Raw genomic sequence first — 54999 nt, forward strand, 5'->3', positions numbered from 1 at the left:
CACCTCACTTGCCATAACTGTCAGAGTATCGGAAATCTCTTGGAACATCTGCCGCTCGGTCTTGTCACCACGGAAGATTTGGTTGTAGAGAATCCCATCCTTGATAAAGAGCACCCGCTTGGCGCGGCTAGCCGCTGCCGTTGAGTGGGTTACCATGAGAATAGTTTGACCTCGTGCATTGATATCGTCAAAGACATCCAACAACGCTGCCGAAGACTTGGAATCCAAGGCTCCTGTCGGCTCGTCTGCCAGCAGAATCTCAGGATCTGTGATGATGGCTCGAGCCACTGCTACCCGCTGCTTCTGGCCACCGGAAATCTCATAAGGAAACTTCTCTTGCAGCTTGTTAATCTCCAGCTCATTGCAGGTTGTAACCAGCTTTTGCATCATCTCGGTAATGGGACGACGAGAGAGGACTAGCGGCAGAAGAATATTATCCTTGACCGACAGGGTGTCCAATAGGTTGAAGTCCTGAAAGACAAAGCCTAATTTCTCTCGGCGGAAGCTGGAAGCCTGACTATTTTTGATGGTTGCTGTATCAGTTCCATTGAGAAAGACGCGGCCCTCTGTTGGCTTGTCCAGCATGGCTAGGATGTTGAGCAGGGTGGATTTCCCGGAGCCTGACTCACCCATGATGGCGACATATTCGCCTTTTTCTACTGTAAAGTGAATGTCCTTCAGTGCCTCTACTTGACTGCCCTGAAAGCGGGTTTTATAAATCTTTTTCACGTGCTGTACGTCTAATAATGTCATCTTGCTTCCTTTCTGTCTAGCAGGCACCTATCAAAGCCCTGCTTTTAGCAGTATTTATGAACTGCCTCCTAATTGATAAGTCTATTTTATCTCAATACCAACCGCCCAGCCATAACCTAAGCTTACATTTTAAAGTGCAATCTTACACTTTTGTAAGATGAGATGGGCTTTATTTTACCCAAAAGGCAATCAAAGCAATTAGCCAAAGGTGGGCTGGATAGAAAATATAGAAGAAATATTTGCTCCACTTGCTGCTGGATCCTCGCTCACCATTGTAGAAGTGCAAGAGAGGAAGAACACTGATAAAGAGCCAGTCTGAATTATAGAGCAACATCGATAGCGTGTCCTGCAAGGTTGGATAAATTTGAATACTCATGGCAAAGAGAACTCCCGCCCAAACTACATAGGACAAGTTTCTGAAAAAGACTTGATTTCTAAAAAGGTAGGTCAAGATCATGAAAGGAAGCAGAGCCATGCCGCCTTCGCTAAAGAGAAGCCCCGCCAGCAAGACTAATACTCCTGCCGCTATCCGCAAACCATGCTTCCTATCCTTAGCAGCTCCGCCATTTTCAGAAAAACCAAAGAAAAGACTCAGCATGAGGACCCCGCAGGCCAAGGTCAGGAAGATATTGTGAGTGAGGTAGATGCCCTTTTCCTGAAAGAGGAGCGTCAGGATACAGTTTCCTGTCTGCATCAGGGCTGCCCAAAAGAAGAGCCGCATATTGTAAGCCAGACGGTTGCGAGTGTGGAGAAAACCTTCCACTGCCATGAAGGCAAATGCTGCTCCGACACAGCGGGTTAGGGCATGCAAAACGCCATCCCATCCGTCCGGCACCAGCCCCGGTATCTGGCTGATATGGTCAAAAACCATAAGAAATGCCATGAAGAGCTTCAACTGAAAAGCATTCAAACCTTTTGATTTCATTTTTCTGTCTCCTTCTTATTTCTTGTCTCTATGATAATAAAAAAGAAAGGTCAGTACCATAACCTAACCTTTCATTTGCTAGTTTTATTCTTACAATTTTGTCACTTTTAAAAATCATGCAAAGAATCTACCTAAAATAGCTCAAAACCTAATGGATTTCATGAAAACTCTCTTCAGCCTGCAACTGTTCTAAAAAGCCTTTGACCGCTTGTCGGTCTGCTTCCGTTCCAGAGCCCTCTATATTACGAATATGGCGGAGACCATATTGCTCCACTATCTTATCCGTTGCCCCGCAAAAGGTCCGCGGATAACGCTTCTGATTACCATTTATGACAAAGCCTTTGATTAGATGTCTGTACTTTCTGATGAAGCGCTTGGTCGTCCACGGAATCTGCCCTGCTCCGCTATTTCTACTGACTAAAATACAGGGTCCCTCCAGCTTTTTCCAGACTGACTGGCTAGGCAGTCCCAAACTATTAGCAAACTTTTTACCCAAACCAGTCAGACTATCATAAACCACTACTAGCATTTTTCTTCCTCCTATTCAAAGATCAATTTCTTCTCAGGAAAGGCGATGGAAACCGTCGTTCCCTGACCAACTTGAGAGTCTATAGCAATCTTGTGTCCTAGCTGATCAGCAATTTTCTTGGACAGATAAAGACCTAAGCCTGAGGACTGCTGGGTCAAACGACCGTTGTAACCTGAGAAACCGCGCTCAAAAACCCGCAGCAAATCAGCATTTTGAATCCCCAGACCCGTGTCCTTGATGTAGAGGCTGCCCTCATGAAAATAAATCTCTATGCTGCCTTCTTTGGTGTATTTAAGACTATTGGACAGGACCTGCTCCAAAATCACTAGAAACCACTTTTTATCAGTGACAATCGTGTGGTCTAGATCATGAAGATTGAGACTGAGTCCTTGCTGAATAAAGAAAAGGGCATATTTCTTAACTACTTCCCTGACCAAATCAGCCAGATTTTCCTGCTTCAGAACTAGATCATCATGGAAGCTTTCCAGACGGAGGTACTGAAGCACCAGATGAACGTAGGACTCGATCTTAAAGAGCTCCTGCTCTAGCTGAGACTTGGCTTCCTTATCCTTCAAATCTCCAATTAAGAGTGAGCTGGCAGCAATGGGTGTCTTGACTTGATGAACCCACAGAGTATAGTAGTCCAGCAAATCATTGTATTTCTCCTGCTCAACCAAGAGCTGATTCTTCTGTTCGTACTCCAGCTCCTCCACCCTTTCCTGCAAGAGCTTTTCTAGAGGAGTCTGAGCCTGAGCAGAGACCTGCAGCTTCTGGCTGCGATAAGCCTTATAGGACGTCCAAGCATCTGCTCCGATAAACAAGAAAGACAGAAAAGACAGCAAGAGCGCGACATATTCTAGCAGACTGCGGTAAGCATCAAAGACAAAGGCAAAGATCAGAATAAAGCCTAGCAGCAGAATCAACAGAGCTAGAAAAAATCGACGCGAATAAAGGTAAGACTTAAGAAAGAAAAATTTATCCTGTGTGTCCATTGATGAGACCGTATCCTATTCCTTTTTTGGTTTCGATGAAGTTTTTCAGTCCGTGCTCTTCAAGCTTCTTACGCAGGCGAGCGACATTGACCGATAGGGTATTGTCATCAATGAAAAAGTCACTGTTCCAGAGTTCCTTCATCAGGTCATCACGCGCCACGATACCATCAGAATGCTCGAAGAGAACCCGTAAAATCTGAAATTCGTTCTTTGTCAAGGTCACCACTTTCCCATCAAAGACCAGATCTGTTGACTTGAGATTGAGAATGACACCTTGGTGCTCCAAGAGACTTTGGTCATTTCCAAATTCATAGGAACGGCGCAGCAAGCCCTGAACTTTAGCCAGAAAGACATTGTTGTCAAAAGGCTTGGTCACATAGTCATCTGCCCCCATATTGATAGCCATGACAATGTCCATGGACTGATCACGGGAAGACAGAAACATGATAGGCACCGTTGAAATCTTGCGGATTTCCTGACACCAGTGATAGCCGTTAAACAAGGGCAGGCCGATATCCATCAGTACCAAATGCGGCTCCTCTCGGACAAAGACAGTCAGCACATCCATAAAGTCCTCGACTGCCACTACCTGAAAGCCCCATTGTTCCAGCATTTTCTTAATCATCTGACGAATGACTGGATCATCTTCTACTAGTAAAATCTTGTGCATCTTTCCCTCCCGATTGCTTGCTAGTAACATTATACCAAAAAATGCGACTGCTTGTTTATCATCCTCAGTCTAAGGTAGGATTTTTCTGGAAAAAAGAAATTCTATCAGAAAAATATGCTATACTAACTAGTAGAAATTGGAGATAAAACATGAGCAATATTTTTACTTACCTTGAAGAAGTCCAGCATGACAGCATTTATGATAAACCTTTCAATGAACTGGATTTGCTAATTCTAACAGAGATGACCTACTTGCCTTTTGACCAACTAGTGCATGAAGACATGTCCCCCTACTGCGACTGCCGGCTGCTGGATTTGGCCGATCAAGTACCGCGTGACCTCTCCATGATGGTCAGCAAAAACCGACTAAAACTGCTGGATTTGGCCGCAGCCTCTACCCGCTTTAAAAATCTAAAACTGATGGGCTATGTCAATGACGTTGACCAAGATATCCAGAAGCAATTCTCTGCCTTGATTTTCAAAGTCAAGCCTGATACCTATGTCCTGGTCTTTCGCGGCACAGACGACTCCATTGTCGGCTGGAAGGAAGACTTCCACATGACCTATATGGCTCAAATCCCTGCTCAGAAAATGGCCGCCCGCTATCTGCAAAACGCCTTAGAAAACCTGCCCGGTAACTTTATCCTAACTGGCCATTCCAAAGGGGGAAACCTAGCTTCTTATGCAGCCAGTCAGATGGAAGCATCGCTCCAAGACCGTATTGAAGCCATCTACAGCTATGACTCTCCCGGTCTCAATCACTCTGTCATCGAAAGCGATGGCTACCAGGCTGTGGTTGAAAGGATGAAACGCTACCTTCCTCAGAACTCTATCGTCGGCATGATGCTGGAAACACCCAAGGAAGCAAGGATTGTCAAAAGCAGTGCCATCGGCGGCTTTGCCCAGCACGATACCTTTTCGTGGAAAATCAAGGGAGACTCTTTCCTATTGCTGGATACACTAGATGCAGAGAGCCTGCAGATAGACAAAACGTTTAAAAATTGGGTAAGTACCGTTTCAGATGAAGAACTTAAAGACTTTTTCGACCTCTTTTTCGGACTGATTTTGGATGCTGGTATCCAGTCTGTCGACGAACTGTCCAATGTTGAAAACTTTAACAAAGTCCTCGATATCCTGAAAAATGCTCAATCCCTAACAGACCAAGAACGTGACATGCTGCTGCGCTTGTCCAAGCTCCTGCTGAATATGCGTGTTCAAAGCTGGAAGGACGACATTAGCATACCTAATCTTTCTGAAATTGGCAAAGATATCCGAGAAAACCTATCACGCTGGAGCAAGCAGTTGCCTTTTGGCCAGTCTGAGACTGACAAAGTGGAAGAGACTGCTACAGAAGTTCACGAGTAAAATCGTAAAAGTCCTCTTTATCTTATCCAACAGAAGACTTGTCCTATCCATACCAAAAAAGAAACAAGCTCTTATCTTGACAGCTTGTTTTTTCTTTGTTAGAATGTAACAAACCTATTTACAACTAAGTAGTAATAAAAATCAGAAAGGAAACCATCATGAAATCTATCAAAGGAATCGCCCTTATCGCCGTCAGCATAATCCTGACTATCTATGCTTGGGCTTCAGCTGGGATGACCAACTTTATCGTACCTGGTCTAGCCTTGACTACCCTCTCGCTGACCTTTTTACTTGCGACTCGGAACGCCCTATTGGAAAAATGGTTCCATGGCATCGAAAAGATGTACGCCTATCATAAGTTTACAGCTATCTTTTCCGTCGTTCTGCTTGCTCTCCACAATGTTGCCATGGGTGGCAGTCTCTGGGGCTCTCATCTGGCAGCCCAGCTTGGAAATGTCGGCATCTATCTCTTTGTCAGTATTGTTCTGGTGGCCTATCTTGGCAAGCACATCAAATATGAGGCTTGGCGCTGGATTCACCGCTTTGTGTATCTGGCCTATATCTTTGGTCTCTTTCACGCTTATATGCTGATGGGCGGTCGACTCCTGACACCGACCTTGCTAGGCTTCGTAGTCGGATTCTACGCTATCATCGGTTTAGCTTCTGGCTTTTATATCATCTTCCTCTATCAAAGTTTGGCCTTTCGACATCTGGGGAAAATTCTGCAGGTCAAACGACTGAACCACGATACCGTGGAGTTGAAAATCCAACTCAGTCAAAAGCTAGACTATCAGTACGGTCAGTTTGCCTTCGTCAAGATTTTCCAAGAAGGATTTGAACAAGCGCCACATCCTTTCTCTATCTCTGGCGGCCATGACAATATCGTCTACTTTACTATCAAGAACTCTGGCGATCACACTAAGAAACTTTATGACAAGATCCAAGAGGGAACCAAGGTCACCATTGACCGAGCTTATGGTCACATGATTCTGGACCAAGGGCAGGAAAAACAAATCTGGATTGCTGGTGGGATTGGCATTACGCCCTTCATCTCCTATATCCGAGAAAATCCTAATCTGAATCGTCCAGTCAGCTTCTACTATGCTTACACTGGAGCTGAAAATGCAGTCTACCTAGACCTACTCAAAGACTACGCAGCCAAGAATCCGCAGTTTGATCTTCATTTGGTCGATAGCAAGGTCTCCGGCTATTTAGACTTCAAGAATTATCCTCTGGATAACCAAACCACCGTCTTCATGTGCGGCCCTGTCAAGATGATGGAGAAGCTAGCCAACGAATTTAAAAAGACCAATCCTAAAGCAGATCTGGTCTATGAAGGCTTTAAATTTAAATAAAGAAACCAAAAAGAGGAGTTCAATCCTCTTTTTTAGTCTATTTGGATTCAACAGATTTTGAAAAAGATCAATGTTATATCCCTCAATATCCAAAAACAGACTTTTCAAACTACAAAAATATACGGAAAAGATTAATTCCAATCAGAATGAGAAAGAAAATAGAAAATCCGATAAACAAATATTTAAAATACTTTTCATTGCTGATGCAGAGCTCAACATATGCCTCTTCTGGATTCTTAGGATTATAATAGACAGTCATACCTGAGCCGACGGGAAATATTTTTTTCAAGTCTAGACTCCTATCCGATCCGTAAACATAATCACTTGAAAAGACATCTTTTTGGATTTTTCCTGAAGAGGCAGGGATAAACTGTTTATACTTAAGACTTTTTCGATATTGTTTTCCACAGAGAGTATATTCTACAAGAGGCAAGGCTACCTGAGGTGGCTTACTACGGCGACTATAGATAGTACTGTTATATCCTACTACTTTGCCTGATATTAAAGATGTAGATTTACTTCTAATAGAAATTTCTTTTCGATAGTGAAGATAGAGTGGAAAAACAATAATTAGCCAGAGAAGCCCAAGCACCACAATCGTAATCATAGGATTCATTACTATCTCCTTCGTTACTTTAATATTCAATACATATTGTATCAAAATTTTCATCGATACCAAAGTCTCTATAGGATATCTTTTTGCCTTTATAAAAATTATCGTTTTTCGATATATTTTTCTTGAAATACAATAAAAAATAGATTATAATAAGAATAAAAGGAAAAGAAAATCTACTGCCGGCTGATTTTCGATAGAGGTAAGCATCATGAAAAAGATTGAATTAAAAAATAATTCTTTACTCAAAGATATCGTTACTCTACTGAATCTTATCATAGTGGGTTATGCTGCTATTCTAGTGTTTCTTACTATCCTAAGTGTGATTTCTTACACCGGTCTTTCCGACAGGTTGGGAATAAAGCTCAATGTTCAATTTCTGCCCTCAGTTGATTTTTCAAATTTGTGGAGTATTCTAACCTTTGTTATAAATCTTCTCACAGCTTCTTTGACTATTTATCTCATCTATCTTGCTCGTAATTTCATCAAAAATTTGATTGGTGGAAAGATTTTTGATTCATCAAACACGCAACTAGCTGATAGGGCATGGAAAGTCTTTCTGGCTCTGACCTTTCTTTCCGTTAAGGTTGCTGCATCAGGCAATCCCATCGCCCTCCCCTTCTCTTTTAACGCCAGTATGAGCTTTTCACCTCTCTTGGGTGCTCTGATTATTTGGCTGATGATGAAAATTCTGGAAAAGGGGATTGATATAGCTGAAGAAAATGAATTTACCATCTAGGAGGCTGCTATCATGATTATCGTTAATCTTGATGTCCAGCTGGCCAAGAAAAAGATGAAACTAGGTGAACTGGCCGATATCATCGGTATTACCAACGCCAACCTTTCCATCCTCAAAACGGGCAAGGCTAAGGCTATCCGCTTTAGCACCCTCAATGCTATCTGTCAGGCCCTTGATTGCCAGCCCGGAGACATCCTAGAATTTACAGATGATGAAGAATAAAAAAACTCCCGTCCTAGCCGATTCCATTCAGCTAAGGAGGGAGTTTTGCTTTTCTATTCAATCATTTGTGTTTCAGCTAGTTTCTTATACCAGTGAGCGGATTTCTTAGGATAGCGTTCCTGCGTTTCGAAGTCTACGTAGAATAAGCCGTAGCGTTTTTCATAACCGTTAGACCAAGAAAAGACATCCATCAGAGACCAGATAAAGTAGCCCTTGACATTAGCCCCGTCCGCAATCGCATCGGATAAAACTTCCAGATGCTGCTTGACGTAGTCAATCCGAGCATCGTCGTAAACCGTATTGTCCACAAATTCATCTTTATAACCCAGACCATTTTCTGTGATATAAATCTTCTTGTAGTTTGGATAATCTTTCTTAATCCGCATGATCTGGTCATAGAGACCTTGCGGATAGATAATCCAATCCCAATCAGTTTTTGGTATATAGGTTGGAGATTCTCTGCGCCCTACACCCTTAATCTGGTACTTGGAGCTTCCCTTTTCGCCTTTTCCGTTATGGATAATTTCTGTTTCACCGTCAAAGTCGCGCATCCAGTCACTCATATAGTAGTTGATACCGAGGAAGTCATTGAGGTCTTTAGCTGCTTCTAAAGCCGCAAAGTCTTCATCTCGTAGATCCAGCTGACCACCATTGACCTTAAGGATATGATTCACTCCTGCCAGAGTTACATCTGAATAGTGTCCCAGATAAGTCGCATCTAGGATAAACTTGTTATGAATAATATCTTCCAACTCTGCTGCTCTGACATCTGCTGGATTTTCTGGATCGTAAGGATATTTTGTCGGAAGTGCATGTACGACACCAATTTCACCCTTGTAACCCTTGTCCTTATAAAGCTTAACGGCACGAGCATGGGAGACCATCATGTTGTGATGGGATTGGAAAACCTTGGCCAAGTCATACTGGATACCCGGAGGGAATTTTCCAACTAAGTACTGACCATCACCAATAGGACCAATTTCGTTGAAAGTTGTCCAATAGCGAACTTCTGGAAATTCTTCAAAACAGAAAGCCGCATAGTCCACAAAGTGCTCAATATTTTCCCGATTGAGGAAATCGCCATTTGAATGAAGAGCCTCTGGCGTATCAAAGTGGTGAAGGGTCACAAAAGGTTCTACATGGCGTTTGTGGCATTCTGCGAAAAGATTATGGTAAAATTCCACACCTTTTGGATTGACCTCGCCATAGCCTGTCGGAAAAATCCGTGACCAAGCAATGGAGATTCGGATACCATTGACACCATACTCTTCAGCCAATTTCAGATCCACTGGGTATTTGTGGTAAAAGTCACTGGCAGGTTCTGCCGTGTACCAGTAGTTATCCTCTAGATATTTATCCCAGGCAACTGGTCCTTTTCCATCTGTGTGGGTTGCTCCCTCAGCTTGATAGGCTGCTGTTGCACCACCGAAAATAAAATCTTTAGGTAAGCTTTTTGTCATCTTATTTTCCTTTCAATAGCCTTTGAGGTGAAACAAGTAAGTAAATAGGTGAATAACAGGGGAATTGAACTTTGCTTCACCTCAAATGAACTAACAAATTAGTTGTTGAATTGCTCCTGAACGAAGGCCAGTGCTCCTTTACCATCACGGGTTAGTTTGATGTATTGGGCACCTTCAGTCTTAGCCAGCTTGATACCCAATTTATCAGTTTCGGCCTTCATATCTTCAAAGTTGGAGGCAACTTGAGGAGCCAGGATAACTAGGTCAAACTCAGGCAGCATTTCACGGTGAGCACCGTAGCCACCCGCTGCTGCTTTAACAGGAACATTGTATTCAGCTGCTGCTTTATTCAAAGCGTTAGCCAGCAATCCGCTAGTCCCACCGCCTGCACAGAGCACCAGAACATTGGTTTCTTCGCTAATATTGTTTTGCGCTGGAGCTTCTTCATCCACTCCTGCTTTTTCAAGGATAGCATCCGCTTTAGCAGTGTTAAAGTTAGCTGCTACTTTTTCTTTAAGAGCATCGTTAGCTTTGCCAGAACGTTCTTCTTCTAGGATTTGTTCGTCATAAACCTTGACAAATGGATAGTAAATAACCACATCCACTACGACAAGAAGGGCTGCAAGAACAAAGGACAGAAGCTGGAAGTTGGTCCCCAGCACAATTCCCAGAGGTCCAGGTGTCACCCAAGGAAGGTTGGCTGAGAAGGAGTTCATGTTCAAAGTATCAACAAAGAATTTGAAAATCCATACGTTTGCGATAGGAGCAAAGATAAATGGAATAAAGAAAATCGGATTCAGTACGATTGGAGCACCAAAGAGAATTGGCTCATTGACACCGAAGAAAGTTGGAACAACAGATGCCCGTCCAATTGCACGGTTACGCTCGGACTTACAGATCCACATGAAGAGGAATGGAACAATCAAGGTCGCACCAGTACCACCCATGGTAACGATGAACATTTGAGTACCAGAAGTGATGACCTTATCCGCATGCTGACCAGCTTGAACTAGAGCCAAGTTGGCATCGATATTGGCATAAGTAATGGCAGCAATGGCAGGCTCAACGATAGACGGACCGTGAATTCCCACGAACCAGAAGAAAGCATAAGCACCAAAGATAAGCGTGATTCCCAGATAGCCATCTGCCGCTGAGAAGAGTGGAGCAAGAAGTGTTCCGATGGATTCAGCAACGGTTACTCCTAGACTTGCTTTAACAAGCAGTTCCAAACCGTAGAGTAGAACGACTGAAACAGTGAATGGAATCAAGTCTTTAAATACTTGCGAAATATTTGGTGGAACTTCTTCTGGCATGCGAATGGTGACATTATTTTTTACACAAACCTTGTAGACATTAACCGTAACAAAGGCTGCAATGAAAGCTGTCAAAAGACCTTTGGTTCCCATGAAGGCAGTCAGGAAGCCACCTTCCTTGGCAGGCTCAGCTGCCATGAGGAGGAAGCCGACCATAGAAGCCAGCATAGTAGACAAGAAGTTAATCTGATTTGTCGCAGGCAGGTCGCGATTGACAGAGTCTGTCAGCGCCTTAGCAGTGGTCCCACCCACAAAGAAAGCCAGAATCCCCATCGAATAGCTATAAGGAGTCATTAGGAAAGTTTCAATGTCCTTCGACCAGTGGAAACCCCAAGCATTTGGCACATAGGCGATCAAGATAAAAATAGATGAGAAGAGGATGACTGGCATACCAGCGATAAAACCATCCCGAATAGCACGGAGATAGATATTCCGAGAAATCTTCTCAAAGAAAGGCTTCCCTTTCTCAATAAGTCCGATGAGTTTGTTCATTATTTTACTCCTCTTTTGTATAGTTCAATCAGATGATGCATCATGTCTTTTAGCAAAATGGTAGTCATTAGGTGGTCTTGGCCGTGCATCATGGTCACACTGTAAGCCAAGTCCTCACCAGCCGCTTCTTTTGTCAAGAGACTGGTCTGAGCATGGTGAGCTTCAGCGATGCAACCATTGGCTTCTTCTACCAAGGCATCTGCCTTAGCAAAATCCCCAGCCTCTGCGGCTTTCAATGCTTCCAGGAGCTTGGAGCGAGCGTCACCAGCGTAGGCCACAATTTCAAAACCGAGCAATGTTACTTCTTCTCTATTCATGAGAGTTCCTCCTTGTATTCTTATGTGAAATTTTATTATTTTTTATTATAAAAGACGTTGAATATGCAGCACCAGGTAAACCCGTTCGCTGCGGTAGAGATCAGTTCCCGTCTTCTGGGCAATGATGTGGTAAATATCACTTCCGACCTGATAGGCTTGAGGGTAGGTCATTTGGATCTGACTTTCCATTTCGAGCAGGGAAACATTGTCATCACGGCTTCTGTCCAGATAGTCCAAAAAGTAGTTCAGGTGAATCATAAAACGGTCATAAAAGTTGCTGTTTTCTGCACTTCTTTTAATGCCATTTTTCTTCAGCTCTGCCTCAACAGCAGCCAGAATATCTTTTCGCTTGCCCAAGTGACTTTGCCCCTCAGGATTGGTCTCCCCTTCAGCATTGATAAAGTGATAGGCAATGCGATTGACCTCGTCGCTAGGGAAATGATCCAACAACCGCTCGCGGTATATCGCTACTGCTTCCTGAGCAATCTGATAAGGGACAGGGTATTTGTCCGAAGCATCCGGCAGATCACTCTCCTTGTACCTCCCCTGCTGCACAGCCTGATAAGAACAGTAGATGTGATCCGTCAGCGTGACATAGATATAGTCCTGGACAGGGTAATCATACTTCTTAGAAAGGGTGTCAATCACATCATAAGTCACTGTGATAAAGTCTAGTGGAACATCTTTGAGCAAGGCCACAAAGTTTTCTTTAGACTCTTCCGTTCTTAGGCGAAAGATTTTCTCAATCTTACTTTCCAGAACGATATCACCCTTCTTTTTATTAAAAGCTATGCCACTGCCAATCAGAACAACCTCTTCACCATTTTCATGTTTGGCTAGAGCAACATTGTTGTTCATAGGATGTATGATTCGATACATATCTCCTCCTCTTCATTTTCTAGGGTTCTGGCAAAACAAAAAGACCACAAACAAACCGAGGCTACTATCTTCCCTCAATTTATTTGCGGTCACGCCTAATCTAACTTAGTAACGCTCACCCTATTCAATTTCTGATTTCATTATAGCATATCAGTCTCAGAATGTAAACCCTTACTTTATTTATTTTTTAACAAATTTTAGGCTCTTTCTTTCCAAGAAGTAGCTGTTTTTTGAAGAACCTTGTTGAGTTCATCAATATTTTCAAATCCTGTTGTACGAAGCCACTTGCGAGCTGCTTCTTCGCCTTGCTCAATGTAGTCTTTAACGCTACCAGCCCAAGTCGCACGTCCGCAAAGAACGCCGTTGAAGTTAGCACCTGACTCATGAGCAAACACAAGTGTTTCTTGGAAAAGTTTAGCTGATACACCCGCACTCAAGTAGATGTATGGCAAGTTCGTTGCCTCATCTTGTTCCTTGAAGAAGGCAGCCGCTTGTTCTTTAGTATGAACCACTTCACCATCGCCAAAGCCTTCAACGTATTTAACATTGACAGGAACTTCCACTTTCAAGACATCAATGTTGAAACGTGGATCAGAGAAGACCTTCATAGCTCCGATAACCTTGTGAGGCTTGACTTTAGCATACTCAGCGCTGGAAGCATCCGCAATCTTTTCATCGTAAGCCAAGATTTCAAGGAAGAAAGGAATATCTTCTGCCACACACTCTGAACCCACACGCTCGATATAAGCCTGCTTTTGCTGGTTGAGTTCTTCAGAGCTGTCTACATCATAGTAAAGAAGGAATTTCACCGCATCCGCACCTTGTTCTTTGATGCGTTTTGCAGACCAAACATCCAGACAGTCTGGCAGGCGCTTGGTGCTTGAAGTATCATAGCCTGTCTTTTCATAGGCCAATAGCAAGCCAGCATTCTTGTCCAAAGCTTTCGTAGCAGGCAGTCCATACTCAGGATCCAGCAGCATAGACGAAGCGTAAGGAGTCAGCTCTTCTGCGACCAAAACTTTCAGTTCTTCCATTTTAGCTACTGTTGGTTCTGCTTCTTGGTGTTGAGCCATGAGGCGTTTCAAAGCACCACGTTGGTCAAACGCCAAAGCAGAAATGATGCCATTCTCATCAGAAAGTTTTTCCATATACTTGCGTTTTTGTTCTGTTAATACCATTCTTTATACCTCTTTTACTGTGATTTGATTGTATAGGCCGTCGTAGTTTTCAACGTTGACATGACCAGTCATTTTTTCTTGGGCATTGAGCATGCCCAGAACATTTGCTTTTTTGAGCAGAGAGACATCATCTTCTTGATGACTCAAGGCTGAAGAGATCCCTGCAACAGTTGAGTCCCCAGAGCCAACTGGATTGACCACTTGGATTTTAGGAATATCCACTTTATAGAAAGTGTCCCAGTGTTTGGCAAATGCGCCATCTGCACCGAGTGATACGATGATCCACTCGATTCCATCAAAGAGCGGTTCTGAAAGGACAGCTTTTAATTCATCCAAATCTTTTGAAACTTCGCGACCCAATAACTGAGAAAGTTCCTCATTATTAGGTTTGATGGCAGTTGGTTTGACATCTGATTTGAGCACAGCTTCCAGAGCTGCCCCAGAGCAATCCAGCACCACCTTATTGCCAGCTTGGTTAGCAATTTCAACCAATTGAATATAATATTCAACAGGTAAACCGGTTGGTAGACTTCCCGAGATACTAACTACCTCAGCTGATTCCATTAATGATTTAAAATGATGTAAAAAACCATTTGCCTCATCCGCTGTAATAGTCGGACCTGCTTCCAAGATTTCTGTTTGTTTACCTTCGTGTAAGATAGCAATGCAATTTCTCGTGTCTCCTGAAATATTATAAAACAACGGCTGTACAGCTTGATGAAGATTCCGCAAGAGAAATTCACCATTAGTCCCACCAATCAGTCCCGTCGCAGCGACATTGTCTCCAATTTCCGCCAAGACCCTGGTTACGTTAAGACCCTTTCCGCCTGCTGTTTTACTGACTTCTGAAACACGATTAACAGTATCAATTTTCAATTCTTCTAAGGGATAGGAAATATCGATAGAAGGATTCATGGTCACTGTAAGAATCATCTAGCTACCTCACTAATCGTGGTACTCTCCACGATCCCATTTTTCAAGAAATTCTGTAAAGAAGTTGGCATCTGTTTGATGAGCATTGTGAGTCTCAACGTGCTCAATTTTTGCGATCAATTTTTTATTTTCTTCAGTTGGCTTGTATTCTGCATGGATGAAAGCTTCAATGATATCACACATGAGGAGCTCACCAGTAATTTTTCCACCAAAACCAATAACATTCGCGTTGAGTTCTTCCTTAGCATAGAGAGCTGAAGTCATGTCACGAACCAAGGCAGAACGAACACCAGGCACCTTATTTACAGCGTTGTTGATACCGACTCCTGTACCACAGATACAAACACCAAGATCAGCTTGTCCACTAACGACTGCCTCCCCTACTTTTTTACCAAAGATTGGATAGTGTGTTCGTGTATGGTCATAAGTACCAAAATCAAGAACTTCATAGCCTTTTGATTTTAGAAAATCTGAGACTGCCATTTTTTCATTGGTAACGATATGGTCACATCCAATTGCAATTTTCATTTGATTTCTCCTTTTCTTAGCACATCTTGTTGAGCATGTCGACACGGATTTGGTGACGGCCGCCGTCGTATTTCCCATTGACAAAGCCTTTGGCAATGTTCTTAGCTAGCCCTTCTCCAACGATTTCAGCTCCCATCGTAATCATGCGAGAGTTGTTATGGCCGCGAGTCATGTAGGCAGAGCGTTCATCTGAGACTTCCGCTGCGACCATGCCTTTGATTTTGGTCGCTACCATAAATGGACCAGCACCATAAGCGTCAATGACAATACCAAGATTTTCCTCTTGCTTATTCACCTCAGCCGCAACTGCAAGGGTCACATCAACAAAATCTTGACCTTCTTTCGTCACATCCACCACTTCAAAGTTTTCTCCGACGAGAAAATCCTTGACCACATCTTTCAGCTTGCTTCCAGCAGCATCTGCTCCAATAATAATTGCCATGAGCATTCTCCTTTGTTTGATTTTTTTGCACAGAATATTGTTTATAAAAAACACTTTCTGTTTCCTATAAGCATACTATACTCCTTTAAAAGTTATTTGTCAACAGATTTTTGTTTATTTTAATCAAAACATTTTTAAAGATGATTAAAATAAACAAAAAAAGCCCTAAAAAGAGCTTTCTGATAATTTTTTCATCCATTTAAAATAAACTAAGAAATAATCTTGGTATAAACCTCCAGTTCTTCTTGAGCATTTTCAGACATCTGGTCTGTGATAACAGCTGTAATATCAGCCAAAGGACAGATAGAAGTGAAGTCTTCCTTGCCAATCTTAGAAGAATCAATCAATAGGTAAGTCTTTGTCGAGCGCTCCAAAGCTAGCTTCTGAGTATAGGCCTCTTCAAAAGAAGAGGTCATAATCTGCCCGTTTTTGATACCATTGCCACTGAAAAACATCTTAGTAAAGTACATCTTATCCATGATAGCATTGGTCATCTCGCCGACAAAGGCTTGAGTCGCTTCCCGCATCTCCCCACCAAGTAGAAAGACTTTGAAGGTATCCGACTTCTTCTTCAAAAGATCGTGAAAAATCGGAAGGCAGTTGGTAATCACGCGCAGATGCTGATTGGTGATTTCCTCAGCCAGCACTTCCACAGAAGTCCCTGGTCCAAGAAAAATAGTATCGCCATCTTCAATCAGCTCCACAGCCTTCTTGGCAACGGTCCGCTTTGCCTCGATATTCTGATAAAGCTTCTCTTCATGAGGGATTTCTCTGTACTTGAGATGCTGATTACTTTTAGCCCCACCGTGAACACGAGTCAGCAGCCCTTTACTTTCCAACTCAATCAAGTCCCGCCGAACCGTCATGTCGGAGACCTTCATACTCTCTACAATCTCAGCAACCGTCACCGTCCCAGCTCGATCCACCAGCTTAACTATTTCGCCCTGTCTCTGATTTTTACCCATACTATTCCCTCTCTACACTCTAGTTTTGTTTATTATAACTCATTTCTCTGTTTTTTTCCATATTATTTGTTTGTTTTAAACAAAATTGAGGGGTTTACGATATGCTATAGGACATAAAAAAACACCTTGCAATGATGTGCAAGATGCTTTCCCAAGTTGATAGAACGATACATTTCACTATCAGCTAAACTGTAACAATATTCAAAAAGTTATGATTCCTATTTATTCATATTTTTAAAAGTTACTTTAGCCTCTGAGTCAATACTAGTCACTATATTTGTATAATAGTCTTCTGCAGATTCCGTAATGAGATTTTTATATTGTTTAATATAATCTTCTTGTTCTTTATTGCTAAGAGATTTAGCAACATGCTCTCCAGTATCAATATTTTCTGTTGAACCGCTCAACAGCTGTCCACTCATATCATAGAGTTTGTATCGATCTTTGGGATTATCCGAGACCTCTACACCTATAACTTCATATTTAGGTATAGTTAGCTCGTACTCATGTTCAGCAATTTTCTTAATCTTAATTCCTTCTTTAATTCCAAATTTAGCCGTATAATTAAGAATAATAATAGCTTTCTTAACAGACAGTGGAATACTGATATTGGTGCCAGGAATCTTCTTATCTTTCTCAATCGTTTCAACCTTTTGAATCCCTACATCCAAAAAAACACTTTCGTTGACTTTTTCCAAGCGAGTGATCTGCGTATAGATTTGGCTTCGCTCATCTGAAGCGTTTTTACCTTGGAAAAATCCAATGATATTATAAGTTTTCGCAACAACAAAAAAGATAGCAAGAACGGCTACCACAATCCATATGTAAATCTTAGCCCCCAAAACTTTTTTTATGAAATCCTTAACTATTTTCATTATACTACTTCCTCCGAATCAAAAATGCTGCTCCAAGGCAAATAATAGCTAGAAAAGCTGCCAAATAAGGATTCAGCGGAAAGAGAATGACAATTAAAAGCAACAACAAAACAAGTGATGCAATTTTTACTATTTTCATAATATAACTCCTAAAACTTTTTCAAATAAAATTATATAAATATCTATAGAATTTGTCAAGCGGTTTCAAAGTGATGATTATAGCAAAAATCCCCCAACAGACTCCTGCTGGGGGATCGTTATTAGATCAAAAATTGTTATCCAATCAAACTTCCATTTGGGACATTTTCGTCCACAGTAAGGAGAGTAAGTTGGTCGCCGTGCTCGGCTGATAGAATCATACCTTGGCTAACATATTTTTTCATCATCTTACGTGGTTTGAGATTAGCTACGATTTGGACTTTCTTACCGACCAGTTCTTGCTCGTTTGGATAGTATTTAGCAATACCAGAGAGGATTTGTCGGTCCTCACCGTCACCTGCATCCAAGCGGAACTGAAGAAGCTTATCAGATCCCTCAACTTTAGAAACTTCTTTGACTTCTGCGACACGGATTTCTACCTTATCAAAGTCGTCAAACTTGATTTCCTTGCGGTTAAGTTTGAGCTCGACTTCTTCTGGATTCCATTCTTTTTCAACCTCAGGTTTGTTGCCTTCCATTTGTCCCTTGATATAGGCAATTTCTTCTTCCATATCCAGACGAGGGAAGATTGGTGTCCCTTTCTCTACAACTATCAAGCCTCCTGGGAGCTGGTCAATTGCTAGATTTTCCAGAGACGCAGCTTGAGGCAAGCCTAGTTGAGTGAGGACAGCCTTACTCGTTTCCATCATGAAAGGCTCAATCATGTGTGCCACAACACGAAGGCTCGCTGTCAAGTGGCTCATAACTGCTGCCAACTCTTTTACCTTAGCTTCATCTTTTGCCAGAACCCAAGGAGCTGTTTCATCGATATATTTATTGGTGCGGGAGATGAGCGTCCAGACTGCTTCCAGAGCACGTGGGTAGTCAACTGCATCCATGTGTTTGTAGTAGTCAGCGATTGATTCAGATGCTACCTGAGCCAGAGGTCCGTCAAAGTCTGTCACATTTTCTTCATAGGCTGGCACCTGACCGTCAAAGTACTTGTTAATCATAGAAACAGTACGGTTGAGCAAGTTTCCAAGGTCATTAGCTAACTCATAGTTGATACGACCCACATAGTCCTCAGGTGTGAATGTTCCATCAGATCCCACCGGAAGACTGCGCATGAGGTAATAACGCAGAGCATCCAAACCATAACGCTCTACCAGCATTTCCGGATAGACCACATTACCCTTAGACTTGGACATCTTACCATCCTTCATGACAAACCAACCGTGGGCAATCAAGCGGTCAGGCAGCTTAATATCCAGCATCATGAGCAGGATTGGCCAGTAGATAGAGTGGAAACGCAGAATGTCCTTGCCCACCATGTGGAAGACTGTTCCATTCCAGAATTTATCGTAGTTAGCATGATCATCCTGACCGTAGCCAAGAGCAGTCGCATAGTTGAGCAGAGCATCAATCCAGACATAGACAACGTGTTTAGGGTTAGATGGCACAGGCACGCCCCAAGTAAAGGTCGTCCGAGATACGGCCAAGTCTTCCAGACCTGGCTCAATGAAGTTTTTCAGCATTTCATTGAGACGTCCGTCTGGTGTGATAAAGTCTGGATGAGATTTAAAAAATTCTACCAAGCGGTCTTGGTACTTGCTGAGACGGAGGAAATAAGACTCTTCTGATACCCACTCCACTTCATGTCCAGATGGCGCAATTCCGCCGGTTACCTTTCCATTTTCATCACGGAAGACTTCTGCCAGCTGGCTTTCAGTAAAGAATTCCTCGTCAGAAACCGAATACCAGCCTGAATATTCACCCAAGTAGATGTCATCTTGAGCAAGCAAACGTTCAAAGACTTGAGCCACTACTTTTTCATGGTAATCGTCTGTGGTACGGATAAATTTATCATATGAGATATCCAGTAATTGCCAGAGTTCTTTAACTCCAACTACCATGCCATCAACATAGGCTTGTGGTGTAATACCAGCTTCTTCTGCTTTTTGTTGAATCTTTTGGCCATGCTCATCAAGACCAGTCAGATAAAAGACATCGTAGCCCATAAGGCGTTTGTAACGTGCTAAGACATCACATGCGATAGTTGTGTAGGCAGAACCGATGTGGAGCTTACCGCTCGGATAGTAGATAGGGGTTGTAATATAAAAGTTCTTTTCAGACATGATTTCTCCTTACGAGGCAAATGAGACCTCTTTTTATTCGGAAATTGCCATTTATCACGCAGATAAACCGCAAACTTCAACACTTTATTTTATCACCATTTGAAAAATAAAACAATGGATTGCTAACCTGGATGTATCTGCTAAGCAATGGTGAAGATGGATGTACTTCTAAAAACAAAAATTAAATTGCAATATTTAGTGATTTATAATATAATAAGATAAATAAAATTATTTAGGAGATTATTATGATTTATGCATATCTTGATTTTTGGCGGAGAGCTTTTGACTTCGCTGGGCGGTCAGATCGCCCAGATTATTGGTGGGCTGTATTTGCCAATATGTTGATAGCTATCTTATCTTTAATTTTCTTACTTATGGTCGGAGAGGAAGCTGCTCCTCTTCTATCGCTAATTCAGATTTATGGTTTCTTTACTATCATTCCAAATCTATCTCTGTCCATACGCCGTCTGAGAGATGCGGGTTACCATTGGGCTTTTATCTTTGTATCTTTTATTCCAGTTATTGGTAATTTCATTCTACTCTTCCTCCACTGTCAACCTTCAGAATACTAAAAAATTAACATTAATCACTTTCTGATAATCAGACCAACCCAAACTGTACTGCCCCCAAAAGTTAGATTTTTTGTGTCTAACTTTTTGGGGGTAGTGCAAACAGGTTGGTTTTTGTGTTACACTATTTCACTAAAACACCCTGTATTTTCTGAAAACTTGCAAATATAAGCCAAATATAGTACACTAAATAATAAAAGGATTTTTAATATGATTGATGCATATAAAAAGTTTTGGAAGGGCTATGTAGACTTTACTGGTCGCTCAACTCGTTCAGAATATTGGTGGCCTGTTCTGTGCCATATCTTGGTGATGATACTACTTCCTAGTTTTGCTCTTGTGATTGAAACAGCCTTAAATTCTGAGACTGGAGGAGTCTTATCTACCATCTTTGCTGGCCTGTTAGTTATCTATTTTATTTCGATTCTGCTTCCCTATCTCGCTATTCAGATTCGACGTCTGCGGGACGCTGGCTTTCATTGGGCACTTATCTTTTTATCCATTGTTCCATTTGGCCGCTTGGTTTTGACTATTCTTTATTGCCAACCTACAAAATATGAACCCGTTATAAATAATTACTATAATAATCAGAATTACCAAGAACAACAATTTGGCCCAAATTCTTATCAAAATCAGCAAAATTACCAAGGGCAGCAATTTGATCAGAACTCCTATCAAAATCAGTTCAATCCTCAACAAAATTTTGCATCAGCTGAAAACGAGCAAAGTCCATTTGAATAAAGCAAAAGCCATTCCACTTCTGGAATGGCTTTCTCTTTGCAAGATTTTCTCAATAGGTCACAACATTCAAGTTGCCGCTTTCATACTCAGCGATGAAGATATTCGAAATATCGGTGTATCCGTCTTTAGCTAATCTCTCCACCAGCCACTCTTCTGTTTTATTAATAGACTCCAGAATATCAATTTGGACAACACCATCTGTGATAAGGGGATATTTAGGATTCTCTTCACCAGCCTGTACAATAATCAGCTGGCCGTTTTGCTCTATAACTGCCCGTTTGACCTGCTTGAGCTGGAAAATACCTTGGCTGCGCAGCTTCAAAGCTACATCTGCTGCTGAAAGACCAACAGAACGGCAGGCTTCGGGACTCAATTTCCCATGCTGAATCAACGTTGTCGGCTTGCCATCAATCAAATGCTTAACCGCACGGACATTGTTATTGAGCCACTTTAGGGTCAAGACCAAGATAGTCCACATGATGAGAATGACTGCATACTGAAGAATGTTAATAGAGCTATTATAAATCACCCCACCGATAATACCACCAAGGACATAGTTTTGAATCTGGTCGATCGCTGAATTTGGCGCCAGATTGCCTTTTCCGGTCACATTGATAACAAAAACCAGTGAGAAAAGTCCCAGTGCTAGCTTAATTAGGATTTCAAGAAAATTCAATGTCATTTTTCAACCTCCACTATTTCGATATCTGTCGTCTTATGCAAGTCAATTTTTTCAAGGAGATATTTATCCGGCTCACTGCCACTCATAGCCCGATAAAAATTCTTTCCGACCTTCAAAATCGCTCCATCAGTTGCGGCTGAAGTATTGACATAGACCTCCGACTTATCGACTCCCAAGTCTTCTGAAATAACCTCAATAAAATGCAGAGAGGTTTGAAACTGGTTATTAGAGGCTTGGTCAGTCTGAAAATTACTAATACCAATCAAGACCATGGCCACCAAGGCCAAAACAGAGATGATGGCTAGTTCCCGGAATTTTGAATCGCGCTTATTGCGATAGGCCTTAAAAGCAAAAAATCCTGTCACAAGCAGCAGCAAGATAGAAAGCGCAACTGTCACCCAGTTTTGCTGGCTAATCTGACTCAAAACATAATCATAAGAATAGAATTTCATGGTTTCTTCCCTCTATTTTTCTAGGATAATTATAGAAAAATTTTCATTATTTTTCAAGCTTTCTTACAATCACTTTGCTATAAATCATTCCTAAATTTTGTTATAATAAACTCAGTAAATTTTACTAGAAAAGGAAATTTTATGAAACTCATCTCTTGGAACATTGACTCTCTCAACGCTGCATTGACCAGTGATTCTGCCCGAGCTCAGCTCTCTCAAGCTGTCCTTCAAACCTTGCAAGCTGAAAACGCAGATATTATCGCCATTCAGGAAACAAAACTCTCTGCGACAGGTCCGACAAAAAAACACTTGGAAATTTTGACAAATCTTTTCCCAGACTATGAAAACACTTGGCGTTCCTCCCAAGAGCCGGCCCGCAAGGGCTATGCAGGAACCATGTTCCTCTACAAAAAAGAACTGACGCCAACCATAACTTTCCCAGAAATCGGCGCTCCGTCAACCATGGATGTCGAAGGTCGCATCATTACGCTGGAATTTGACAACTTCTTCGTCACTCAGGTCTATACGCCTAATGCTGGCGATGGCCTCAAACGCTTGGATGACCGTCAAGTCTGGGATGCCAAATACGCTGAATACTTGGCAACACTAGATGGACAAAAACCAGTCCTTGCTACTGGCGACTACAATGTGGCCCACAAGGAAATCGACTTGGCCAATCCAGCCAGCAACCGCCGTTCACCAGGCTTTACCGATGAAGAGCGTGCCGGCTTTACCAACCTGCTGGCTAAAGGATTTACCGATACCTTCCGCCACTTGCACGGCGATATCCCTAACCAATACACTTGGTGGGCGCAGCGCAGCAAGACTTCTAAAATCAACAATACAGGCTGGAGAATTGACTACTGGCTGACAAGCAACCGTGTAGCTGACAAGGTGACTAAGTCTGATATGATTGACTCCGGTGCGCGCCAAGACCACACACCCATTGTCATGGAGATTGAACTCTAAGGAGAAAACGAATGGACTATCAAGCTGTCATTCCTGAATTTGTAGTATCTGACATCGAAAAATCACGCCACTTCTACTGCGACCTGCTAGGATTCTCTGTCGAATACGAGCGTCCAGAGGAGAAATTTCTCTTCCTCTCGCTTGAAGACTGCCAACTTATGCTAGAAGAAGGCAGCACAGAAGAATTAGCCCAACTAACCTATCCTTTCGGGCGCGGTGTCAATATTTCCTTTGGCATTGAAGATGTCCCTCAGCTCCACCAAAAACTGCTGGAAGCTGACTATCCTATCCATCGTCCTCTGACCAAAAGAGAATTTCGAGTGGGAGATAGCTTTATTTATCCCCATGAATTTGCGATTTTGGATCCAGATGGTTACTTTTTAAGATTTAGTGAATAAGAAAAAGGAGGCTACTGGCCTCTTTTTCAGTAGGAAACATGAATTGACAGACCTGTAAATCCAGTGGCAAAAACCTTTGCTAAATCCCATGAAATAAACATGTCAAAGAATTTTGATAGTCATTTTTTGTATAATTGAGTAGAATGAAATCAGAAAGCGAGGAAATCTTATGCAAGTCGGAAAACAAATCCAGCACTATCGTAAAGAGAAAAATTTATCTCAAGACGATTTAGCTGAAATAATCTTTGTCAGCCGTCAATCCATTTCCAACTGGGAACGCGGCGCAACCTATCCTGATATTCAAAACCTGCTCTTACTGAGTAAGGTCTTTGAAGTATCATTGGACAAACTAGTCAAAGGAGATTTGGAAAACATGAAACAAATTATTCACGACCAAGAATTTATGCGCTATCAAAAAGATGGAGTGGTCTTTAGCTTGCTGCTAATTGGCAGTCCTATCATCAGCATTCCCCTAATTCTTTATTTGGATTGGTACGGCATCGCTATTAGTTGCTTGATTTTTGCTATCGCGATGTTCTACGCCCTACGCATTGAGAAATTCAAGAAAAAGCATAATCTTCGTACCTATCGACAGATTGTCGCCTATGATCAAGGACGCAGCCTGAGCGAGATTGAAGAAGCCGAAGAAAGAGGTAAAGCTCCCTACCAAAGAATCATCCTTCCTGTTCTATTTGGCCTTGGAATTGGCGCTATTGCTCTGCTATTTTACTGGATCTTACTTACTTTCTTCCCTATCAAATAAAAGCGAAGTCATCAGACCTCGCTTTTTAACTATCTTTAAAGTTATAAAGTTGCGGATAGTGATCGCACTCGGGATTTTTAGGATGACAGATAGCCCGTCCAAAGTAAATCATGGCCTGATGAGCCGGCAGCCAGCGCTCGGGCGGAAGCACCTCCATGACTCGCTTTTCTACCTCTAGCGGCGTTGCTGACTTTTTGACAATATCATGGTGCTTACAGATGCGCTCCACATGAGTATCGACAGCAAAGGCTGGTATGCCAAAGCCAACACTCATGACCACATTGGCCGTCTTACGACCAACACCAGCCAGACTTTCCAATTCTGCCCGCGTTTGTGGTACTTGACCGTCAAAGTCATCCAAAAGCTGCTGGGCACATTTCTTCAAAAACTTGGCCTTGTTGCGATAAAGGCCCAGACGGGAGATGTATTTGGCAATGTCTGCTTCACCAGCCGCAGCCATATCTTGAGGACTTGGATAGGCTTCAAATAAAGCCGGCGTTGCCTTATTGACCGCAGCATCTGTCGTCTGAGCCGACAGCATGACCGCTACCAAAAGCTCAAAGTGATTGCGAAAATCCAGACTGGGCTTGGCGTCAGGAAAAAGAGCAATAATCTCTTCAATGACATGACGAGCCCGTTTTTTTGATAAAACCATGATTTTTCTTTCTAAGATTGAGATAGATTTATTATATCATGAAAGGAAGAAGCATCCAAAAAACTTGATTGAGAATGCAGCTGGTCTTAATACTTTACAACCCCAACTCTTCATACGCCTTCCGGTAGCCAATCTGCAAGATTTGGTTATCTCGAACCAAGAGCGGCCGTTTAATCAGCATGCCGTCTGTCGATAATAAATCAGCAGCTTCCTGAGCAGACAAATGCGGCACCTTTTCTTTGAGACCTAGCTCACGGTATTTGAGGCCGCTGGTATTGAAAAAAGCCTTGATCTCAAAGTCCGAGTTCTGGATCCAGTCTAGGAGTTGGTCCCGGCTAGGTGTATTTTGGACAATATCCACCGCTTCAAAGTCCACTCCTAATTGATTGAGCTCAGCCTTAGCTTTGCGGCAGGTAGAGCATTTTGGGTATTCGATAAATTGTAACATTGTTTTTCCTCCGTCCCTATGATAGCCCAGCTAGCTCCTTCTTGTCAAGCCGAGACTCATTAGAAAAAGCCGACAAGCGAAAGGCTCATCGGCTGGTAAAGACGCATTCCATAAAGAAACACTGTCTATTTCTCGGTTATTTCTTAATCAAACGCACGCGCACAATATTGTCGCTATTCTCAAATTTATCAACCAGCTCCTGAATCTTGCTTTCATCCGATTCATCCAGATCCAGCAAAGTATAGGCATAATCCCCCTTGGAACGATTGATGATATTGTCAATATTGATATTCAAATCACTGACCGCTGTTGAAATCCGAGCCACAATATTTGGTACATTTTTGTTAATCAGGGTAATCCGATAAGGCGCTGAGAGTGCCTGACGGACATTAGGGAAATTCACAGAGTTGATAATCTCGCCCGTTTCCATGAAGCGGCGAATGGTTTTCCCAGCCATAATGGCACAGTTGAGCTCAGCTTCTTCGGTCGAGCCACCCAAATGCGGAAAGACTGTAATCTGCGGATGACGGAGCAGTTCTTCTACACCAAAGTCTGTGATATAGCGTTTGACTACACCAGCTTCTATGGCTTCAAAGAGGGCAGCATTGTCCACCAGCTCTCCACGGGCAAAGTTGATGAGGGTTGTTCCCTTTTGCATAAGACCAAAAGCAGCCTGATCAAAAGTAGCGCGTGTATCCTCAGTCAGGGGCACGTGGATAGTGATATAATCACTCTTCTCAAAGATTTCCTTAATATCCGCTACCCGTTTGACATGGCTAGAGATATTCCAAGCTGTTTCAATGGATACATAAGGGTCATAACCAAGGACATTCATTCCCAGACGATAGGCATCGTTAGCAATACGGCCGCCGATAGCACCCAGCCCAATGACTCCCAAAGTCTTCTCTGCAATCTCTGTCCCAGCAAACTGCTTCTTACCAGCTTCCACTTGCTTGGGAACATCGTCGCCAGAAAGGCCGTTGGCCCAGCTGTTAGCTGCGATATAGTCACGCGCTGACAGGAGAATGGAAGCCAAGACTGCTTCCTTCACCGCATTGGCATTAGCTCCTGGCGTGTTAAAGACCACAATTCCCTGAGCCGTTGCCTGGTCGACAGGAATATTATTGGTTCCTGCACCTGCCCGCGCAATGGCTTTGAGCTTGCTCGGAAATTCCTGTCCATGCAGGTTTTGACTGCGCAGGATATAAGCATCCGGATTGTCAGACTTATCTCCGTCAATCTGAAAAGCATTGCCCAGCTCCTTAAGCCCGATTTGATTGATGTTGTTAAAGGTTTTGACACTAAAGACCATAGATTCCCTCCCTTAAGAATTTTCTTCTTCAAATTTCTGCATAAAGGCAATCAAGTCCTTGACACCTTGGAGCGGAAAGGCATTGTAGAGACTAGCTCTCATGCCGCCTACACTGCGGTGCCCCTTGATATTCTTGAATCCCGCTGCCGCAGCCTCTTTGTTAAACTTGGCATCCAGCTCTGGAGTTGGTGATACAAAGGGAATATTGGCGACTGAGCGTTGCTCCTTGTAAAGGACCGGACTGCGGTAAAAATCAGACTGCTCAATGAAGTCGTACAAAAGGCCAGATTTTTCACGATTGCGCTTTTCCATTTCTGCTACGCCACCTAGTTCCTTGACCCACTCAAAGACCAGTTTGGCCATATAGATAGCGAAAGTCGGTGGTGTATTGTAAAGAGAGCCATTGTCCGCCTGAATGCGGTAATCCAACATACTAGATAGAACTGGTTCGTCATCCAGCAAGTCTTCTCGAATGATAACAACCGTCACGCCGGCAGGTCCGATATTCTTCTGAGCCCCAGCATAAATCAAACCAAAATCCTCTACTCGGTACTGAGCAGCAAGGATATTAGAAGACATGTCAGCCACAATCGGCACGCCATTAGTCGCAGGAAGGTCATAAATAGCCGTTCCTTCGATGGTATTATTGGTTGTCAGATGCACATAAGCCGCCTGCGGATCAATCTCCTTTTCATCAAAAGAAGGAATTTCCGTGTAATTTAAATCCTCTGATGAAGCCAAAAGAATGGGCTCAAAAGGAATGAACTTAGACAGCTTGACTGCTTCAGTGTAAGCTTTCTTTCCCCAAGATCCAGCCACTAGATAGTAGGCCTTGCCGCCTTGGGCTAGATTAAGGGGAATCATACTAAACTGAGTAGAAGCTCCACCCTGCAGAAAGAGCACGCGGTAATTGTCCGGAATATCCATGAGCTCACGCAGCAAGCTCTCAGCTTCTTTGATAATATCGTCAAATTCTTTGGATCGGTGGGACAGCTCCATCACACTCATGCCACTTTGGGCATAGTCTAAAAACTCAGCCTGAGCTTTTTTCAAGACTTCCTTGGGCAATACTGCCGGTCCAGCAGAAAAATTGTAAATCGTCATATCCTACCTCCAAAATTTATTTTGTATATCATATCACAAAGTTTAGAAAATATCTATTTTTTCTTAAAAAGAAGGAAATTTTTTAAGAAAACACGAACAAAATAAAGAAAAATAATAAAAGAAGCTATGAAAGCTTCTAATCATTTTAGATCTAGTTTTAAATAAAGCAATTATATCAATACAAAACTACCGCTGATAAATGTTTAGTTTCTAATCAATTTTTTTGGCATCAATAAATCATACAAATAACCATGTTTAAGCATATCCAAATTAAACACATATGGAATATGAGCAAATGCCTCTGCTAATGGCAAACGAGCCGTTTTCCAGCCCACCCCATCTGTCACCCACACAAACTCTACATCATCTGGTGAATTGACGACGAACTGGCTCAATTCAGTAAACTCTCCAGCAACAGCTTTCAGTTTGCTGCCGCCTCCACCATAGTAGTTTGTTTCAATCAACCAAATTTTATGTTTTTCCTTTGAATAAACAGCTACATCAAAACGTCGTTGTGATTTATCAACTGGTACTTCTATATTCCACTTTTCTTTTATGAAAGATGGCGTGGCTTGGGATTTAAACTCTAAATCATACTGCTGACAAACTTTAGCAACACTTCGTTCAAGTATGCCTTCCATAGTCGTTCCACTTCGATTTTTACGAGCATTACTATCTAATCCTGCTTCTACACCATACACATAATCGACAAGTGATCGGCTAGCTTCCTTTTGTAAAAAGTACAACAAACCGGCTTGCTCAATAAAATCTACATAAACTTTTATATCACTTTTGTCAATCTTCTTAAAATCTAATTGATGAAAGCTCATATTATCATCTTCATCCAAGGAAAGAATATCTAAAACTTTATCACGGCTGGCAATCAAGCTAGGAACAGCCCTCAGTAAATCAGGCTGTTTTGAAAATAAATTAAAGGCCTCTTCATAAATATTATCTTTACCAATTAAATAGTTGAGAGTATTTAATTCAAGTTCAAACTCCTTTGTCTCCCGTCTAACCTTATTCCAATTTACATAGTACCCTGGTGTACGGTTGGTAACTGAAAGAGTCGAGAGGAAATATTGTAATCTTTCGTCTGATGATAGTTGAATATAATTCTCTAAGTTCATATTTCCTCCTTTGGTATAGGTAAACCAAACTCCTTTAAAGGAATATAATTAAAGCGATAGTAACATCCTACACTTATAATATAATCTAAGACATCTTTATAATTTGAATTTAAAAACCATTCATCAAGTAAATAATAATATTTAACTTCTTTATTTAAAGGTGAAAATAACTTTTTATATTGTTTCAACTTAAAATCACATGTTTGTAATTTTTCATCAACACTTCCTTGAGTTTTTTGCGTTTTCTTTTCAATGATAAAAACTGTATTATTATCCATTACAAAAATGGAATCATCTGGTAACAATTTTTTGGAAATAATCGCTTTATAGTTCAGGCTTACTTCATCAAAATAACGATATAAACCATGTTTTTGAAAAATTTCTGCTACTTTTTCCCCTTCAAAATTTACTATCCACCGTGCTGTGGAGCTCCTTTTTATTTTTCTTACCTCGCCTGTTCGTTTCACAAGTTTAATATCAAAATCATTTTCCACAACTTCATATCCACTTTGTTTTGAAATAAAATTTGGCAAGTCTGTTTTCAATTCAAAAGCTAGGCCTGTTTTCGTATTTGCACCACCTACGCCACCTTTTTTCATCTCTCTTCCTCCAATCTTCTTTTGGCTATTTCTAAATAATCTTTTTCCGCATCAATACCAATAAATTTACGACCTAACCGCTTAGCTACAACTCCTGTTGTTCCACTGCCAACAAAGGGATCAAGTATATAATCATTTTCTTTTGTGCTAGCCAAAATGATCCGTTCTAATAAATATTCTGGCTTTTGTGTTGGATGTTTTCCTGCCCACTTCTCTGCCTTTTTAGTTAATGGTCCTATCCACACATCCTTCATCTGTTTACCACCATTAATATCTTTCATCAAATCATAATTATAGTAATGCTTAGCTTTTTTATCATCTTTACGAGCCCACAAAATCGTTTCCGTGGAATGAGTAAAATAGCGGCAAGATAGATTCGGAGCTGGGTTGCTCTTTTGCCAAGTAATATTATTTAAAATTTTAAAACCTTCTTGTTCCAAGGCCATACCCACAGAGTAAATATTATGTAAGCTGCCTGAAATCCAGATAGTACCATTAGGCTTTAAAATAGGTCTGACTAATCGTAACCACCGTCGATTAAAGTCATGTTTCTCCTCAAGGCCAGAAACCTTATCCCAATCACCTTTATCAACAGAGACAATGTTACCGCCAGAATTTGAAAAACCCCCGTTACTCAAAAAGTATGGTGGATCAGCAAAGATCATATCCATACTTTCTGGCTTCATTTTTGATAAGAAGTCAAAGGTATCTGCATGAACCAGAATAGCCCTTTCCTTATTATAGTATGGTTTTGTCATTAAAACACCCCCATACTTATATTCGTAATTAGTCATAATTTGTTACTATAATTTCTGAAATTTTTCCACGACTTGAGCTCTTAGCACCATTAGTTCGCTGAGCTTCCACAAAATAAATATTAAAATCCTTGTATAATTCTTCTACCAAAGGACTCGAGGAATTTGACAGCATGGCATAGACTCCTCGCTCCGTCAATTCCTTAAAAGTATCGCGTAGACGAACCTGTTCCTCATAAGAAAAGCCCTCGTGGGTATAAGAGGTAAATGAGCTTGTTTCGTTTAACGGAATATAGGGCGGATCAAAATAGACAAAATCGCCAGTTTCAGCATCCTTAACTGCCTCCGCAAAATCTGTTTGCAAAATTTCTACATCATTCTCATTTAGATATTCACTGATTTGATAAAGTAAATCTACATCCACTATTTTGGGATTTTTGTAGCGACCGTAAGGAACATTAAACTGATTTTTAGAATTAACTCGATACAATCCATTGAAATCAACCCGAAGCATGTAGAGAATTCGTGCCGCTCTCTCTACCCCTGTCATCCTGCTAATTCGGCCATCGCGATCTGCCGAACGCAATGCTAAATAATAATCTTTGCTATTATTCTCTTTATGCTTTATCAGTAAATTAATCAATTCAGCTGGATTATTTTTTATCTGGCGATAGGCATTTATCAGTTCCTCGTTAAAGTCATTAATGACCGCTTGTTCTGGAGCCAAATCAAAAAATAAAGCTCCGCCGCCAACAAATGGCTCAAAATAGCGACCATAAGTCTCCGGCATGTAGCTCCTTAACTCTTCTAAAAGTTGGCGCTTTCCCCCAGTCCATTTAGTAAACGGTTGGAGATTATAATATTTTAATTTTACATTAGTGTCTAAAGACATGATTATTCCTTTTAAGTGTAATGAAATTATTATAACACATACCAAACAAAGAATTTGCTTTTATGTTATAAAATACAAAGAAGCCGCTAAAAAGAAAAGTTGAAATAAGATTTCAACTTCCTCTTAGTTCATGATAAACCGCATAGAGCTCGCTCTTGTTCCTGCCGTATTTTTTGGCCACGTTCTTGATGGCTTGATTTTTTTTGCTGCCGGCTTTAACTAAGAGATCAATTTCAGCTAGGATCTGCTCTTGAGATATTTCTTGTTGAGCATCTTCTGCCGCCCCAGCTATAATCAAGAGACATTCTCCTTTTGGCGGATGTTCAGCTGTATAGTCCAACAGCTCTGAAATCAGCCCTCGCTGATACTCTTCATGAATCTTAGTCAGCTCGCGCACCAAGACGACTTGTCGGTCACCATAAACTGCCAGCATATTTTCCAGCGTAGCCCGAACCCGATGAGGGGATTCGTAGAAAATCTGGGTCTCAGGATAGGACTTTTTGCTAGTGAAAAATTCCTTCTGCTGGCCAGCCTTTCTAGGCAGAAAGCCATAGAAAATATGCGGTTGGGGAGCCAATCCGCTGGCAATCAAGGCTGTTATTCCAGCACTAGGACCAGGAATCGGTACTACAGTAATTCCAGCTTCTAGCGCTGCCTGAACCAAATCATGTCCAGGATCAGAAATGCTGGGCAGACCAGCATCCGAAACCTGGGCTATATCACTTCCACTTTGAAGCATGTCCAAGAGAACTGGAATTTTCTCCTTGGCGTTGTGCTCGTGAAAACTGATCTGCTTAGTCTCAATCCCAAAATGCTTAAGCAGCAGGCCCGTATTTCTCGTATCTTCAGCCGCAATCCTGTCAACCTCTTTCAAGGTATTGACCATGCGGAGGCTCATATCGTCCAGATTACCGATAGGAGTCGCGACCAGATAGAGTTTGCCGTAGGCAGTTTCGCCCTTAAAACTTTTTTGAACCTGCATCACTACTCCCTAAATAACAATTCATCGCAGAACATGCACTCTGCGTCATTCTCCCGGCGCTGACCATAGAAATCCGTACAGACATGAAAGCCGTCATAGTAAAGCTTACGCAGATTATCTCGGTTTTTCTTGGTCTTGGTCGGAGCTTCCTTCTCCACCTCTCCCAAGCGCTCCCTCAACTTGTCATTTTCCAGATGCAGAGCAATATTTTCCTCTACCACACTCTTGAGATTTTTCTTGACAGCCTCCACCTCAGCAAGGGTCACTAAAAGCGTCTGTGAAAAATCATCCAAGGCGTCAAATAAGTCTTTTTTATCCATTTTATACTCCTGTGCTGCCTCTTTTTACTTTCCCTTCAAAGTCATATATTCTAAAGCGTTTTGAAAAGATACGTTGGCCCGCCACATCTTCCGAGCCAGCAAAAGCTGCTCCAAGGCCTGTCGACCGCTCTCTGTTGCTATCTCTTTATAAAATAACACTTCCAAGAGCTTGAAGACCTGTTCCTGCTTCTCCTTATCATCAGCCAGCTTTGCCAGACGCGAAACCTGCAGAAATGCCTGACTTGGACGAGTTTGAAAATCCTTGACAAAGCGCTCGCATTCGCTGACTAATTCAAAAAAGGCATTATTATGAGCCAAGCTAGCCGCTTCTGACTGAGTCTGACTATAAGCAGCTAGTAGCTCCGCTCGACTTTTAATCAAGCCATCCTGTTCCAAACTGTGCTGCAGAGCAGCTGTATTTTTCAAGAAATGATAAACCTGAGTCCGACTTCGAATCGTCGGCAGAATCAGCTGTTCATCAGCAGTCAGAAGAAAGATATAAATCTCACTCTGCGGTTCCTCAATGACTTTGAGCAAGGAATTGGCTGCATTGATGTGCATCCGATCCGCATCGCAGATAATGAAAACCTGCCGACTGCCTTCTAAACCACTTTGAGAGAAGTTTCGGACCAACTCCCGAACTCGGTCTGTTTTAATAATGTTATTAACCGGTCCCACCACAGTTACATCAGAAAAATCTTCTGCTGCAATCAAACGACAAGAACGACAGGACTGACAAGGCCAGACGCCTTGCTTATTCTCGCAAAAAAGACTCTGAGACAGGATTTGGGCCATTTCAAAACTGCCAAAAGCTCCGGTAAACAAGTAGGCATGGCTTAGCCGCCCCTGTTCCAAAATATGCTGAAACTGCTCAAATAAGCTGGGCTGGCTTTGCTGTAACTCTTTTATCTTCATGACGGATTCCCAAATCGTTCCTGAATGATGGCCAAACTATCAGCCACTACCTTATCTAGTGGTTGACTGGCATCCACCTTGACAAAGCGCTCAGGCTCCTTGTCAAGAATCGCCAAATAGCCCTGGCGAACCCGCTGGTGCAAGTCCAAACCTTCTAGATCAAGCCGATTCACCTCTCGGCTCTCGCTCCTAGCAATCCGCGCCAGCCCTTCTTCCACATCAATATCAAAATAGAGGGTCAAATCAGGCTTGAGTCCATCTGTCGCAAATTGATTGAGCCAGTCAATATCTGCCACATCCAGCCCCCGTCCGTAGCCCTGATAGGCCACTGAACTATCAATAAAACGGTCCATCAAGACGATTTTCCCTTGCGCCAAAGCTGGCAAAACCCGCTCAGCCAAGTGCTGACGGCGGCTGGCAATGTACAGCAAGAGCTCAGTCTTTGCATCCATAGCCGTATGACTAGGCTCCAAAATCACTTCGCGAATGGCCTCCGCAATCTGGACGCCACCCGGCTCCCGCGTCGTAATAAGACCAGTGCCATATTTTTTCAAAAAAGGAAGCAAGGCTTCCAACACACTCGACTTTCCAGCCCCTTCCGGACCTTCCAGCGAAATCAAAATACCATTTTTCATCTTTACCTTTAATCTCTAACTTCTAATTTCTTAATCTTTATAAGAAAATGCAGATGCGAATTGCTCTAAAGGTTGATATAAGCTACTTTTCAGAGTTCGTCCACATTGCTGAGCAGCCTGATAAGAGCCGACTCCGTCAACTCATTATTTTCATCCCACTCTTTTTATCTATTGTTTATTTTACCAAAAAAAAAGCTAAAAGCCCATCATAAGAAAAGACTTTAAAAATTTTTTCAAAGTGTTTCACAAAGGCTAAATTTTTGGTAAAATATATTCAGAATAAATTTCTGGAAATAGATTTAGGAGGATGTTATGTTTAAATTAAAAAACGTACTGGCCATCATTTTTGGGGCTGGAATTTTTTCTTTTGGGATTCATTATTTGGTCATTCCTTTTCATTTATATGAAGGTGGCGCGACGGGTTTGACCTTGATTGCCTACTATCTGTTTAAAATCCCTGTCTCGACGACCAACCTGATTATTAACATTCCTCTCTTTATTATTGCTTGGAAGCTACTGGGCTCAAGAACACTCTACCTCAGCATTCTGGGAACCTTCTCCGTGTCTGCTTGGCTCAAGATTTTTGAAATCCTACCTGCCTCCAAAAACCTGCAAGACTATTTCCTCTCAGCTCTGGACGGGGATGTTTTACTGGCCTGTCTTGGAACAGGGATTGTTTTAGGGATTGGACTGGGCATCATCTTCAATGCTGGCGGAACAACTGGCGGTACTGATATTGTAGCCCGCATCTTTAATAAATATACGAGCATTTCCATGGGCAAACTCATGCTGACTGTTGATTTTGTGGTCATCACCTTAGTTCTCCTTGTTTTCAAAGACCTACGCATGGTGTCTTATACCCTGATGTTTGTCTTTATCACCTCGCGCGTCATTGACTTGATTGCAGAAGGAGGCTTTGCCGGCAAGGGATTCCTTATCGTTACCAGCAAACCGGCAGAACTGGCTGAAGCTATCAATAACAAGCTGGATCGTGGAGTGACCTTCCTCAAGGGCCAAGGCTTCTATAGCAAGCAGGATCTCCAGATTGTCTACTGTGTTGTTTCCCGTAATGAAATGCAACAGATGAAGAAACTCATTAACCAAGTCGATCCATTTGCCTTTACAACTATTACCGAAGCCCATGAGATTTTGGGCGAAGGCTTCACTTTAGATGCCAACAAACAACCTATTGTACGTTAAAAACCTCATCCATGATGAGGCTTTTTTATCGCTTATAAGGCTTTTGCAGCAGTATGTGTAATCTCAGCCAGCTCAATAGCATGCTCCTCAAATTTTTTCTTGAGAAGCGCCGTATCTATATTACCAGCTAGCTGTACTTCAATGACGACTTTGCCATCCTTGCGTGGGATATTGACGGTATTGGAGATGTTGAGATTTTCTTCCACCAGAAGACGGATAATCTGCTCAAGAACCCCCACCTTATTCTCAGTGACAAAGCGCAGACGGACTCCCTCTTCACCATAGCCAGATACTTCTAAGAAAGCCTTGAAAATATCACGGTCAGTAATAACCCCGTAAAGTTGCTCATTGTCCACGACAGGCAGGATACCAATCTTATTTTTCAGCATCAGATAGGTCGCATCTTCCAGACTGGCAAACTGAGAAATCGTGACAACATCACGAATCATAACATCACCAACCTTGGTTTTGTTGAGAAGATAATTCATCTCGTAAATGGACAGACTCGTTGCCTTAGATGGACTAGCTTCTGCAATCGTTCCTTCTGTCACCAGTCCCACTAGTTGGTCATTCTCAATCACCGGCAGACGGTGGAGTTTCTGCTCACGCATCATATCTGCCGCATGAGCAATCGTTGTATTTGGGCTGATATAAACCACCTTACGCGTCATAAAATCTTTAACTGCCATAAAAGTTCCCTCTACTTCCTATCCATAATTCTTATACTTATTATACTTTATTTTGAAGCTGATTTCAAACGCTTCCAAGGCCTTTGCCTAAGTTTTCAAAATTTAGAAAAATCCCGCGATTGGAAAAATTGAAGATAGGAAATGGCTAACTAAACTATTTTAAACATCTAAGATAAGAAAAAGGTCCATTGGACCTTTTCAAAATGTTAAGTTACTACCGTAACTTTCTATCAACAACCTAAAAGTGTCTCCCAGACATTTTGAAGAAAATTCGCTCTCGCGAATTCCCATCTGCAACCTGAAACAATCCACTGGGCATCTTGACGAAAACCTTGTTTTCTTTATCTGCAACTTAAAAAGGTCCATTGGACCTTTTTAACCACCTAGATATGCTTTGCGGACTTCGTCAGAAGCGAGGAGCTCTTGGCCAGTTCCGGACAAAACGATTTTGCCTGTTTCAAGGACATAACCGCGGTCAGCAATAGAGAGAGCCTTATTTGCATTTTGCTCAATTAAAAGAACTGTTGTCCCTTGTCGCTGAATATCTTGGATAATATCGAAGATTTCCTGGATAAAGATTGGCGCCAAGCCCATAGAAGGCTCATCCAAGAGCAAAAGCTTAGGCGTAGACATCAGAGCCCGTCCCATAGCCAGCATCTGCTGCTCACCACCTGAAAGGGTTGCAGCATCTTGGTTTTTACGCTCTTCCAAACGTGGGAAACGAGAGAAGACCTTTTTGAGATTGGCTTGATTTTCTTCTCGATTTGTTTTGAGAAAGGCGCCCATTTCCAAATTTTCCAAAACGGTCAAACCTGGAAAGACATGACGTCCTTCTGGTACTTGCGAAAGTCCAGCTGCTACGATTTTTTGAGCAGGAACTTTTTGAATTTCATTGCCGACAAATTCAATTTTACCAGCACTTGGACGAACCAAACCTGAAATAGTCCGGAGAATGGTCGTTTTCCCAGCGCCATTTGCACCAATCAGGGAAACAACCTCTCCTTCATTTACTTCAAAGCTGACATCACGGACAGCCTGAATCATGCCATAATGGACAGAGAGATTCTCAACTTTAAGCATGGACATTAGGCTTCACCTCCTAGATAAGCTTCAATGACGCGTTTGTCATTCTTGATTTCATCAGGTGTTCCGTGCGCAATCATGCGGCCGTACTCCAAAACATAGATTCGCTCAGTAACTTCCATTACCAAACTCATGTCATGCTCAATCAGCATGATGGTAATGTTAAATTCGTTTTTAATCCGTCGAATCAATGCAGTCAGCTCTGCTGTCTCCTGAGGGTTCATTCCTGCAGCTGGCTCATCCAAGAAGAGGATCTTTGGCTCCGTTGCCAAGGCCCGAACAATCTCCAAGCGGCGCTGCTGACCATAAGCTAAGTTCTTAGCCAAGGTTTCTGCTTCCTTGTCCAAGTCAAAAATTTTCAGCAACTCCAAAGCCTTGGCTTTGAGTTCTTCCTCATTCTTATAATAGGCTGGCAGACGGAGGAAAGAAGCCAACACATGAGCCTTATGATGATTACCAAAGGCAATCAAAACATTATCCAAAACACTAAGGTCCTTAAAGAGCCGGATGTTTTGGAAGGTCCGCCCTAGACCTAAAGAAGCAATCTTGTAAGGTACCTTACCATTGAGCAAATGACCATCTAGTGTCACTGTTCCTTCACTAGGCTCATAAACACCAGTCAAGAGGTTAAAAAGGGTCGTTTTTCCTGCACCATTAGGGCCAATCAGACCAACCAGCTCGCCCTCGTTGAGTTCCAAGGTCACATCGCTAACAGCAGTCAAGCCACCAAAGTTTTTAGTTAGATTTTTCACATCAAGAAGTGCCATTATTCTTTGACCTCCTTATTCTTTTTGAAGAGCTTAGACAAGCTCAGCTCCCAAGTCCCTAAGAGTCCGCCAGGACGGAAAATCATGACCAAAATCAAGGCCAAAGAATAGACAATCATCCGAATGCTGGATACATCCTGAAGCAACATATTGAGAACTCCCAATACCACTGCAGCCACAATGGTTCCAGTCATCGATCCTAGACCACCAAAAACGACAATAATCAAGATATTGATAGTGTTGGTAAAAGAATAGTCCTTAGGAACAACTGAACCAACGAAGCCAGCTTGAAGAGAGCCAGCAATAGAAGCCGTGATAGCTCCCAAGACAAAGGCTGTCACTTTGATTCTAGTAGTATTAACCCCAACAGACTCGGCAGCAATCTCATCCTCACGGACTGACAGAGTACTGCGGCCAATAGGACTGCGCAGGAAATTCAAGGTCAAAATAGTTGTGATAACAACAAAGATATAGACCATCTGCCAAGAGGTAAAGGGCGGAATGGATAGGATACCAGCTGCGCCATTCGTCAAAGTACCGCCATTAATAATCAGAATCCGGATAATCTCTGAGACACCAAGAGTCGCAATCGCGAGATAGTCTCCTTTAAGACGAAGCGTTGGTAAACCGACTGCCAAAGCCACAATACCAGCAATGATAGCTCCAGCCAGCATGGCAATGAAGAAAGCTCCATATGTTGGCGATTTAGAGCCAATAATTGCTACTGCGTAGGCACCGATTGCCATAAAACCAGCATGGCCAAGAGAAAACTGACCTGAGAATCCGACGATGAGATTAAGCCCCACAGCCAGAATAATATTAATCCCGATCTGCTCTAAGATTTGAATATAAAAAGCATTGAGAACACCGGCACTAACCAATACTGTCATCAGCAAGTAGCCGATTAAGACAAGGCCAAGCCAGAAAATATTTACCTTTAAATTCTTTTTCATACCTTACACCTTCTCTTTCACATTTTTACCGAGGATACCAGCTGGACGGATCAGAAGAATGACAATCAAAATCGCATAGACAATGGCATCTCGGAAATCAGATAATCCAAGCGCTGTCGCAAAAGTCTCCAAAAGACCGATAACAAAGCCACCAAGCGCGGCACCAGGAATGATTCCAATACCACCGAGAACGGCCGCTACAAAGGACTTAATACCTGGAGTCATCCCCATCAAAGGCTCCAATGAATTATAGTAAAGGGCAATTAGGACACCAGCAGCCCCTGCAAGAGCTGACCCCAAAGCAAAGGTGAAGCTGATTGTCCGATTGACATTGATTCCCATGAGCTGGGCAGCATCACTGTCTACAGATACAGCTCGCATAGCCTTACCCATCTTTGTCTTCTGCACGATGAACTGCAAAGCCACCATGAGGAAAATCGAAATTCCCAAAATCAGCAACTGAATATTTGAGATAGAAATCGGCCCTAAGTTAAAGCGTACTGTTTTAATAACCTGTGGGAAGGAACGAGTATTGGCACCGACAAAGAAAATCATGCCATACTCGAGGAGAAAGGAGACCCCAATGGCTGTAATCAAAGCCGCAATCCGAGTCGAATTACGCAGAGGACGATAGGCTAAAAACTCAATAACCACACCGAGAATCGCTGTCCCAATCATCGCTAAAATGAGAGAAAGGAAGAAATTAAACTTCAAGATATTAATCAAGTAATAACCCATAAAGGCACCAATCATATAGATATCGCCATGAGCAAAGTTAATCAGCTTAATAATCCCATAAACCATGGTATAACCCAAAGCCAGAAGCGCATAAACACTACCCAGGATTAGACCGTTGACTAATTGTTGGAGCATTAGACACCACTCTTTCTATAATAAAATAAGGAATGGGACAAAAATCAGCAGACTAGGTCGTGATTTTATCATCCCACTCCCAAAATACGAATAATAGTTGATTGAGAAACGAAGAAAATAGATTATAAAACAATACTCTTTCAAATCCGTAGATTTATAAAGAAAGAAATCATCTACTAATTTGCTCAAGCAACTAAAAATAGAAAACAAGTCAAAGACTGGGATAGCCCCAGCCTCGTAACTATTATTCCGCTTTAACTGTTTCTACAGTATCTACTTGACCGTCTTTCAAGCCAATCATCAAAGCTGTTTTCACTGGATTGTGATCTTTATCAATAGAGATTGAACCGGTCACTCCATCGAAATCTTTAAGCTTAGCCAAGTTGTCTTTGATATCTACAGAAGTTTTAGCACCTTTGGCTGCTTCTGCTGCCATATAAACAGAGTCATATGCCAGAGCTGCAAACATAGATGGCTCTTCTTTGTACTTAGCTTTGTATGCTTCAACAAACTTCTTAGCTTTTTCTGACATTTCACCCGAAGTTGTAAAGCCAGATACATAGTAAACATTTGTAGCTGCAGCTGGAGTTGCTTGCTCAACGAACTTAGCATCACCAAAGCCATCAGGACCAACGATTGTTTGGTCAATACCCAAACCACGTGCTTGATTGACAATTTTACCAGCTTCTGTATAGTAACCTGGAACAACCAGAGCATCAAATTCTTTGCCTTTAATCTTTGTCAAAGCAGCTTGGAAGTCAGTATCCTTAGATTGGAAAGTTTCTGTTGCTACAATCTCACCCTTGAACTCTTTCTTGAAGGCATCCGCCATTCCTTTAGCGTAGTCACTAGATTGGTCGTAGTAAAGAACGACTTTCTTAGCTTTCAAGTTATCAGTAACATACTTAGAAATGATTTTACCTTGGTAGCTATCAATGAAAGTTGCACGGTAAAGATAATCTTGCTTGTTGGTCAAATCATCCTGTGTCGCACTTGGTGTAATGATTGGCACACCTGCTTTAGCAGCATTTGCAGTAGCTGAAGCTGTCGCTCCAGAAGTCGCAGGGCCAATGATTGCATTTACCTTACTTTGGGTAACCAAGCTAGTAGTGATGGTAGATGCTTCAGCAGTTTCTGATTTGTTATCCTTATCAGTAACTTCAATCTTCTTGCCATCTACGCCACCAGCAGCGTTGATTTCATCAACTGCCAACTGAGCACCATGTTGTTCAGCTGTACCGTAGGCTGCTACCTCACCTGATTCTTCAAAGTTGAAACCAAATTTAATCGTATCGCCAATTTCTGTACCAGTTGCTGTTGAGTTGTTATTGGATACTTCTCCACAAGCTGCGAGAAGGGCCGCACTAGCAAAAGCTACTAGGGATAGTGCAAATTTTTTCTTCATTAGGAAATCTCCTTAAGTGATTTGATTGATGATATAGTAAGAATATATCGAATTATCTGACAATTGTCAACCCTTTATAGAAATTTTATCAAATGATAACGTTTTCTTGCTCTCTATACAGGCTTCCAACAAAGTTTTGATCCAGTTCTTTTATGTGAGAAATCCGAACTTGCTTAACATAGCGCTCCTTGGGCAGATTCTCATGTAGGTTCTGGGCGTCCTCTTGATTGACATAGAGATGCAAATAACGATGCTTCTTAGAATGATAAATAATATCCCCAAAGTTTGCCAGCTTTTTGGCATCTCGATTATAGTAAAGATAGACAATCAAGCCCACTCTTTCTTCTCTTTCTATCATAAAACTCCTTTCCGGTTCATGTAGTTCTTAGTTGATTATAGCAAAGATAGGACAAAAAAACTAGCCCTGAAAAGCTTTATCATTAGCTTAAAACACTTAGTGTTGACAGACTAACAAATTTAAAACAGCAAAAAAGGAACCGCTTTTGGCTCCTCTTGTGTTAGTTCAGATTGCTATTTTCCATGATTTCGTCAATAAAGCCGTATTCCAAGGTTTCCTGAGCACTCATCCAGTAATCGCGTTCCGCATCCTTATGGATTTGCTCAACGGACTTGCCAGAGTTTTCAGCCAAGATTTTTTCCAAGGTATTCCGAGTTCTAAGCAAGTGCTCAGCTACAATGGCCATATCCGTTTGCTGGGTACCACTCCCAGCTCCGCCCATCGGCTGGTGAATCAGATATTCTGCATTTGGCAGCATGAAGCGTTTGCCCTTAGCACCACTGGAAGCAATGATTGTTCCCATGCTGGCAGCTACACCCATAACAATGGTCTGAACATCAGACTTGATAAAGTTCATAGTGTCCACAATGGCCAGACCTGCTGAGACAGATCCCCCTGGCGTATTTACATAGAGGTAAATATCTTTAGTATTGTCTTGAGCGTCCAAGAAAAGGAGCTGGGCAATGACAGAATTAGCCATATTGTCCTCTACTGGGCCAGTCAGCATGATAATGCGGTCTTTTAATAGCCGGGAGTAAATATCATAGGAGCGTTCTCCTCGGCTGGTTTGTTCAATAACTACAGGAATCATAGTTTTCTCTCTTTCTCTTTTTAAATTTTTCTATCAAACTAGGGGAATAGAATTTCAAATTACGAGACTATTATATCCTTTTGGTCAAAAAAGGTCAAATAGAAACTTTTACTTGGTCCCGAAAAGACGATCTCCTGCATCTCCTAGTCCTGGTACGATATAACCATGATCATTGAGATGATCATCCAGAGCAGCTGTGAAAATATCAACATCTGGATGAGCTTCCTGCAAGGCTTTTACTCCTTCAGGCGCTGAAACCAAGCAGACAAATGTAATATGGCTAGCACCACGTTTCTTCAGAGAATCCACAGCCAAGATAGCAGAACCACCCGTAGCCAACATTGGATCTACAACGAAAATCTGACGTCGGTCGATATCTTCTGGCAGCTTGACCAAATATTCAACCGGCTTCAGGGTTTCTTCATCACGGTACATTCCGATATGCCCAACTTTAGCTGCTGGAACCAAGCTCAGAAGTCCATCCACCATGCCAATACCAGCCCGCAGGATTGGTACAATAGCTAATTTTTTCCCTGCAATCTGCTTTTGGACTGTTTTCGTAATCGGTGTTTCAATTTCTACATCTTCAAGTGGTAAATCGCGCAAGACTTCATATCCCATAAGCATTGCGATTTCATCAACTAATTCACGAAAAGCCTTGGTAGAGGTATCTGTACGACGCAAGATAGACAATTTATGCTGAATTAGTGGATGAGCGATAACTTCAAGTTTTCCCATGATTGGATTTCCTTCTTTCAATTTATTCTTCTTATTATATCAAAAAAAGTGTGAAAAGGCTTGCCATAAGCAAGCCTTTTCAAAGATTTTCTTCACCTTACAGCCATTCTCTATAGCGATTGATATAAAAGTGTTTAACAAGAGTTACACTAACCATATAAAGCACAATAATCAAGAAGAGGAAAAGGAAATAAGTGCCATTCAGCGGGGCTGTCTTCAGAACTGACGCAAAGAGGCTGTATGGCAAGGAAGTAACAAAGAGAGCTGCTGCCATGGTCGTCACAATGACAGACAAAGCAGGACGACTTTGCACAAATGGCAGCTTAGGTGAGCGCAGCATGTAGATAACCATGGTCTGGGTCCATATGGACTCAACGAACCAGCCTGTTTGAAAAAGAGTGATAAAGGTTTCTGCTTGCCCACTACCAGCTTGATAGTTGCCACCTGTTATCATAGGTACGATAATAAAGTAGAGCAACAAATAGGTCAAAACATCAAAAACGGATGAGATAGGACCAATCCAAGCCATAAAGCGGGTAATAGAGTTAGCAGACCAAATCCGTGGTTTCTTGAGAAATTCACTGTCAACGTTATCAAAGGGCAGAGCGATACAGGACAGGTCATAAACCAGATTGAGGACAATCAGATGAACTGGTGCCATAGGCAGAAAAGGCAGAAAAATGCTGGCGAAGAGAAGAGAAAAGATATTCCCAAAATTGGAACTGACTGTCATCTTAATGTACTTAGTCATGTTGGCATAGACCTTGCGTCCCTCTACCAACCCTTTCTCCAGAACCATGAGGTCCTTGTCCAGCAGAATGACATCTGCTGTTTCCTTGGCAATATCGACTGCTGTATCAACAGAAATACCCACATCTGCTACTTTCATAGAAGGCGCGTCATTGATGCCATCGCCCATGTAGCCAACCTTGTGTCCATTGGCTTTGAGTTGGAGAATAATCCGAGCTTTTTGGTCAGGTGAGAGCTTGGCAAAGACTGTTGTGTCCTCCACTGCCTGACTCAATTCTTCATCAGATAAGGCATCCACCTCTACACCCAGCAAGATATTATCTACATCTAACCCAACCTTTTCACAAACTGCCTGGGTCACCTTATCATTATCACCGGTCAAAATCTTAGTAGCAACGCCGTACTCAGCCAAGGTTTCAATAGCTGGAGCCGCAGATGACTTGGGTGGATCTAGGAAAGCCAGATAGCCCGTTAAAATCATGTCGGACTCATCCTTCACTTCATAGTCGTAATCTTCTTCTAAGTCTGACTTGTAGCTAACACCAAGCACGCGCAGCCCTTGCTCATTGAGTTGAGCCACTTCCGCAAGGATTTCCTGACGAATCTCCTCAGTCAGTACTGTAATGCGATTCTTGTATTCTACATGGCTAGAGATAGCCAGCATTTCCTCCAAGGCCCCCTTGGTCACCATGCTGATGACATCCTCATCATCCTTAACAATAACGCTCATACGCCGACGCTCGAAATCAAAGGGCAGTTCATCAATTTTCTTAAAGGTTTGGTCTAGATTACGGACAATCTCATGCTTTTCTGCTTCTTTCTCCGTACGATTGATAATGGCCCTGTCCATAAGATTTTTGAGACCAGTTTGATAGTAGGAATTGAGAAAAGCACGACGGAGCACTGCTAAGTCCAAATCACCATGAATATCCAGCGGGTATTCTAACACAATCTCGTCTTGAGTCAGTGTGCCTGTCTTATCCGTACAAAGGATATCAATAGCTCCTAGGTCTTGGATGGCATTCAGCTTCTTAATCACGACCTTTTCCTGAGCCATGATAATAGAACCTTTAGCCAGGCTCGCTGTGATAATCATAGGCAGCATTTCTGGAGTCAGGCCGACCCCAACGCTGAGGGCAAAGACACCTGCTTCCAGCCAGTCGCCGTCTGTCAGACCGTTTATGAAGAACACGACTGGAACCATGACGAGCATCAGACGAATCAAGAGCCAGGAAATGCTATTCATCTCGCGCTCAAAAGAGGTCGGCTCATCGTAGGTGTTCAGTGTCTGCTCAATGGCTCCCATCATGGTCTCATCACCAACCACTAGTACCAGAGCTGTAGCTCTTCCGGAAATAACATTGGTTCCCATAAAGGCCAGCGACTCTGTTTCTAAAAGGCTATCAAGTTTTTGTTCATCTGACTTGGCCAGACAGACCTTTTCTACCGCATCACTTTCACCTGTCAAACCGGACTGCTGAACAAAGAAATCACGCGAGTCCAGCAGCAAGACATCTGCAGGAATCATATCTCCGGCACTAAGCTTGATGATGTCTCCTACAACAAGCTCATCAATCGGAAGTTCCTGCTCTGCTCCTTCACGGATAACCGTAGCCGTGTTGACAATCAGCCGAGACAGATTGCTAGCAGCGCGGTCGCTCCGCAATTCCTGAACAAAACGAATGCCTCCAGAAATCAGCACCAGAACAACAATGATGATGGAAGTCGTCGGATCTTCCTCACCAGGCTTAGCCAGCCAAACATTGGTCACTAAGGACACGAGGGCAATCACCAATAAGATGACTGTAAAGGGGTTAATGATAGACTCGTAAATTTTCTTTAGAATAGAGTCTTCCTGACCCTTTGTGATGATATTTTCACCATAGAGGTCACGATTTTCTTCGACCTGCTCTTCTGTCAGGCCGCGAAAGGAACTCTTGTAAAATACCAGAGTTTCTTTTACAGGAAGCTGCAGCGCAGCAACTAATCTTTCTTTTACTGTTTTCATTGGTTTCTCCTTGATGTATGATTAATAATTTTCATACACAGGGACCAATCACTTTATAAGGACAGAACGACACAAATCAGCGATTGGCTGTGTATGTGCGGTTCCGGATAATCGTCAATTTGCATCGCGTGTCTCCTTTCTTAATTTATAAAAACAATTAAAAGTCCCAAGATGCCTGCAAGACGTCAAAAGTGGCATTCATCTTCTGTGTCCAATCTTGCAATTCTGGAAAATTTTCTTTTAAAGAAAATCCAATAACTTCTTCACGTAAATTCCACCAATCTACAAGAGCAACTACTTGGATTGTTGCAATATTTAAAGAGAGCCCTTGCTCAGTAGCCAGTTTCTCTAACAAAGACAAACTCCGTATATTTCTCTCTTCAATTTGCTGATGTCTGTCTTTCCACCAATGTTCTTTTTCATGGAAAAATTTTTCCGCAACAATCGGCATTGTATTTTCCAAAATTCCTTCAGCAACGGACAGTATATTTAAAACATGCCATTTCTCCATTCCATTGGGGAAAAGTGAGACTTCCTGACCTAGTTCGTCTAAATATTGAGAAATTAAATCACTACCATATAACCATTCTCCACTGGAAGCTTGAAAAGCAGGAATTCTACCTAAAGGATTATCTTGATTGTGCGGTGAATTTCTATCAAAAGCCACCTGAACTTTCTGAATATCCACTTGCTCCTCTAAATGATGATGTAAAATTGTAACATATACTTTACGCGCAAAAGGACTGGTACTAGAATACCAAAATTTCATCACTATTCCTCCTTCTTTTTTCTTGAGAGGCAGGCAATCAACTATTTACTCTCTTGAAATATTTTCAGCAAAAAAGAATACCCTGCCAATTTCTCAGCAGGGTTGTTTGCATGTCAGGTTATTCGCTTCATTGTTTTAAGCACAGATAAAACAAGCATTCACCGTTCAAGCTTTAACTCCATAAGGCGATGAAATGAGCTTAGTCTTGACCTTGGCGATCAGGACTGTTGACCAACGAGTAGTGTCTCCACTGCTTTGCGGTAGTCATCCGTATCCTTATGGTAGCCTCACCTACCGATTTTCCACTCTTACTATACTCCTCTTTCAAAGGATTGTCAATCATTTTTCTCACTTGAAACAAATTTCAAAAAATTTTTGATTTATTTTGGCAGTACCTCTGCAATACGGGAGCAGATTTCTTCAACCATGGTCTCTGGAGCAGCAACATTTAGGCGGGCATGGCCTTTGCCTTCTTGACCAAAATCACTTCCTCGATTCAGGACGACCTTTGCCTCTTCTCGCAGCAGCTGGAAGAGCTGGTCATCTGTCAGGCCATAATCTGAAAAGTCCAGCCAAATCAGATAGGTCCCTTGAGGCTTCATGACCCGCAGGCGCGGCGCTTCCTTGGCAAAATAATCAACCACAAAATTCACATTCTTCTCAAGAACTTCCTTAAGCTCCATCAACCAAGACCAACCGTAACGATAGGCTGCTTCTGTCGCTAAAAATCCAAGACCAGGAATTTCATGCTGGTTATTAGCCAGCTGACGTTTTTTAAACTGATGTCGCAAGCTAGGATTCTCAATCACTGCATAGGAATTTTTGGTCCCAGCAATATTAAAGGTCTTAGTCGCACTGGCTAAAATCAGGCTAAAGTCCTTAAAGTCAGGCGAGACAGTATTGAAAGACTGATGCTCATGGCCAAACAGCGTCAAATCTTGGTGAATTTCGTCTGAGACCAGGAGGACGCCGTACTTTTGACAGAGGCGGCCAATTTTATCTAACACTTCCCGTTCCCAAACTCGACCTCCGGGATTGTGCGGATTGCAAAGAACATAAATCTTGACTTCACTGTCTGCAATGTCCCGCTCTAGCTGCTCAAAGTCAATCTGAAAGAGACCATCCTGCTCTATCAAAGAATTGGTAATAAGCTGACGATTATTGAGCTTGACACTGCGTGCAAAAGGTGGGTAAACAGGAGTGTTGATTAGGACAGCATCCCCTTCCTTGGTAAAGGCTTGGATAGCCGTTGAAATAGCAGGAACAACCCCTTCTATAAATACCAAGGCTTCCCGATCAAAGGTATAGTCGTGCTCATCCCGCTCCCAATCTAGCACAGCATTGATCAGCTCTTCACTAGCATAGGTATAGCCATAAACTAACTGATTAGCATAGTCATGAACAGCTTGCTGGATTTCAGGCAGGACTTCAAAATCCATATCTGCAATCCAGGCTGGCAGGACTTCTTTGTCCTTCTCCGCTTCTTTCCATTTATAAGTATGATGCCCTACACGACAGGGGGCTTTTTCAAAATTATATCTTCCCATATTATTCATTCTCCAAGGCTGTACGTAAATCGTCTACCAAATCACGACTATCCTCAATTCCAATCGACAGGCGCAGCAAATCATCAGTCAAACCATAAGAATGACGCACTTCCACCGGAATGTCTGCGTGAGTCTGGGTCGTCGGATAGGTAATCAAGCTCTCTACTCCACCCAAACTTTCCGCAAAGGTAAAGACTTTCAGGCTATTTAAGAGATGAGGAATCTTCCCTTCGTCCACAACTTTAAAGGAAATCATACCACCCTTACCTGGATAGAGAACCTCTTTTACCGCAGGAGATTGCTTCAGAAAAGCGACTACTTCTTGTGCATTCTGAGTAGAGCGCTCCATACGGAGAGCCAGTGTCTTGAGACCGCGCAAAAGCAGATAGCTGTCAAAAGGAGACAAGACTGGTCCAGTTGTATTGAGATTATAGAAAAGTTTGTCATAAATAGCAGTGTCATTGGTCATGATAGCTCCAGCCAAGACATCATTGTGCCCGCCCAGATACTTGGTCGCAGAGTGTAGAACAATATCTGCTCCATCCTCCAGCGGTCTTTGGTAAATAGGACTGTAGAAGGTATTGTCCACAATGACAGCTGCTCCTCGCTCATGAGCTGCTTGGGAAATGCGGGCAATGTCAAACTCTACCATAAGAGGATTGGTCGGTGTCTCGATATAGACAATATCTATATCCTCTGTCAGATTATTGAGTAGTTCTTCTTCTGTATTGGCATAGGTAAAGGCAAAACGCCCTTCTGCTTCAGCCTGAGTAAACCAGCGGAAAGAGCCGCCATAGAGATCCCGAACAGCCAAAACCTTACTGCCGACTGGAAAGGCACTAAAGGCCAGCACAATAGCCGACATACCAGAGCTAGTCGCTAGGGCATAATTTGCGCTTTCGATAGCAGCCAGAGTCTCTTCCAAGCTAACCCTTGTTGGATTCTTGGTTCGAGTATAGTCATAACCTGTTGACTGGCCAAACTCAGGGTGTTGGTAGGTCGTTGAAAAATGCAGGGGTGTTGTTAAAGCACCGGTTGTTTCATCTTTTTTAACCCCAGCCTGAGCCAGTAGTGTATTTAATTTTACGTCCTTACTCATATTAACCTTCCAATCCTTCGCTAATATTTCACCCTCTATTGTAACATCTTTTGAAAACATTTATCTTTTTTCTTTTCAAGAGCTAGCTATAGTTTGAAACTATAATGTTGATGTTTTAGAAAAACAAAGCTAAAAATTAAAAAGCCATATGGCTTTTTAATAGATATGAAAGCGTCGACGCAAACTAGCTGCCTTTGATCCAATAAAGCGATCCATAAGGCGAACTTTGAGCGCCAGACCGCCATAGACAGCGAGGCCGATACCCCCAATCAGAGCGATATAGACAAAGCTGGAAATCCGTCCGCTAGGATGAAGGAAGAGACCGATAAGAAGCTCTGCCACCAAGACAAAGATGCACATCAGAACTGTCAGAATCACTGACAGGAGACTCCGTTTAAAGAGGTTCTTAGGATTCAGACCTGTTACCTTGCGAATTTCCTGATACATGAGCAGGATTGGGATAATCAAGCCGACTGTCGTCGCAAGAAGAGGACCATAAGCTTTAAAAATATAAATCAATGGCACTTGCAGCACCAACTTGACTCCTACTCCATAGAGGAAGTAAATAATCGCCTTTCTATTCTGGAAGAGGGCCTGAATCATCGGAGCCAACACCGTATATAGACTGAGGATAATGGTCTGCAGCATAGCAAAGATGAAAAGTCCCAGTGCTAAGCCGTCTGGCTTGCCATAGAAGACAGTATACAGAGGTTCCGCTACCAAAACAGCACCAATTGTTGCTGGCAAGATAAAGAAAATCAGCATACTAAGATTGTCCTGCACCAAGCGTGCAGCCGATCGGAAATCACCTTTGACATAGTTCTCAGTCAAGAGAGGAATCCCGACACCGCCGATAGAGGTAGCCACTGCAATTAAAATCATGGTAATTTTATTAGGATTGGCTGAGAAATAGGCAAACTGAACCAGCAGCTCGGATTTGCTGTACTTGCTGATCCAGCCCATGACATGGATAAAGGTAGCTTGGTCAATAATCTGAAAAAGCTGAATGGCAGATCCTGTGATAATGAAAGGAATGGCCTCCCGAATGGTATCCCAGAGCAGGGCACGGCCATTAATTTCCCCTGCATTGGCAGGCTTATGAAGGATGGAAGTCAGCATCCCAGTCTTCCAGAGATAGAAGGCTAAGACAGCCATGCTAGCCAGCATACCAATAAAAGCTGCAAATGTTGACTGGGTAACCGCTTCTACATAGTTGCCAGAACCGATTTTCATGATGAAAAAGGCTGTCAGCAGCATCCAGATAACCCGAATGACCTGCTCCGCAATCTGACTGATGGCATAAGGCTTGAGATTGTTAAAACCTTGGAAAAAACCTCGGATAACGCTCATCGACGGGAATATCAAAACAGCCAAAGACAGACTCTGCATGACTGGCACCAAGTCTGAACCACCGCCAGACATAGAAGCGAAAACTGGTGAGAGCAGGTACATAATCACTGCAAAGACAGCTCCCAAAAGCAGCATAAACTTGAGAAACTCTCGTATGAGAGTGAAACTATGCTCTTCCTTGTCAATGGTATTGTACTTAGCCACCTGCTTGGCCACTGCCACTGGCACGCCAGCTGTCGAAATCAGTAAAAACCAAGCATAGATATTGTAGCCCATAGTAAAAAGGCCGTTGGCCTCAGCGCCGTGCTTGCCCATCCAGATATACCAAGGAATGATATAGATGGCACCCAGAAGACGACTGATAAAATTGCTGGCAGTTAGCCAGGCAGTTCCCCGCAGCATCTGCTGCTGCTGGCTTGTTGTTTCTTGGCTCATAGAAAACCTCTTCTATTTATTCTTCTTTTATTATAAACTTTTCCTTGCCTCTTGTAAAACCCAGCCATAAGGTTTACAATAGATTTATGATTAAAATTGAAACCGTATTAGATATTTTAAAAGAAGACCATAATTTTCGTGATATTGTCAAAGACGGAGAATACTTCTTCTCTTATAGCGGCTTGACTTTCGATAGTATCAGCTATGACAGCAGGGAAGCGGATGCCTCTACCCTCTTTTTTGTCAAGGGTGAGGCTTTTAAGAAAGAATTTCTAGAAAAAGCCGTCATAGCTGGCTTGCGCTTTTATATCAGCGAGACAGACTTTCAAGTGGGCATTCCTGTCCTCTTGGTCAACGATGTCAAGCAGGCCATGAGTCTCTTAGCCATGGAATTTTACGGCCATCCGGAGAAAAAGCTCAAACTGCTTGCCTTTACTGGCACCAAAGGCAAGACAACTACAGCTTATTTTGCCTATCAAATCCTTTCCCAAAGCCATCGTCCTGCCCTGCTCTCGACTATGAACACTACTTTGGATGGCGAGACTTTCTTCAAGTCAACACTGACTACACCAGAGAGTCTGGATCTTATCAAAATGATGGCCAAAGCCCTTGCTAATGATCGGACTCATCTCATCATGGAAGTTTCCAGTCAGGCTTATCTCAAGAAAAGGGTCTATGGCCTAACCTTTGATGTGGGTGTCTTTCTTAATATCAGCCCAGACCATATCGGTCCCATTGAGCATCCGACTTTTGAGGATTATTTCTACAATAAGCGACTCTTGATGGACAATAGCCGAGCAGTTATCGTAAATAGCGATATGGACCATTTCCAAATCGTGAAAGAGCAAGTCGCTTCTATGGAACATGATTTCTATGGAGCAGGCTCTAGCAATACCATCATAGATTCTCAGGCTTTCAGCTTTGAAGCTGCTGGTAAATTAGCTGGCCACTACGATATCCAGCTCATCGGCCGCTTCAATCAGGAAAATGCAGTAGCGGCTGGTCTTGCCTGTCTGCGTCTGGGTGCTAGCCTCAAAGACATCAAAAAAGGAATTGCCGCAACCCGAGTCCCAGGCCGTATGGAAGTTCTGACTCAGAAAAATGGCGCCAAGATCTTCGTTGACTATGCTCACAATGGCGTCAGCCTAAGCAACCTGCTGTCTGTCGTAGAGGAACACCAAAAGGGCAAGATTATTCTTCTCTTAGGTGCTACAGGCAACAAGGGTGAAAGCCGGCGCAAAGACTTCGGTCGCCTACTTAATCAGCATCCTGAGCTGACCGTTATCTTAACCGCGGACGACCCCAACTATGAAGACCCTCTAGCCATTGCGGAGGAAATCGCATCCTACATCTCCTATCCAGTGGAAAAAATAGCCGACCGAGAGGAAGCCATCAAAAAAGCTCTCAGCCTGACAGACCGAGAGGGAGATGCCGTCATTCTGGCCGGTAAAGGAGCGGATGCTTACCAAATCATAGAAGGAGAAAAAGTAGCCTATCCAGGAGACTATGCACTTGCAGAAAAGTATTTATAAGAAAAAAGGCGAGCATATCGCCTTTTTATTGTCGTTTTGTAAAAATCACCGCCATTTAATCAGAACGTACATCAAGCTGGAGCCAAACATATCCGCCAAGGCGTGCATGAGAAAGAAAGGCAGTAGGTTCTTGACCTTGTACTTGTAAAGGAAATAGTAAAAGAGACCGTACACCACTCCGATAACCAAGGCCCACAGCATGCCCTGATAGGTGTGGAAAGAAATCCGAATGATAGTAGAGTAAGCCAGCGCCCACCACTTATACTTATCCTTAACAGAGGTCATAAGACCCAGAAAGAAGAATTCTTCATAGAAGCCATTGAGAAGTCCGTAGAGGATGGCCATAGGTGTCAGTTCAGCAAATTTCCGGAAGATTTCTAGCACATCTACATAAGACCAGAGAGTTGGATCAAAGTAATTATACTCGCCGCTCAGCGTCGTCACAATGTCACCAAAGAACCCTACTGCTACAAAAATAAGAGGAGTCCAGAGGAGAACCGACCAGCTCAGACGGATAGGAAGCTGCTTAAAGTCAAAGCGCCGAAACAATAGGTAAAGAATGGTCAAGACCAGCATCAGCAGCTGAAAATTGAAATTGCTAGAAAAAGCCGCTCCTTCAGTGGCTGTATTGGTCACCGTTTCAGTCGCTCCTGTGCTGGCAGCTGGTGCAAAGCTAGCTAGATAAAGCTCCGTTGAGCGATAAATAAACTGCCCAAACATGAGCAGGGTAATCACTGCAATATCAAACCATCTCAGCTCTTTCAAAGGCTTGGAGGGGCGTAGGTTTGTCAATAATTTCATCATTTTTCCTTTCACCAGCTGTAAATTTATGTCATCATTTCAGGTTCTTTTTTATATTTCTATCTTAGCACGAAAAGCTTAAATTTTTATTATTTACAAATTTATAAAACTTTTTTATTTTATTTTTATTAAATTGTCAGAAAACTCTTTTTTTAGAAAAATTTTTATGGTATAATAAAAGATGTAATTCTGATAGAAGAATCAGCCAGAAAGGAAGTCTATGTCCACTATCTCTGCAGCAAGTATCCAGGTCGCCTACGATCAAAAGGTTATTATTGACGGACTGGACTGCCAACTCGCCGAGGGAAAGATTACAACTATTATCGGTAGCAATGGCTGCGGTAAATCCACGCTTCTCAAGGCTTTTACCCGTATTTTGCCGACAAAAGCTGGCAGCATAACCCTTGATGGACAATCCATCGCCCTACTGCCGACCAAGGAGGTGGCGCAAAAGATTGCCTTGCTGCCCCAAACCATGGATGCGACCGATGGCATCACTGTCTATGATCTAGTCTCTTATGGCCGCTTTCCGCATCAAACTGGCTTGGGCCGGCTCAGTACAGAAGACCGGGAAAAAATCTGCTGGGCCATGGAAGCAACTCAGGTCAGCGAATTTTCGGACTGGCAGGTGGATGATTTGTCTGGAGGTCAGCGCCAGCGCGTCTGGATTGCTATGGCTTTAGCTCAAGATACAGAGACTATTTTTCTGGACGAGCCGACCACCTATCTGGATATGAATCACCAGCTGGAAATCTTGGAGTTGCTGAATGACCTCAACCGACTCAGCGGAAAAACCATTATCATGGTTCTGCATGACATCAACTTGGCTGCCCGCTTCTCCCATCAGCTGATCGCTATGAAAAATGGGCATATCCGATATCAAGGAAGTGTTGAGCAGGTCATGACTTCGGATATTCTGAGAGACATTTTTCAGATTGAAGCCCAAATTATTCGAGATCCTATTCAGGATAAGCCGCTCTGCCTCAGCTATCAGCTCCTTAAATAAGTCATGTATTCATAGATAAGTTTTCCATATCTTCTTCATGGATACAGCTTCTAGAGTTTTTATAGAATTGGAGGAAAAAATGAAAAAGTTTTTATCATTTGCCATCCTTACTGTCACCATCTTCCTTTTAGTTGCCTGCGGCAGCTCATCTAAATCCGAAAACTCTGCCTCTGCAGACAAGGTCGAGCTATCCAGCAAGCCCAAAATTGATGGATTTCACTACTACGGCGATATTCCTAAAAATCCAAAACGAATCGCCAGCCTCTCCTCTACCTACACTGGCTATTTGCTGCAACTTGGTTTCGACCCTGTCACTGTAACATCCTATGATGCTAAAAACCCTGTCCTCAAAGAAAAAGTCAAAAATGCCAAGGTCCTGATGCCAGAAGATTTGGAGTCTATCGCCAAGCAAAAGCCAGACCTTATCGTGGTAGATGCCAGTGACAAAAATATCGATGAACTAAAAAAAATCGCTCCAACTATTGCCATTGATTATGGAAAAAATGACTATTTAGAAATCCTGAATCGCTTTGGCCAAATCTTTGGTAAGGAAAAAGAAGCTGACCAATGGATTGCTGATTGGAAGAGTAAAACAGCTGATATTGGCAAGCAGTTAAAAGAAAAGCTGGGACAAGATGTCACTTTCACCGTTGTCGGACTATATGAAAAGGAAATCTACCTCTTCGGTAACAACTGGGGACGAGGCGGAGAAGTTATCTACAAATCTCTGGGATTTGACGCCCCACA

The 54999-nt window shown here is 42.4% G+C and carries 59 protein-coding genes, 1 pseudogene and 1 riboswitch (1 of these 61 only partly in view); of the genes and pseudogenes, 13 read left to right on the plus strand and 47 right to left on the minus strand.

All coding sequences use genetic code 11. The annotated features are described in order from the left end of the window. The 5 genes from HMPREF1150_RS10520 to HMPREF1150_RS10500 all read right to left on the minus strand — a co-directional run. Nucleotides 1-753, minus strand: a 753-nt coding sequence (locus HMPREF1150_RS10520) for an ABC transporter ATP-binding protein (RefSeq protein WP_009659162.1), incomplete at its 3' end; no start/stop codon positions are given. A 169-nt stretch (nucleotides 754-922) separates the two neighbouring features. Next, nucleotides 923-1678 (minus strand): TraX family protein, encoded by a 756-nt coding sequence (locus HMPREF1150_RS10515; protein ID WP_009659127.1) that lies wholly within the window; start codon nucleotides 1676-1678, stop codon nucleotides 923-925. 148 nt (nucleotides 1679-1826) lie between these two features. Then, nucleotides 1827-2207 carry a class Ib ribonucleoside-diphosphate reductase assembly flavoprotein NrdI gene (locus HMPREF1150_RS10510; RefSeq protein WP_009659074.1) on the minus strand — a complete coding sequence of 127 codons (381 nt, stop codon included), beginning with the start codon at nucleotides 2205-2207 and terminating at the stop codon, nucleotides 1827-1829. An 11-nt stretch (nucleotides 2208-2218) separates the two neighbouring features. Continuing rightward, nucleotides 2219-3199 (minus strand): sensor histidine kinase, encoded by a 981-nt coding sequence (locus HMPREF1150_RS10505; protein ID WP_009659133.1) that lies wholly within the window; start codon nucleotides 3197-3199, stop codon nucleotides 2219-2221. Continuing rightward, nucleotides 3183-3869 (minus strand): response regulator transcription factor, encoded by a 687-nt coding sequence (locus tag HMPREF1150_RS10500; RefSeq protein ID WP_009659088.1) that lies wholly within the window; start codon nucleotides 3867-3869, stop codon nucleotides 3183-3185. The genes HMPREF1150_RS10505 and HMPREF1150_RS10500 overlap by 17 nt, the downstream gene beginning before the upstream one ends. 149 nt (nucleotides 3870-4018) lie before the next feature. Between HMPREF1150_RS10500 and HMPREF1150_RS10495 the strand changes: the two genes are divergently transcribed. Beyond that, nucleotides 4019-5233: a DUF2974 domain-containing protein gene (locus HMPREF1150_RS10495; protein WP_009659149.1), complete on the plus strand. Its 1215-nt coding sequence runs from the start codon at nucleotides 4019-4021 to the stop codon at nucleotides 5231-5233. A 158-nt stretch (nucleotides 5234-5391) separates the two neighbouring features. After that, nucleotides 5392-6588, plus strand: a complete 1197-nt coding sequence (locus tag HMPREF1150_RS10490; protein ID WP_009659101.1) for a ferric reductase-like transmembrane domain-containing protein — start codon at nucleotides 5392-5394, stop codon at nucleotides 6586-6588. 109 nt (nucleotides 6589-6697) lie between these two features. On the opposite strand, the gene HMPREF1150_RS12185 is transcribed toward HMPREF1150_RS10490, so the two are convergent. Then, nucleotides 6698-7204 (minus strand): DUF3592 domain-containing protein, encoded by a 507-nt coding sequence (locus HMPREF1150_RS12185; protein WP_009659135.1) that lies wholly within the window; start codon nucleotides 7202-7204, stop codon nucleotides 6698-6700. A gap of 208 nt (nucleotides 7205-7412) precedes the next feature. Between HMPREF1150_RS12185 and HMPREF1150_RS10480 the strand changes: the two genes are divergently transcribed. Together HMPREF1150_RS10480 and HMPREF1150_RS10475 are read left to right on the plus strand one after the other, a co-directional pair. Continuing rightward, nucleotides 7413-7940 (plus strand): DUF2975 domain-containing protein, encoded by a 528-nt coding sequence (locus HMPREF1150_RS10480; RefSeq protein ID WP_009659099.1) that lies wholly within the window; start codon nucleotides 7413-7415, stop codon nucleotides 7938-7940. Between the two features lie 12 nt (nucleotides 7941-7952). Beyond that, on the plus strand, nucleotides 7953-8162 hold the full coding sequence (locus HMPREF1150_RS10475) for a helix-turn-helix transcriptional regulator (protein ID WP_002894739.1): 210 nt from the start codon (nucleotides 7953-7955) through the stop codon (nucleotides 8160-8162). A gap of 53 nt (nucleotides 8163-8215) precedes the next feature. On the opposite strand, the gene lacG is transcribed toward HMPREF1150_RS10475, so the two are convergent. The 12 genes from lacG to metG form a co-directional block, all read right to left on the minus strand. Then, nucleotides 8216-9622: a 6-phospho-beta-galactosidase gene (gene lacG, locus HMPREF1150_RS10470; protein WP_009659146.1), complete on the minus strand. Its 1407-nt coding sequence runs from the start codon at nucleotides 9620-9622 to the stop codon at nucleotides 8216-8218. 98 nt (nucleotides 9623-9720) lie between these two features. After that, nucleotides 9721-11427, minus strand: a complete 1707-nt coding sequence (locus HMPREF1150_RS10465; protein WP_002905954.1) for a lactose-specific PTS transporter subunit EIIC — start codon at nucleotides 11425-11427, stop codon at nucleotides 9721-9723. Beyond that, nucleotides 11427-11744 (minus strand): PTS lactose/cellobiose transporter subunit IIA, encoded by a 318-nt coding sequence (locus tag HMPREF1150_RS10460; RefSeq protein WP_002894735.1) that lies wholly within the window; start codon nucleotides 11742-11744, stop codon nucleotides 11427-11429. Before HMPREF1150_RS10460 ends, HMPREF1150_RS10465 begins: the two co-directional genes overlap by 1 nt. A gap of 45 nt (nucleotides 11745-11789) precedes the next feature. After that, a complete protein-coding gene (locus tag HMPREF1150_RS10455) occupies nucleotides 11790-12623 on the minus strand; it encodes a PRD domain-containing protein (RefSeq protein ID WP_009659123.1) in 834 nt (277 codons plus the stop codon). A 197-nt stretch (nucleotides 12624-12820) separates the two neighbouring features. Beyond that, nucleotides 12821-13801 carry a tagatose-bisphosphate aldolase gene (gene lacD, locus HMPREF1150_RS10450; protein ID WP_009659158.1) on the minus strand — a complete coding sequence of 327 codons (981 nt, stop codon included), beginning with the start codon at nucleotides 13799-13801 and terminating at the stop codon, nucleotides 12821-12823. A gap of 3 nt (nucleotides 13802-13804) precedes the next feature. Then, complete coding sequence (locus HMPREF1150_RS10445; protein WP_009659090.1) at nucleotides 13805-14734, minus strand: tagatose-6-phosphate kinase; 930 nt, start codon at nucleotides 14732-14734, stop codon at nucleotides 13805-13807. Between the two features lie 12 nt (nucleotides 14735-14746). Beyond that, entirely contained in the window at nucleotides 14747-15262 is a 516-nt protein-coding gene (lacB, locus tag HMPREF1150_RS10440; protein WP_002894723.1) for a galactose-6-phosphate isomerase subunit LacB, read from the minus strand. Nucleotides 15263-15278: 16 nt separating this feature from the next. Continuing rightward, complete coding sequence (gene lacA / locus HMPREF1150_RS10435; RefSeq protein ID WP_009659075.1) at nucleotides 15279-15704, minus strand: galactose-6-phosphate isomerase subunit LacA; 426 nt, start codon at nucleotides 15702-15704, stop codon at nucleotides 15279-15281. 209 nt (nucleotides 15705-15913) lie between these two features. Continuing rightward, on the minus strand, nucleotides 15914-16669 hold the full coding sequence (locus HMPREF1150_RS10430) for a DeoR/GlpR family DNA-binding transcription regulator (protein WP_009659155.1): 756 nt from the start codon (nucleotides 16667-16669) through the stop codon (nucleotides 15914-15916). A gap of 218 nt (nucleotides 16670-16887) precedes the next feature. Further along, entirely contained in the window at nucleotides 16888-17544 is a 657-nt protein-coding gene (locus HMPREF1150_RS10425; RefSeq protein WP_009659121.1) for a hypothetical protein, read from the minus strand. A 4-nt stretch (nucleotides 17545-17548) separates the two neighbouring features. Further along, nucleotides 17549-17683, minus strand: a complete 135-nt coding sequence (locus tag HMPREF1150_RS12260) for a hypothetical protein (protein ID WP_009659140.1) — start codon at nucleotides 17681-17683, stop codon at nucleotides 17549-17551. Nucleotides 17684-17819: 136 nt separating this feature from the next. After that, nucleotides 17820-19817, minus strand: a complete 1998-nt coding sequence (gene metG / locus HMPREF1150_RS10420) for a methionine--tRNA ligase (protein WP_009659142.1) — start codon at nucleotides 19815-19817, stop codon at nucleotides 17820-17822. A gap of 245 nt (nucleotides 19818-20062) precedes the next feature. Here metG and HMPREF1150_RS10415 point away from each other — a divergent pair, with 245 nt between their 5' ends. Together HMPREF1150_RS10415 and HMPREF1150_RS10410 are read left to right on the plus strand one after the other, a co-directional pair. Further along, nucleotides 20063-20389 carry a DUF805 domain-containing protein gene (locus tag HMPREF1150_RS10415; RefSeq protein ID WP_009659091.1) on the plus strand — a complete coding sequence of 109 codons (327 nt, stop codon included), beginning with the start codon at nucleotides 20063-20065 and terminating at the stop codon, nucleotides 20387-20389. A 207-nt stretch (nucleotides 20390-20596) separates the two neighbouring features. Next, nucleotides 20597-21127 carry a DUF805 domain-containing protein gene (locus HMPREF1150_RS10410; protein WP_009659112.1) on the plus strand — a complete coding sequence of 177 codons (531 nt, stop codon included), beginning with the start codon at nucleotides 20597-20599 and terminating at the stop codon, nucleotides 21125-21127. Nucleotides 21128-21176: 49 nt separating this feature from the next. On the opposite strand, the gene HMPREF1150_RS10405 is transcribed toward HMPREF1150_RS10410, so the two are convergent. Both HMPREF1150_RS10405 and HMPREF1150_RS10400 read right to left on the minus strand, forming a co-directional pair. Beyond that, the gene (locus HMPREF1150_RS10405; RefSeq protein ID WP_009659166.1) at nucleotides 21177-21809 is read right to left on the minus strand and encodes a DUF421 domain-containing protein; all 633 of its coding nucleotides are present in this window, start codon (nucleotides 21807-21809) and stop codon (nucleotides 21177-21179) included. Further along, nucleotides 21806-22261: a DUF3290 family protein gene (locus HMPREF1150_RS10400; RefSeq protein WP_009659108.1), complete on the minus strand. Its 456-nt coding sequence runs from the start codon at nucleotides 22259-22261 to the stop codon at nucleotides 21806-21808. The genes HMPREF1150_RS10405 and HMPREF1150_RS10400 overlap by 4 nt, the downstream gene beginning before the upstream one ends. A 141-nt stretch (nucleotides 22262-22402) precedes the next feature. Between HMPREF1150_RS10400 and HMPREF1150_RS10395 the strand changes: the two genes are divergently transcribed. From HMPREF1150_RS10395 to HMPREF1150_RS10385, 3 genes are all read left to right on the plus strand, one after another. Beyond that, entirely contained in the window at nucleotides 22403-23230 is an 828-nt protein-coding gene (locus HMPREF1150_RS10395) for an exodeoxyribonuclease III (protein WP_009659139.1), read from the plus strand. 11 nt (nucleotides 23231-23241) lie between these two features. Further along, nucleotides 23242-23628, plus strand: a complete 387-nt coding sequence (locus HMPREF1150_RS10390) for a VOC family protein (RefSeq protein WP_009659120.1) — start codon at nucleotides 23242-23244, stop codon at nucleotides 23626-23628. A gap of 169 nt (nucleotides 23629-23797) precedes the next feature. Next, nucleotides 23798-24391 (plus strand): helix-turn-helix domain-containing protein, encoded by a 594-nt coding sequence (locus HMPREF1150_RS10385; RefSeq protein ID WP_009659171.1) that lies wholly within the window; start codon nucleotides 23798-23800, stop codon nucleotides 24389-24391. A gap of 25 nt (nucleotides 24392-24416) precedes the next feature. Here HMPREF1150_RS10385 and nth read toward each other — a convergent pair whose 3' ends face one another. The 12 genes from nth to tmk all read right to left on the minus strand — a co-directional run bounded on the left by nth (nucleotide 24417) and on the right by tmk (nucleotide 34138). After that, the gene (gene nth, locus HMPREF1150_RS10380; protein ID WP_009659080.1) at nucleotides 24417-25046 is read right to left on the minus strand and encodes an endonuclease III; all 630 of its coding nucleotides are present in this window, start codon (nucleotides 25044-25046) and stop codon (nucleotides 24417-24419) included. A gap of 94 nt (nucleotides 25047-25140) precedes the next feature. Continuing rightward, on the minus strand, nucleotides 25141-25494 hold the full coding sequence (locus HMPREF1150_RS10375; RefSeq protein ID WP_002903226.1) for an arsenate reductase family protein: 354 nt from the start codon (nucleotides 25492-25494) through the stop codon (nucleotides 25141-25143). Between the two features lie 136 nt (nucleotides 25495-25630). Next, entirely contained in the window at nucleotides 25631-26806 is a 1176-nt protein-coding gene (locus tag HMPREF1150_RS10370) for a 3-phosphoglycerate dehydrogenase family protein (protein WP_002913082.1), read from the minus strand. A gap of 12 nt (nucleotides 26807-26818) precedes the next feature. Next, complete coding sequence (serC, locus tag HMPREF1150_RS10365; protein ID WP_002913084.1) at nucleotides 26819-27910, minus strand: 3-phosphoserine/phosphohydroxythreonine transaminase; 1092 nt, start codon at nucleotides 27908-27910, stop codon at nucleotides 26819-26821. Nucleotides 27911-28113: 203 nt separating this feature from the next. Beyond that, the gene (locus HMPREF1150_RS10360) at nucleotides 28114-29040 is read right to left on the minus strand and encodes a type II restriction endonuclease (RefSeq protein ID WP_002913085.1); all 927 of its coding nucleotides are present in this window, start codon (nucleotides 29038-29040) and stop codon (nucleotides 28114-28116) included. Then, nucleotides 29037-29639: a PD-(D/E)XK nuclease superfamily protein gene (locus tag HMPREF1150_RS10355; RefSeq protein WP_002913086.1), complete on the minus strand. Its 603-nt coding sequence runs from the start codon at nucleotides 29637-29639 to the stop codon at nucleotides 29037-29039. The genes HMPREF1150_RS10360 and HMPREF1150_RS10355 overlap by 4 nt, the downstream gene beginning before the upstream one ends. Continuing rightward, nucleotides 29636-30433: a site-specific DNA-methyltransferase gene (locus HMPREF1150_RS10350; RefSeq protein WP_002913088.1), complete on the minus strand. Its 798-nt coding sequence runs from the start codon at nucleotides 30431-30433 to the stop codon at nucleotides 29636-29638. The genes HMPREF1150_RS10355 and HMPREF1150_RS10350 overlap by 4 nt, the downstream gene beginning before the upstream one ends. Further along, a complete protein-coding gene (locus HMPREF1150_RS10345) occupies nucleotides 30426-31286 on the minus strand; it encodes a DNA adenine methylase (RefSeq protein ID WP_002913089.1) in 861 nt (286 codons plus the stop codon). Before HMPREF1150_RS10345 ends, HMPREF1150_RS10350 begins: the two co-directional genes overlap by 8 nt. A 112-nt stretch (nucleotides 31287-31398) precedes the next feature. After that, nucleotides 31399-32268, minus strand: a complete 870-nt coding sequence (gene rsmI / locus HMPREF1150_RS10340; protein WP_002913090.1) for a 16S rRNA (cytidine(1402)-2'-O)-methyltransferase — start codon at nucleotides 32266-32268, stop codon at nucleotides 31399-31401. A gap of 2 nt (nucleotides 32269-32270) precedes the next feature. Next, entirely contained in the window at nucleotides 32271-32588 is a 318-nt protein-coding gene (gene yabA / locus HMPREF1150_RS10335; protein WP_002894690.1) for a DNA replication initiation control protein YabA, read from the minus strand. A gap of 24 nt (nucleotides 32589-32612) precedes the next feature. Beyond that, the gene (locus HMPREF1150_RS10330) at nucleotides 32613-33503 is read right to left on the minus strand and encodes a DNA polymerase III subunit delta' (protein WP_002913091.1); all 891 of its coding nucleotides are present in this window, start codon (nucleotides 33501-33503) and stop codon (nucleotides 32613-32615) included. Continuing rightward, nucleotides 33500-34138 carry a dTMP kinase gene (tmk, locus tag HMPREF1150_RS10325; protein ID WP_002913092.1) on the minus strand — a complete coding sequence of 213 codons (639 nt, stop codon included), beginning with the start codon at nucleotides 34136-34138 and terminating at the stop codon, nucleotides 33500-33502. Before tmk ends, HMPREF1150_RS10330 begins: the two co-directional genes overlap by 4 nt. 312 nt (nucleotides 34139-34450) lie before the next feature. On the opposite strand from tmk, the gene HMPREF1150_RS10315 reads away from it, so the two are divergent. Next, nucleotides 34451-35338, plus strand: a complete 888-nt coding sequence (locus tag HMPREF1150_RS10315) for a YitT family protein (RefSeq protein WP_002913094.1) — start codon at nucleotides 34451-34453, stop codon at nucleotides 35336-35338. Between the two features lie 32 nt (nucleotides 35339-35370). On the opposite strand, the gene HMPREF1150_RS10310 is transcribed toward HMPREF1150_RS10315, so the two are convergent. The 14 genes and pseudogenes from HMPREF1150_RS10310 to HMPREF1150_RS10245 all read right to left on the minus strand — a co-directional run bounded on the left by HMPREF1150_RS10310 (nucleotide 35371) and on the right by HMPREF1150_RS10245 (nucleotide 50913). After that, nucleotides 35371-36027 (minus strand): CBS domain-containing protein, encoded by a 657-nt coding sequence (locus HMPREF1150_RS10310; RefSeq protein WP_002894682.1) that lies wholly within the window; start codon nucleotides 36025-36027, stop codon nucleotides 35371-35373. A 375-nt stretch (nucleotides 36028-36402) separates the two neighbouring features. Then, nucleotides 36403-37113, minus strand: coding sequence for an ABC transporter ATP-binding protein (locus HMPREF1150_RS10305; RefSeq protein ID WP_002894681.1), 711 nt, complete (start codon nucleotides 37111-37113; stop codon nucleotides 36403-36405). Next, nucleotides 37113-37877 carry an ABC transporter ATP-binding protein gene (locus tag HMPREF1150_RS10300; RefSeq protein WP_009659152.1) on the minus strand — a complete coding sequence of 255 codons (765 nt, stop codon included), beginning with the start codon at nucleotides 37875-37877 and terminating at the stop codon, nucleotides 37113-37115. The genes HMPREF1150_RS10305 and HMPREF1150_RS10300 overlap by 1 nt, the downstream gene beginning before the upstream one ends. Further along, nucleotides 37877-38830 (minus strand): branched-chain amino acid ABC transporter permease, encoded by a 954-nt coding sequence (locus HMPREF1150_RS10295; RefSeq protein WP_009659161.1) that lies wholly within the window; start codon nucleotides 38828-38830, stop codon nucleotides 37877-37879. The genes HMPREF1150_RS10300 and HMPREF1150_RS10295 overlap by 1 nt, the downstream gene beginning before the upstream one ends. A gap of 3 nt (nucleotides 38831-38833) precedes the next feature. Then, complete coding sequence (locus HMPREF1150_RS10290; RefSeq protein ID WP_002897070.1) at nucleotides 38834-39703, minus strand: branched-chain amino acid ABC transporter permease; 870 nt, start codon at nucleotides 39701-39703, stop codon at nucleotides 38834-38836. 244 nt (nucleotides 39704-39947) lie between these two features. Beyond that, entirely contained in the window at nucleotides 39948-41108 is a 1161-nt protein-coding gene (locus tag HMPREF1150_RS10285; protein ID WP_009659159.1) for an ABC transporter substrate-binding protein, read from the minus strand. Nucleotides 41109-41196: 88 nt separating this feature from the next. Continuing rightward, nucleotides 41197-41466: a YlbG family protein gene (locus tag HMPREF1150_RS10280; RefSeq protein ID WP_009659102.1), complete on the minus strand. Its 270-nt coding sequence runs from the start codon at nucleotides 41464-41466 to the stop codon at nucleotides 41197-41199. Between the two features lie 160 nt (nucleotides 41467-41626). After that, a pseudogene (locus HMPREF1150_RS10275) lies at nucleotides 41627-42226 on the minus strand (ATP-dependent Clp protease proteolytic subunit); the annotation flags it as partial. A gap of 99 nt (nucleotides 42227-42325) precedes the next feature. Then, on the minus strand, nucleotides 42326-42955 hold the full coding sequence (upp, locus tag HMPREF1150_RS10270; protein ID WP_032905340.1) for a uracil phosphoribosyltransferase: 630 nt from the start codon (nucleotides 42953-42955) through the stop codon (nucleotides 42326-42328). Nucleotides 42956-43052: 97 nt separating this feature from the next. Then, the gene (mgtA, locus tag HMPREF1150_RS10265; protein WP_009659128.1) at nucleotides 43053-45713 is read right to left on the minus strand and encodes a magnesium-translocating P-type ATPase; all 2661 of its coding nucleotides are present in this window, start codon (nucleotides 45711-45713) and stop codon (nucleotides 43053-43055) included. A gap of 157 nt (nucleotides 45714-45870) precedes the next feature. Further along, entirely contained in the window at nucleotides 45871-46482 is a 612-nt protein-coding gene (locus HMPREF1150_RS10260; RefSeq protein WP_009659077.1) for a glutathione S-transferase family protein, read from the minus strand. 150 nt (nucleotides 46483-46632) lie between these two features. Continuing rightward, nucleotides 46633-46788: riboswitch (M-box (ykoK) riboswitch) on the minus strand. 74 nt (nucleotides 46789-46862) lie between these two features. Next, nucleotides 46863-48029 carry a MalY/PatB family protein gene (locus HMPREF1150_RS10255; protein ID WP_009659094.1) on the minus strand — a complete coding sequence of 389 codons (1167 nt, stop codon included), beginning with the start codon at nucleotides 48027-48029 and terminating at the stop codon, nucleotides 46863-46865. Between the two features lies 1 nt (nucleotide 48030). After that, nucleotides 48031-49188 carry a cystathionine gamma-synthase gene (locus HMPREF1150_RS10250; RefSeq protein WP_009659132.1) on the minus strand — a complete coding sequence of 386 codons (1158 nt, stop codon included), beginning with the start codon at nucleotides 49186-49188 and terminating at the stop codon, nucleotides 48031-48033. A 96-nt stretch (nucleotides 49189-49284) separates the two neighbouring features. Next, on the minus strand, nucleotides 49285-50913 hold the full coding sequence (locus HMPREF1150_RS10245) for a polysaccharide biosynthesis protein (protein WP_009659107.1): 1629 nt from the start codon (nucleotides 50911-50913) through the stop codon (nucleotides 49285-49287). Between the two features lie 86 nt (nucleotides 50914-50999). Here HMPREF1150_RS10245 and HMPREF1150_RS10240 point away from each other — a divergent pair, with 86 nt between their 5' ends. Continuing rightward, complete coding sequence (locus tag HMPREF1150_RS10240; RefSeq protein ID WP_009659174.1) at nucleotides 51000-52445, plus strand: UDP-N-acetylmuramoyl-L-alanyl-D-glutamate--L-lysine ligase; 1446 nt, start codon at nucleotides 51000-51002, stop codon at nucleotides 52443-52445. Nucleotides 52446-52490: 45 nt separating this feature from the next. Here the strand turns inward: HMPREF1150_RS10240 and HMPREF1150_RS10235 are convergent, their stop codons facing one another. Continuing rightward, nucleotides 52491-53246: a CPBP family intramembrane glutamic endopeptidase gene (locus HMPREF1150_RS10235; RefSeq protein WP_009659084.1), complete on the minus strand. Its 756-nt coding sequence runs from the start codon at nucleotides 53244-53246 to the stop codon at nucleotides 52491-52493. A 220-nt stretch (nucleotides 53247-53466) separates the two neighbouring features. Here HMPREF1150_RS10235 and HMPREF1150_RS10230 point away from each other — a divergent pair, with 220 nt between their 5' ends. Then, nucleotides 53467-54252, plus strand: a complete 786-nt coding sequence (locus HMPREF1150_RS10230; RefSeq protein WP_009659104.1) for an ABC transporter ATP-binding protein — start codon at nucleotides 53467-53469, stop codon at nucleotides 54250-54252. A 79-nt stretch (nucleotides 54253-54331) separates the two neighbouring features. Next, nucleotides 54332-54999, plus strand: partial view of an iron-hydroxamate ABC transporter substrate-binding protein gene (locus HMPREF1150_RS10225; RefSeq protein ID WP_009659129.1) — the 5' portion only. 268 nt of this gene lie beyond the right edge of the window; 668 of the gene's 936 nt are visible here — the first part of the coding sequence; its start codon is at nucleotides 54332-54334; the stop codon falls past the right edge of the window.

The organism is Streptococcus sp. AS14 (assembly GCF_000286495.1).
GTDB lineage: Bacteria > Bacillota > Bacilli > Lactobacillales > Streptococcaceae > Streptococcus > Streptococcus sanguinis_P.

What these genes read in the sequence shown, in the direction of transcription:
- HMPREF1150_RS10230 (WP_009659104.1), top strand. Translation starts at nt 53,467, where the DNA reads ATGTCCACTATCTCTGCAGCAAGTATCCAGGTCGCCTACGATCAAAAG.
- HMPREF1150_RS10245 (WP_009659107.1), bottom strand. Translation starts at nt 50,913, where the DNA reads ATGAGCCAAGAAACAACAAGCCAGCAGCAGCAGATGCTGCGGGGAACT.
- lacA (WP_009659075.1), bottom strand. Translation starts at nt 15,704, where the DNA reads ATGGCAATTATTATTGGAGCAGATGCTGCTGGAAGCAAGCTGAAAGAT.
- HMPREF1150_RS10415 (WP_009659091.1), top strand. Translation starts at nt 20,063, where the DNA reads ATGATTTATGCATATCTTGATTTTTGGCGGAGAGCTTTTGACTTCGCT.
- rsmI (WP_002913090.1), bottom strand. Translation starts at nt 32,268, where the DNA reads ATGCAGGTTCAAAAAAGTTTTAAGGGCGAAACTGCCTACGGCAAACTC.
- HMPREF1150_RS10390 (WP_009659120.1), top strand. Translation starts at nt 23,242, where the DNA reads ATGGACTATCAAGCTGTCATTCCTGAATTTGTAGTATCTGACATCGAA.
- HMPREF1150_RS10385 (WP_009659171.1), top strand. Translation starts at nt 23,798, where the DNA reads ATGCAAGTCGGAAAACAAATCCAGCACTATCGTAAAGAGAAAAATTTA.
- HMPREF1150_RS10505 (WP_009659133.1), bottom strand. Translation starts at nt 3,199, where the DNA reads ATGGACACACAGGATAAATTTTTCTTTCTTAAGTCTTACCTTTATTCG.
- yabA (WP_002894690.1), bottom strand. Translation starts at nt 32,588, where the DNA reads ATGGATAAAAAAGACTTATTTGACGCCTTGGATGATTTTTCACAGACG.
- HMPREF1150_RS10285 (WP_009659159.1), bottom strand. Translation starts at nt 41,108, where the DNA reads ATGAAGAAAAAATTTGCACTATCCCTAGTAGCTTTTGCTAGTGCGGCC.
- HMPREF1150_RS10375 (WP_002903226.1), bottom strand. Translation starts at nt 25,494, where the DNA reads ATGTTACAATTTATCGAATACCCAAAATGCTCTACCTGCCGCAAAGCT.
- HMPREF1150_RS10445 (WP_009659090.1), bottom strand. Translation starts at nt 14,734, where the DNA reads ATGATTCTTACAGTGACCATGAATCCTTCTATCGATATTTCCTATCCC.
- HMPREF1150_RS10360 (WP_002913085.1), bottom strand. Translation starts at nt 29,040, where the DNA reads ATGAACTTAGAGAATTATATTCAACTATCATCAGACGAAAGATTACAA.
- nth (WP_009659080.1), bottom strand. Translation starts at nt 25,046, where the DNA reads ATGGTTTTATCAAAAAAACGGGCTCGTCATGTCATTGAAGAGATTATT.
- HMPREF1150_RS10330 (WP_002913091.1), bottom strand. Translation starts at nt 33,503, where the DNA reads ATGAAGATAAAAGAGTTACAGCAAAGCCAGCCCAGCTTATTTGAGCAG.
- HMPREF1150_RS10345 (WP_002913089.1), bottom strand. Translation starts at nt 31,286, where the DNA reads ATGTCTTTAGACACTAATGTAAAATTAAAATATTATAATCTCCAACCG.
- mgtA (WP_009659128.1), bottom strand. Translation starts at nt 45,713, where the DNA reads ATGAAAACAGTAAAAGAAAGATTAGTTGCTGCGCTGCAGCTTCCTGTA.
- HMPREF1150_RS10240 (WP_009659174.1), top strand. Translation starts at nt 51,000, where the DNA reads ATGATTAAAATTGAAACCGTATTAGATATTTTAAAAGAAGACCATAAT.
- HMPREF1150_RS10475 (WP_002894739.1), top strand. Translation starts at nt 7,953, where the DNA reads ATGATTATCGTTAATCTTGATGTCCAGCTGGCCAAGAAAAAGATGAAA.
- HMPREF1150_RS10405 (WP_009659166.1), bottom strand. Translation starts at nt 21,809, where the DNA reads ATGACATTGAATTTTCTTGAAATCCTAATTAAGCTAGCACTGGGACTT.
- lacG (WP_009659146.1), bottom strand. Translation starts at nt 9,622, where the DNA reads ATGACAAAAAGCTTACCTAAAGATTTTATTTTCGGTGGTGCAACAGCA.
- HMPREF1150_RS10455 (WP_009659123.1), bottom strand. Translation starts at nt 12,623, where the DNA reads ATGTATCGAATCATACATCCTATGAACAACAATGTTGCTCTAGCCAAA.
- metG (WP_009659142.1), bottom strand. Translation starts at nt 19,817, where the DNA reads ATGTCTGAAAAGAACTTTTATATTACAACCCCTATCTACTATCCGAGC.
- HMPREF1150_RS10295 (WP_009659161.1), bottom strand. Translation starts at nt 38,830, where the DNA reads ATGAAAAAGAATTTAAAGGTAAATATTTTCTGGCTTGGCCTTGTCTTA.
- HMPREF1150_RS10515 (WP_009659127.1), bottom strand. Translation starts at nt 1,678, where the DNA reads ATGAAATCAAAAGGTTTGAATGCTTTTCAGTTGAAGCTCTTCATGGCA.
- HMPREF1150_RS10465 (WP_002905954.1), bottom strand. Translation starts at nt 11,427, where the DNA reads ATGAACAAACTCATCGGACTTATTGAGAAAGGGAAGCCTTTCTTTGAG.
- HMPREF1150_RS10355 (WP_002913086.1), bottom strand. Translation starts at nt 29,639, where the DNA reads ATGAAAAAAGGTGGCGTAGGTGGTGCAAATACGAAAACAGGCCTAGCT.
- tmk (WP_002913092.1), bottom strand. Translation starts at nt 34,138, where the DNA reads ATGAAAAATGGTATTTTGATTTCGCTGGAAGGTCCGGAAGGGGCTGGA.
- HMPREF1150_RS12260 (WP_009659140.1), bottom strand. Translation starts at nt 17,683, where the DNA reads ATGAAAATAGTAAAAATTGCATCACTTGTTTTGTTGTTGCTTTTAATT.
- HMPREF1150_RS10315 (WP_002913094.1), top strand. Translation starts at nt 34,451, where the DNA reads ATGTTTAAATTAAAAAACGTACTGGCCATCATTTTTGGGGCTGGAATT.
- HMPREF1150_RS10280 (WP_009659102.1), bottom strand. Translation starts at nt 41,466, where the DNA reads ATGATAGAAAGAGAAGAAAGAGTGGGCTTGATTGTCTATCTTTACTAT.
- HMPREF1150_RS10400 (WP_009659108.1), bottom strand. Translation starts at nt 22,261, where the DNA reads ATGAAATTCTATTCTTATGATTATGTTTTGAGTCAGATTAGCCAGCAA.
- HMPREF1150_RS10425 (WP_009659121.1), bottom strand. Translation starts at nt 17,544, where the DNA reads ATGAAAATAGTTAAGGATTTCATAAAAAAAGTTTTGGGGGCTAAGATT.
- HMPREF1150_RS10510 (WP_009659074.1), bottom strand. Translation starts at nt 2,207, where the DNA reads ATGCTAGTAGTGGTTTATGATAGTCTGACTGGTTTGGGTAAAAAGTTT.
- HMPREF1150_RS10410 (WP_009659112.1), top strand. Translation starts at nt 20,597, where the DNA reads ATGATTGATGCATATAAAAAGTTTTGGAAGGGCTATGTAGACTTTACT.
- serC (WP_002913084.1), bottom strand. Translation starts at nt 27,910, where the DNA reads ATGACGATTTACAATTTTTCTGCTGGACCGGCAGTATTGCCCAAGGAA.
- HMPREF1150_RS10395 (WP_009659139.1), top strand. Translation starts at nt 22,403, where the DNA reads ATGAAACTCATCTCTTGGAACATTGACTCTCTCAACGCTGCATTGACC.
- HMPREF1150_RS10350 (WP_002913088.1), bottom strand. Translation starts at nt 30,433, where the DNA reads ATGACTAATTACGAATATAAGTATGGGGGTGTTTTAATGACAAAACCA.
- HMPREF1150_RS12185 (WP_009659135.1), bottom strand. Translation starts at nt 7,204, where the DNA reads ATGAATCCTATGATTACGATTGTGGTGCTTGGGCTTCTCTGGCTAATT.
- HMPREF1150_RS10250 (WP_009659132.1), bottom strand. Translation starts at nt 49,188, where the DNA reads ATGTTTTCAAAAGATGTTACAATAGAGGGTGAAATATTAGCGAAGGAT.
- lacB (WP_002894723.1), bottom strand. Translation starts at nt 15,262, where the DNA reads ATGAAAATTGCAATTGGATGTGACCATATCGTTACCAATGAAAAAATG.
- HMPREF1150_RS10235 (WP_009659084.1), bottom strand. Translation starts at nt 53,246, where the DNA reads ATGAAATTATTGACAAACCTACGCCCCTCCAAGCCTTTGAAAGAGCTG.
- HMPREF1150_RS10300 (WP_009659152.1), bottom strand. Translation starts at nt 37,877, where the DNA reads ATGGCACTTCTTGATGTGAAAAATCTAACTAAAAACTTTGGTGGCTTG.
- HMPREF1150_RS10260 (WP_009659077.1), bottom strand. Translation starts at nt 46,482, where the DNA reads ATGAAATTTTGGTATTCTAGTACCAGTCCTTTTGCGCGTAAAGTATAT.
- HMPREF1150_RS10305 (WP_002894681.1), bottom strand. Translation starts at nt 37,113, where the DNA reads ATGTCCATGCTTAAAGTTGAGAATCTCTCTGTCCATTATGGCATGATT.
- HMPREF1150_RS10460 (WP_002894735.1), bottom strand. Translation starts at nt 11,744, where the DNA reads ATGAATAGAGAAGAAGTAACATTGCTCGGTTTTGAAATTGTGGCCTAC.
- HMPREF1150_RS10310 (WP_002894682.1), bottom strand. Translation starts at nt 36,027, where the DNA reads ATGGCAGTTAAAGATTTTATGACGCGTAAGGTGGTTTATATCAGCCCA.
- HMPREF1150_RS10370 (WP_002913082.1), bottom strand. Translation starts at nt 26,806, where the DNA reads ATGGTCTTTAGTGTCAAAACCTTTAACAACATCAATCAAATCGGGCTT.
- HMPREF1150_RS10430 (WP_009659155.1), bottom strand. Translation starts at nt 16,669, where the DNA reads ATGGGTAAAAATCAGAGACAGGGCGAAATAGTTAAGCTGGTGGATCGA.
- HMPREF1150_RS10495 (WP_009659149.1), top strand. Translation starts at nt 4,019, where the DNA reads ATGAGCAATATTTTTACTTACCTTGAAGAAGTCCAGCATGACAGCATT.
- HMPREF1150_RS10480 (WP_009659099.1), top strand. Translation starts at nt 7,413, where the DNA reads ATGAAAAAGATTGAATTAAAAAATAATTCTTTACTCAAAGATATCGTT.
- HMPREF1150_RS10255 (WP_009659094.1), bottom strand. Translation starts at nt 48,029, where the DNA reads ATGGGAAGATATAATTTTGAAAAAGCCCCCTGTCGTGTAGGGCATCAT.
- upp (WP_032905340.1), bottom strand. Translation starts at nt 42,955, where the DNA reads ATGGGAAAACTTGAAGTTATCGCTCATCCACTAATTCAGCATAAATTG.
- HMPREF1150_RS10490 (WP_009659101.1), top strand. Translation starts at nt 5,392, where the DNA reads ATGAAATCTATCAAAGGAATCGCCCTTATCGCCGTCAGCATAATCCTG.
- HMPREF1150_RS10290 (WP_002897070.1), bottom strand. Translation starts at nt 39,703, where the DNA reads ATGCTCCAACAATTAGTCAACGGTCTAATCCTGGGTAGTGTTTATGCG.
- lacD (WP_009659158.1), bottom strand. Translation starts at nt 13,801, where the DNA reads ATGGTATTAACAGAACAAAAACGCAAGTATATGGAAAAACTTTCTGAT.
- HMPREF1150_RS10500 (WP_009659088.1), bottom strand. Translation starts at nt 3,869, where the DNA reads ATGCACAAGATTTTACTAGTAGAAGATGATCCAGTCATTCGTCAGATG.